We start from the raw sequence: 56828 nt of genomic DNA, 5'->3' as shown, positions 1-56828 counted from the left end.
CGCGGCTGACCAAGGCCCGGATGAAGGCGATGCGGTACCCGAAGGAGGTCATCGCCAAGGTGACCGCGCTGGTCGCGCTGCACCTGCGCTTCTACGGGTACGGGCGGGGCGAGTGGACCGACTCGGCGGTACGCCGCTACGTCGCCGACGCCGGAGACCTGCTGCCCCGACTGCACAAGCTGACCCGCTCGGACTGCACGACCCGCAACCGGCGCAAAGCCGCGCAGCTCGCCGCCGACTACGACGCGCTGGAGGACCGGATCGCACGGATCGCGGCCGAGGAGGACCTGGCCCGCGTCCGCCCCGACCTGGACGGCAACGCGATCATGGAGCTGCTCGGCGTACCGCCGGGGCCGGTGGTGGGTCGGGCCTGGAAGCACCTCAAGGAACTGCGCCTCGAACATGGCCCGCTGGACCGTGATGCCGCCGAGGCGGAGCTGCTCCGCTGGGCCCGCGCCGAGGGTCTGATCGAGTAGGTCGCCCGCTCGCCTCCTGCGGGAGATCTTGGAAGGAAGATGCCCCTGGAGGGGCGCATTCCGTCCAAGATCTTTACGGCTCGCCCGCGACGAACACGGGACACCCCCGGTACGCCGACGGGCGCCACCCCCGAACCGGGGAGCGGCGCCCGTCGGCGTACACCGTCAGCGGGTCTCGACGGCCTTGCCGTCGACGGACGCGGTGCCGTTGCCGGCCGGCGTGGACGCCGAGCCGAGCCGAGCCAGCAGACCAGCCAGGTCGATGCCGGTCAGGTCGCTGCCGAGCTGGAGCCCCTGGGCCACGTTGCCGGCCACCGACTTCGTCAGCGACGACGCACCGTCGGTGGAGATGACGGTCATCTTGTCGATCGCCCCGATCGGCGCGCTGGCCGCCTCCACCACCTGCGGCAGCACCTTGACCAGCAGGTCCAGCACCGCCGCCTCCCCGTACGCGGCGAACGCCTCGGCCTTGCGCGCCATCGCGTCGGCCTCGGCCTCACCCCTGGCCAGGATGGCCGCGGCCTCGGCCTGGCCCTCCCGCTCGACCGCCTCGGCGATGGCGGAACGCCGACGCTGCTCGGCCTCACCCTCCTTCGCGCCCTCGATCGCGTTCGCCTCGGCGAGGGCGGCCCGACGGGCCCGCTCGCCCTCACCGGTGAGCCGCGCCTGTTCGGCGGAGGCCTGCGCGGCGGCGATGACCGACTGCCGCTGCGCGTCCGCGTGCAGCACCGCCGCGTTGCGTGACGCCTCCGCCTCCTGCTCCACCTTGTACCGGGCCGCGTCGGCCGGCTTGCGTACCTCGGTGTCCAGTTGGCGCTGCTTGAGTTCGGCGTTGCGCTCGGCGACCTTCTGCTGCTCGGAGAGGATCGCCTGGTCCCGTTCCGCCTGCGCGAGCGGGCCGGCGGCGGCGGACTTCGCCTTCGCCGCGTCGATCTCGGCCTGGATGCCGGCCTGCTTGAGGGCCAGGTTCCGGTTCGCCTCCGCGATGGCCTCCTCGGCGAGTAGCCGCTCCTGCTCGGCCTGCTGCCGGGCCCGCGCCTCGGCGATCGCCGCGTCCTTCAGCACCCGGGCGGCCTCCGGCCGACCCAGGTCCTGCAGGTAGGAGCCCTCGGCGAGGATGTCCTGGAGCTGGAAGGTGTCCAGCACCAGGCCCTGGTTGGTCATCGAGTGCTCGGCTTCCTCGGCCACGGCGCTGGCGAACGCCGCCCGGTCCCGGATGACCTCCTCGACGGTGAGCCGGCCGACGATCGAGCGCAGCGCGCCGGCGAGCACCTCCCGGGTGAAGTTGTCGATCTCGTCCTGCTGGTGCAGGAACCGCTGGGCGGCGGCCCGGATCGCGTCCTCGGTCCCGCCGACCTTCACGATCGCCACGCCGTGCAGGTCGGCGCGGATGCCCTGCTTGCTCACCGCGCCCCGGATGCCGACGTCGATCCGTCGGCTGGACAGGTCGAGCGACTGGAGCTTCTGCACCACCGGGAGCACGAACACCGACGCGCCGAGCACGACCTTCTGCCCGGAGGTGTCGGTCGACCGCCCGCCGTCGGCGGTCTGCGTGGTGCGACCCTTGCGACCGGTGACGATGAACGCCTCGTTCGGCCCGGCCACCTTGATTCGAGAGAGCACGAAGAGCACCAGGATGAGCACGAGGAGGACCGCGCCACCGATGGCGATTAACAGGGCCATATAAGGAGTCCCGTCTACGAGGGGGAAATCAGTAGGTCTCGACCTGCACGCTTGTCTCGCTGAGCGCCTGCACGACGAAGACCTGGGCGCCGATCGGTATCGGCTGGTCCGCGCGGGCGCTGAGCTTGACCGGTTGGCCGGCGAGGCGGATCCGGACCTCGCCGTACCCGTCGACCGGCACCGGGGTGACGACCAGGCCGAGCGCGCCGACCAGGTCGTCGCGGGTGGGGGTGGGGTCGGTGCGCATGTTCCGCGCCGCCCGGCTCAGCCGGGACGCCAGCCAGCCGGTGGGCACGGCCGCGAGCACGCCGCCGACCACCGCTCCGACGACCATTCCCGGTGTACGCGCACCGAGCAGTTCGTTGACGATGGCCGCGCCGAACCCGAATGCTCCGGCGAAGCCGGCGACCGTCTCGACCGAGATCGGGCCGTCCACGTCGGCGTGCCCGAACTGGAGCAGCTCGGTGCCGAGCAGGGCGAGCGCGAGCACCCCGATGCCCGCCCCGCCGATGATCAGAAAGACCAGTGTCCCCGTTGCCACGACCTGCACGGTATCGATGTGGCGCAACGTTGAGCCGCCCCGCTCGACGCGGACATGATCTTCTGTGGAGTGGCGTTCGGCCCGACGCTGGTAGCCGTGCCGGCAAGGTCATCCGGGTCGGGGGAGAATGGGCTGATGCGCTGGACCGTGCTCGACTCACCGATCGGCGAGTTCTCCGTCGCCACCGACGGCACGAACGTCTGCGGCGCCGCCTTCGGCCGGGTCGAGGCAGCGGTCGACGAGCCCGCCGACGCGCTGTCCCGGCAGGCCGTCGACGAGCTGCGGGCGTACTTCGCCGGTGAGCTGACCGCGTTCAGCGTCCCGGTGTCGATGCCCCGGGGCTCCGACTTCGAGCGGGCCGTGTGGCGGGAGATGACCCGGATCCCGTACGGGGAGACGCTGACGTACGGCGAGGTGGCGCGCCGGGTCGGGGACGCCGGGGCGGCACGGGCGGTGGGCGTGGCCTGCAACCGCAACCCGGTGCCGGTGATCGTGCCGTGTCACCGGATCGTCGGCGCGGGCGGCAAACTGGTCGGCTTCGGTGGGGGCCTGCCCCGCAAGGTCAAGCTGCTGGAGTTGGAGGCCGGGGTCGCCCTGGGGCACGCCTGGTCCCAGGGGTGACCGATCGGCTGCGGCTGTCGCCGTACCTGGAGATGGCGGGCTGAAACGCGAAGAGGGCCGGGTCCACACGGACCCGGCCCTCTTCGGTGCTGTTGGTGTTCAGCAGGTCAGCGCGCGGCCTCGCCGGCGATGAACTCCTCGACGGCCTGGTGGGCGTCGTGGTCGGCGTACTGCACCGGCGGGGACTTCATGAAGTACGACGACGCCGACAGGATCGGGCCGCCGATCTTCCGGTCCAGCGCGATCTTCGCGGCGCGGACCGCGTCGATGATGACACCGGCGGAGTTCGGCGAATCCCACACCTCGAGCTTGAGCTCGGCGTTCAGGGGGGTGTCACCGAACGAGCGACCCTCCAGGCGGATGTACGCCCACTTGCGGTCGTCCAGCCACGGCACGTGGTCCGACGGGCCGATGTGCACGTCGCTCTTGCTCATCTCGTGCGGGATCTGCGAGGTGACCGACTGGGTCTTCGAGATCTTCTTCGAGACCAGCCGCTTGCGCTCCAGCATGTTCATGAAGTCCATGTTGCCGCCGAAGTTGAGCTGGTACGTGCGCAGCAGCTCGACGCCGCGGTCCTCGAAGAGCTTCGCGAGGGCGCGGTGCACGATGGTCGCGCCGACCTGGCTCTTGATGTCGTCGCCGACGATCGGCAGACCCGCGTCCTCGAACTTCTGGGCCCACTCGGGGTCGGAGGCGATGAAGACCGGCAGGGCGTTGACGAACGCGCAACCGGCGTCGATCGCGGCCTGGGCGTAGAACTTGGCGGCCTGCTCGGAGCCGACCGGGAGGTAGCAGACGACGACGTCGACCTGCGCGTCGCGCAACGCCTGCGCCACGTCGACCGGGGTCGCGTCGGACTCCTCGACGATCTCGCGGTAGTACTGGCCCAGACCGTCGAAGGTCGGACCGCGCTGCACGCTGACGCCGGTCGGCGGCACGTCGCAGAGCTTGATGGTGTTGTTCTCGCTGGCGACGATCGCCTCCGCGAGGTCCATGCCCACCTTCTTGGCGTCCACGTCGAATGCCGCGACGAACTCCACGGAGTTGACGTGGTAGTCGCCGAAGGCGACGTGCATGAGACCCGGGACGCGGTCGTTCGGGTTGGCGTTCCGGTAGTACTCGACGCCCTGAACCAGGGACGAGGCGCAGTTACCCACACCGACGATGGCGACGCGGACGGAGCCCATAGCGTCTGCCTCCTTCTTTTCTGTCACGGCCGCTCATTCCTGGTCTCTCCAGGCGGAGGCGGGCTGTTGTCTTCTCGTCGGCCGCCGGCTGTCCCGATGTTCGGGACCGTCGGGGCTCGGCCGGAGCGCTCGTTGGCGATGAGCTCCTCCAGCCAGCGGACCTCGCGCTCACAGGCATCAAGGCCGTGGCGCTGCAGTTCCAGCGTGTAAGCGTCGAGGCGCTCGGCTGCCCGGCCCAGCACGTCGCGAAGCCCTTCGCGACGCTCCTCGATCTTGCGGCGGCGACCCTCCAGAATGCGCAGGCGGGTCGCCTGGTCGGTCCGGGCGAAGAACGCGAAGTGCACCCCGAAGCCCGTGTCGTCATACGTCTCGGGCCCGGCCTGTGCAATCAGCTGGGCGAAGCGTTCCTTGCCTTCCGCGGTGATTTTGTAGACCACCCGACCTCGTCGGCTGGTCAGCGCGGGAACCTCCTCGGCAGTGGCGGGCGTCTCAGCAGCTTCGGTGATCCATCCCGCCGCCTGGAGCCTGCGTAGCGTGGGATAGAGCGAGCCGTAGCTGATCGCCGCCCGGATCGCGCCGAGTTTGGCGGTCAGCTCCTTGCGCAGCTCATAGCCGTGCATCGGAGACTCCTGCAGGAGGCCGAGGATGGCGAACTCAAGCACTGGCCACCCTCTCTTTACCCTCCGGCGTGGAGTGGTAACCGCCGCGATGTATCGGACCGATACATCGCACGTTAGCGGGTCGTGCGGGTCAGGGCAAACCCCCTCTCCGAGACGTCGTCGTCACGGATTGTGAGCGTGGTCGCCTGCTCGGGCCGGACCGCGTACCCTTCTTCGCATGCGTACGCAGCGCCAGGTCGTCGACTACTCGCTCCAGAAGCGAGCAGTGCTGCGTGAGCTCCTGGCCGGCCGGGTCGGCACGTACGACGTCTGCGACGCATCGCCGTACCTGAAGAACGCCGCCCGCTTCCACGGTGAGCCGACCGACCGGCGCTGTCCGATCTGCCGCAGCGAGAACCTGACCCTCGTCCACTACATTTACGGCGACGAACTCAAGCAGTCCGCCGGGCAGGCCCGGACACTCACCGAGCTGCCCGTGCTGGCGATGACGCTGCGTGAGTTCCAGGTCTTCGTGGTGGAGGTGTGCCTCGGTTGTGACTGGAACCATCTCGTCGAGCAGTACCTGCTCGGCCGGGACGGTCTGGCCGGCGACAGCGACGGCACCGGCGAGCAGGACGTGGCAGCCGAAGGTGCGGGTCGGCGGAGGCGAGAGGCGCAACGGTGATCGAAGCAGGTTGGACCGGCCCCGGGGCCGTAGACGAAACCCGGGACGGTCGGCCGCTCGTTAGTCCGATTGGCCCGATTGATACTGCAAGTACCTCGGTGAAACGGCACCCCCGTGCCGGCGTCCCGGGTGAAGCAACTCACGGCAACCCGGTGGCGGCGCAGTCGCGCCCCACCGCGACCGGCAGGGTGTGAGGAATGAACTCGTACGGCGATCCCAGTTCTGCGCGCGGGCGGGCCCAGTACCCGGGCCCGGACGGTGACCCCGGACCCGGCGGTGACTTCCGTGGGGGTGGCTGGTCGGCCTCGGAGGGCGGCGCGGCGACCCCGGGTCGCGCCTCGGTGACACCGCGGGCCACCGGTGGGCGGGCCACGGTCGGCGGATCGGCGTCGGTGCCGCCGCGTGGCGCTGCGGCCGCCGGATCCGCCTCGGTGGGCTCGGCGACCCCGGGTCGCTCCGGGCGAGCATCGGTGCCGGTGTCGCCAGCGCCGGGTGCGGCCACCGGACGCGCTGGTGCGGGCCGGGCCTCGGTTCCCGTGTCCCCGGCGCCCGGCGCGCCAGCGGGTCGGGCCGTGGTCGGTGCCGCTGCCGTCGGTGCGGCCTCCGTCGGCACCGCCTCGGCGGGCCGGGCCAGTGTCGGCTCCGCGTCGGTGGGTGGCCGTGCCGCGGTCGCGCGGGCGAGCGTCTCACCGGTCTCCGGCGGCCCTGGTGGCCCTGGTGGCCCCGGTGGACCCAACGGTCCGGGTCGGGGCAGCCGTGGCGCGGGTGGCTCGGGTGCTGCGGCACGGTCGAAGAAGCGCAAGCGGATGAACCTGCTGATCGCCGCGTTCGCGGCCTTCATCATGCTCGCCGGCATCGGCGTGGTCGGCTTCACCTACTACTCGACGAACGTGGTCATGCCCGACGAGTTGCCGTTGCCGCTGTCCACCACGGTCTACGCCAAGGACGGCAAGACCGCGTTGGCCAAGCTGGGCAGCGAGAACCGCACCTTCGTCACCATCAACCAGATCCCGCAGCACGTGCAGGACGCGGTGGCGGCAGCCGAGGACCGGAACTTCTACCGGCACTCGGGCGTCGACTACAAGGGCATCGTCCGGGCGGGTTGGAACAACATCTCCGGTGGCGACAAGCAGGGTGCCTCGACGATCACCCAGCAGTACGCCCGCAACGCGTTCGAGAACCTCCAGGACGACACGTACGGCCGGAAGGTGAAGGAGGCCATCCTGGCCTCCAAGCTGAACGACGCGTACAGCAAGCCGGAGATCATGCAGCACTACCTCAACGTGATCTACTTCGGGCGCGGTGCCTACGGCATCGAAGCCGCAGCGCAGACCTACTTCGGCAAGTCCGCGAAGGACCTCAGCGTGGGCGAGGGCGCGGTCCTCGCGGCGGTCATCAAGCAGCCGGTGGCGAGCGAGACCCACAAGGGGTTCGACCCCGCGGTCAACCTGCCCGACGCCAAGGCGCGGTGGGACTACGTGATCGGCGGCATGAAGAAGGAAGGCTGGGTGGACGCCCCCAACCGGCCCGCGTCGCCCACCGAGTACCCCAAGGTGCTGGCACCGAAGAAGGGCGGCAACGGGTTCGGCGTCGACAGCCCGCGGGGCAACGTCATCAACTACGTCCGGCAAGAGATGGACGCGATGGGCCTCTGCTCCGACAGCGGTGCGGAGGGCAAGACGAGCTGTGTGGACGCGCTGCGCGACGGCGGCTACCGGATCACCACCACCATCGACCCGAAGCTGCAGGCCGCCGCCGAGAACACCGCGATGCAGTCGAAGAAGGGCTCCGAGCTCAACGACCAGCCGAAGAACCTGATGGCGGCAATGGTGTCGATCGACCCGAAGAAGGGTCGAGTGCTCGCCTACTACGGCGGTGACAGCGGTGCCGACTTCGACTACGCCGGTAAGAACATCGACAAGAACGGTGACCTGACCGGTGGCCACCAGCCGGGCTCGTCGATGAAGGTGTACACGCTGGCAGCCGCGATCGAGGCCGGCATCTCGGTCAAGTCGCACTGGGATCCCACGCCGTACAAGCCCGAGGGCTCCTCGGTCGCGATCGGTAACGCCGGCCGCACCAACCTCAAGTGCGGCAAGTGGTGCACCCTCGAAGAGTCGACGGTCCAGTCGTACAACGTGCCGTTCTACTGGGTCGCCGACACGATCGGCGCCGGCAAGGTCGTCGACATGGCCCGCAAGGCCGGCGTCACCACCATGTGGGGTGTCGACCCGCCGCAGGCCTTCGACCTGTCGAAGAAGGGGCCGAACCCGTTCGACAACTACACCGCTTTCGGCAAGTACCCGATCACCGTGTTCGACCACGCCAACGCGATGGCCACGTTCGCTAACGACGGCAAGTACATCAAGGCCCACTTCGTTCTCAAGGTCGAGCAGCAGGAGAAGGACACCGGTAAGTGGAAGGTGGTCGGCAGCGAGCGCATCAAGCCTGAGCAGCGGATCGCCAAGAAGGTCACCGACGAGGTCACCGGCGTCCTGAAGCAGATCCCCGGGGCCGGGTCGAACAACATGTCGCTGGAGAGCGGCCGCCAGGCGGCCGCCAAGACCGGCACCTGGGAGTACGACAAGGACGACAACTCGCACGCCTGGACGGTCGGCTACACACCGCAGAACGCCACGGCGGTGTGGGTGGGCAGTCGGGACCCGAAAAAGCCGGAGATCCGGCTCGCCAACGGCAAGGACGTCGGTGGTTCGACGCTCCCCGGCCCGATCTGGGAGAAGTTCATGAACGCCGCCCTGAAGGGCCAGGAGGAGATCCCCCTGCCCACCGTCACGGGCGAAGGCGACGTCACGAAGGGCAACGGCAAGGAGCCGGTGGCGCCGCCGCCGACGGTCCCGGGCGGTCCGCAGTGTGACCCGCTCACCGACCCGTTCTGCCCGCGCGGCGGTACCCCGGGAGGCAACCCCGGCGGTAATCCCGGAGGCAATCCTGGTGGTAATCCCGGTGGACCCGGGGGCGGTGGCGGTGGTGGTGGTGGTGGTGGTGGAGTGCTCCCCGGCCTTCCGCCAAACCGGGACTGACCCCAACCCTCTGCACGCCGCCGCCGGCCGGACGACCTGTCCCGGCCGGCGGCGGCGTTTTCGTACCCGGGATCTCCGCGTCGGGACGGGACGGGCACCCCTGTCGTACGGCAGGATGCCTCTTCATGAGCACCCAGTCGACGCCCGGCATCGACGACGCCGGTACCACCGATCACCCGTCCCGCTCCGACGGGTTCGTCCGCGGCATGTCCAGCGCGATCGGCGGGCCGCTGGGCGACCACGCGACCGCGCTGGACCGACCGGCCGGTCAGGAACGTCGCTTCTGGACCGCCGTCCGGATCGTGCTGGCGCTGGCGTGTCTCACGCTCGCGCTGCACTGGGTGCAGAAGTCGCCCTGTCAGGACGGCGCCTGGCAGAACAACGTCCAGTACACCCGCTTCTGCTACACCGACGTCCTCGCCCTCTACTACGCCGAAGGGCTCAACGAGGGCAAGGTTCCCTACCGCGACCACCCCGTCGAGTACCCGGTGCTGACCGGCTACTTCATGGGGGCGTTGGGCCTGCCGGTGCACGCCGTCGGTGACGGCGACCCGAGCATCAACCAGGGCCAGTGGTTCTACAACCTCAACGCGCTGGTGCTGGGCGCACTCGCGGTGGCGACCGTGGCGGTGCTCCTGGCCCTTCGCCGCCGACGACCCTGGGACGCCGCGTTGTTCGCGCTCGCCCCGGCACTGGTGCTCACCGCCACCGTCAACTGGGACCTGCTCGCCATCGGGTTGGCCGCCTTCGGCCTGTTGGCCTGGGCCCGGAAACGACCGGCGGTGGCCGGTGTGCTGCTCGGGCTCGCCGGCGCGGCGAAACTGTGGCCGCTGTTCCTGCTCGGGCCGATCCTCGTCCTGGCGCTGCGCGCCGACCGGATCCGCGCCGCGCTCATCGCCACCGGTACGGCGATCGCCGCCGTGGTGCTGGTGAACCTGCCAGCCGCACGCGCCTATCCGGAGAACTGGGACCGGTTCTTCGAGCTGAACACCACCCGGCCCATCGACTGGGGCACGCTCTGGTACATCGGGCGCTACCTGGACGGCAAGGTCGGCAACGACCCCGCTCAGCTCGGCCCGTTCGAGTGGCTGAACGCCAACATCCCCACGCTCAACACCATCTCGTACGCGCTGTTCGGGCTGGCCTGCCTCGGTGTCGCCGTGCTGGCGCTGCGCGCGCCGCGCCGGCCACGGCTGGCGCAGCTCGCCTTCCTGGTGGTCGCGGCGTTCCTCATCTTCAGCAAGGTCTGGTCCCAGCAGTTCGTGCTGTGGCTGCTGCCGCTGGTGGTGCTCGCCCGTCCGAAGTGGGGTGCCTTCCTGGCCTGGCAGATCGCCGAGGTCTGCTACTTCGTCGCCTTCTACGGAGAACTGCTCGGGGCGGCGACCAGTCGCCCGGTCTTCCCGGAGGGGGTGTTCGTGCTGGCCGCGACGCTGCGGCTGACCACCGTGGTGGTGCTCTGCGTGCTGGTCGTCAAGGAGATCCTGCACCCCGAGCGGGACGCGGTGCGGGCAACCTACCCGGACGACCCGGACGGTGGCGTGCTCGACGGCGCACCAGACGCCCCCTGGCTGGACCGCTGGCGCCTCCCGTCGAAGAGTGAACCCTCACGAGAGCCAGTAACCACTTGATTACCTAGGCATAAGGCGGCCCGGACCACGTCAGGTTTTCGGGAAGCCCGCCCGGCGCAGGGATCAAGCCTGACCGCCCGGAGCCGGGCGGGCTTCCCGAAAAACCGCCCTGAAGCTTCAGAGCCGGTAGACGACAGCATCACCGACGTCCTGCCGGCTGATGCCGAGCGATTCCACCGGAGTGTCGATGGTGATCTCCCACGGTGTGCCCGGCACCTGCCCGCGCAGCAGCACCACCGTGCGGACGCCGAGCGTGCGCAGGTAGTCGACGCTGGTCTGGTCGGGGAACGACTGGCTCACCCGACGAACGTCGTCGAGCTGACGCGGAGTGAAGCCGCTACCGCCGTTGACCACGTCGGGGAAACCGCTGGTCGACCAGAGCATCACGTGCTGGTCCAGACTCTGGTTGCTGGGCAGCACCAGCAGCGGCCCCTGCGCCGAACGCATCGCGGCTGGCTGGGTCGGCACCACCGGGTGCGGCGTGGTGTTCAGGCCCTCCACGGTCACCAGCAGCAACGGCAGCAGGGTGGCCATCCGCAGCCACGGCCCAGGCCACGACGGGATCCGCTGCGCGGTCAACTCGCGGACCCGGTCGGTGAGTGCGGTGACCGCGCCGGCCGCGAGCAGGCCGAGCAACAACGTGGTCCACAACATCAAGCGACCGGGGGTACGCAACCCGCTCCAGCCCGGCACGTGCTCGAAGAGCGGCACGTAGGTGAGGGTGCCGTCGAAGAAGCGGGTGCCCATCGCGAAGGCCATGGTCACCAGCACCCCGGCGAGCAGCAGCAGTCGGTGCCGCAGCCGCCAGACCGAGAAGAACAGCCCGCCCAGGGCGAGCGCGTAGAGCACGAAGCCCGGCAGCAGGGTCATCTCCGGGTGCCACGGCAGCGCGGCGCGAGCGCCCTCGTGCAGACCACCCCAGATCCGCGACTCGGCGGGCGCCGTCACGAAACCCGACGCCGGAGGCGAGAAGATGCTGACGTCGGCAATGGTCCGCTCGGCGTACGGGTGCAGCTCGGTCACCTGGTAGAACGGGTACGCCATCAGCAGACCCACACCGGCGAAGAACAATCCGCCGAGCAGGTCGGCGAGGAACAACCGACGACCGAACGGCACGGCCTGGCGAGTGCGCAGCCGCCGCGCGTAGAAGAGGACGACCGCGACCAGCACCGCGCCGGCCAGGAAGTACGCGAACGGCAGCCCGATGCCGAAGCCGAGGCTGAGCTGCCAGGCCGCCACCAGCCAACCGGCGTAGACCCATCCGTCGTGTCGGCGTTCGGGCCGATAGCCGTGCCGTAGTGACCAGCCGTGCCCGCGCGCCAACATCGCCAGCGCCAGCGGAATCCCGCCGTTGGAGAGCACGTGCAGGTGCCCGGCCTGGGCCAGCAGCCACGGCGCGTACGTGTAGCTGACGCCGGCGACGGCGGCGCCGATCCGGCCAGCCCCGAGCTGGCGGGCCAGCGCGTACGCCCCGAACGTGGCGAGCGCGTGCGCCAGCACGAACATGATGTTGTAGCGCAGCAGTGCGTCCTCGGGGCCACTGCCGAGCATTCCGGCCGGGGCGTATCCGAGCAGGGTGTCGGAGAACGCGAAGCTCCACAGCTCGGGGAAGAACGTGTTGGACTGCCACAGACGCGCCGGGTCGGCCAGCAGGATGTGCCCGGACCAGGCCATCTGCCAGGCCTGCAGGCTCGGGTCCCAGTAGTCCTGCGGGAGCGTGTAGCGGGGATAGCGCAGGGTCGGCCAGGTCATCAGCACGGCCAGCGCCAGCGAGCAGAGGGCCGCCAGGGTCCACTCGTGGATCAGGAAACGGCCGACGGCTCGACCCGACCGGGTCACGATGGAGGGCCGCGGCTCCGGCGCGGAGGCGAACGCCTCCCACCGGTCCGGCTCGACCGGCTTGTCGGCACCGTCGGTCTTCGTGGCACCGTCGGTCTTCACCAGGCTGGCGGTCTTGCCCGCCCTCTTGCCCTTACCCGTCCACCGCCACCATCTCCGCGGTGCCGACGGCGGTGATTCCTTGCTCCCGGCCGCATCGTCCTCCGTGCGGCCGCCCTCGCCGTCCTTGGCCGGGGCGCCGTCCGTGCGGGTCGTCGCCGGGGCGCTGTCCTTCGGGGCGACCGTCGTGCTGTCGGTCTCGGCCGGGCTGCTGGTGGTGCTGTCACTGGTTGCGGCGGCACTCTCGGTGCCGTCCTTGGCCGCGTTGCCGATCCGGTCGCCACTCTTACCCGCGCCAGCGTCCTTCTTCACGACACCGTTCTTCGAGGGCTTCGGATCGCTGGTCGAGGTGGCTCCGGTCGCCCCGCCGTCGCTCGATCGCGACTGGCCCCCGACAGTCTCCTCGGGGCTGTCGCCGGAGACGGCGTCGGCGGTGCGAGCCGGTTGGGCCGGGGTGCCCGATGCGGACGCGGCGGCAGATCGGATCTCGGCGTCCGAGCCGCCGGGGGTGGGCCGGGCCTTCCCGGTCCCGGGCTGTCCGGTCGTCATGCTGCCGGGCTCGCCGTCCCGAGCTGCTGACGGAGGAAATCGATGTCGGCCGCCTGGCCCTCCACACCGCCCGGTGTCTCGACGACCACCGGAGCCGCGGCCGCCCGGATCACCGCTACGACCAACTCCGGGTCGATCGTGCCGCCGCCCAGGTTGTCGTGCCGGTCCTGGCCGGAGTTGAACGCGCCCTTGGAGTTGTTGGCGTGCACCAGGTCGATCCTTCCGGTGATCGCCTTGACCCGGTCGACGAGGCCGAGCAGCTCCTCGCCGCCCGCGTACGCGTGGCAGGTGTCCAGGCAGAAGCCGACCTCGTAGTCGCCGACGGCGTCCCAGAGTCGGGCGAGCGCGTCCAGCCGCCGGGCGCACGCGTTGTCGCCGCCGGCGGTGTTCTCGATCAGGACCGGCACTCCGAAGCCCCCGGAGTCGGCTGCGTACGCGAATGTCTTGCGCCAGTTGTCGAAGCCGACGGCCAGGTCGTCCCCGGCGTTGACGTGCCCACCGTGGACGATCAGGCCCTTGGCGCCGATGGCGGTGGCCGCGTTGGCGTGCCCGAGCAGCAGCTTTCGGCTGGGGATCCGGATGCGGTTGTTGAGGGTGGCGACGTTGATGACGTAGGGCGCGTGCACGTAGAGGTCGACCTCGGCCGTGCGCAGCCGTTCGGCGTCTTCCCGGGGCTTGGGCGCCTTCCATCCCTGTGGGTCGGCGAGGAAGAACTGCACGGTGTCGGCGGACCGGGCGGCCGCCTCCGCCAGCGGGTCGGTCGAATCGACGTGGGCTCCGATACGCATGCGAGCGAGCCTACGTCGCGACCCTGACTGGCGGGTGACGGCCGGGGCGGTGTCGCGGGCGGTCGCGTCACCGGGCGGACCGACGGTCGTTGATGGAATGGAACCGGCGACCAGTACCCGGTGCCTCCGGCGGTGCGAGAGCGCCACGGCTGGCGACCGGAGGGTCGACGGCCGACAGCGAGGTCACCTCCGCCGTGCGGCCCGGCGCGGCGGAGGAGACCCCCGCATATCAGACGTCTACCGTCGAAAATCTCGGCAATTTGTGCTTTTCCCCCCGACAAGGTACGAGTGCTGTTGTATCGTCAGGTAACAACACGATAAAGCTCCGCGGGGCGTCTTCGGTCCAACCTCATCGGTGTGGTCGTTCCTCCCCAGGTCCCACCCAAGGAATGCGGACCAGACGCCCCGCGGCCTCGTAGACGGGGGTCCACCATCGGCCGGATGACGGCCGAACGGTGGGCCCCCGTCGGACTGCCCGGGCGTCGACCCGACCACCCCGGGCATGATCGTTGGGACCGGGTATCCTGGTCAGGTTGTCCGCGTCCGGCCGGGTTCCCTCGGCACGTGCGGGCAACGACACAAGACCTCCTGCCACGGAAGGACCGTGGCCGCTTAGCCCACAGGAGGTGAGCACGTCTTGCGTCATTACGAGATCATGGTGATCCTCGACCCCAGCCTCGAGGAACGCACCGTCGCCCCGTCGCTCGACACGTACCTGAACGTGATTCGGACCGCGGGTGGCTCGGTTGAGAAGACCGACGTGTGGGGCCGCCGGCGCCTCGCGTACGAGATCAACAAAAAGGCAGAGGGCATCTACGCCGTCGTCGACCTGCAGGCCACGCCTGCTGCGGTGGCCGAGCTGGACCGTCAGCTGCGACTCAACGAGTCCGTGCTGCGCACCAAGGTCCTCCGACCGGAAATGCGCTAAGCCTTCAAACCCCGGTTCGTCCGGATCAGCCTCCGCGACTCTGTCAGAGGGCTCTGGCAGCCTGTACGACGAGACGCTGAGTGCGCGAGGAGATGGTCATGGCAGGAGACACCACCATCACGGTCATCGGCAATCTGACCGATGACCCCGAGTTGCGGTTCACCCCCTCCGGGGCTGCGGTCGCCAAGTTCCGAGTCGCTTCGACGCCCCGTTTCATGGACAAGGCGTCGAACGAATGGAAGGACGGCGAGCCGCTGTTCCTCGCTTGCACCGTCTGGCGTCAGGCCGCCGAGCACGTCGCCGAGTCGCTGCAGCGTGGCGCCCGGGTGATCGTGTCGGGCCGGCTGCGTCAGCGGTCGTACGAGACCCGCGAGGGTGAGAAGCGCACCGTCATCGAGCTCGAGGTTGACGAGATCGGCCCGTCGCTGCGCTACGCCACGGCAAAGGTGCAGAAGATGTCCCGCTCCGGCGGCGGTGGCGGCGGCTTCGGTGGCGGTGGTGGTGGCAACCAGGGTGGCGGCGGAGGCAACTTCGACGACCCCTGGGCTTCGGCCGCTCCCTCTCCCGCGCGTGCCGGTTCGGGCGCCAATTTTGACGAGGAGCCACCGTTCTAATGGCGCCGAGCGCCCGCGATCGCAAACCAGGAGCACGTGCAATGGCCAAGGCTGCGGCACTTCGCAAGCCGAAGAAGAAGGTGAACCCGCTCGACAAGGACGGGATCACCTATATCGATTACAAGGACACCGCGCTGCTGCGCAAGTTCATCTCCGACCGCGGCAAGATCCGCGCTCGACGGGTGACCGGCGTGACCTCGCAGCAGCAGCGGCAGATCGCCCGCGCGGTCAAGAACGCCCGTGAGATGGCGCTCCTGCCGTACACGGCCACCACCCGCTGAGAGGAGGCACCGATATGAAGATCATCCTGACTCAGGAAGTGTCCGGCCTCGGTGCCCCGGGCGACATCGTCGAGGTCAAGAACGGCTACGGCCGTAACTACCTGCTGCCGCAGGGCTTCGCGATCGCCTGGACCAAGGGCGCGGAAAAGCAGGTCACGGTCATCAAGCGGGCCCGTTCGGCCCGCGAGATCCGCGACCTCGACCACGCCAACGAGGTCAAGGCTCAGCTCGAGGGTCTCAAGGTCAACCTGAAGGTCCGCGCAGGCGACGGCGGACGGCTCTTCGGCTCGGTCACCCCGGCCGAGATCGTCGACGCCGTCAAGGCGGCCAGCGGCCCGGTCCTCGACCGTCGTCGGCTGGAGGTGCCCGGTCACATCAAGTCGACCGGCAGCTACCCGGTGAAGATCAAGCTGCACCCTGAGGTGACCGCGTCGTTCAACCTGAACGTCGTTCAGGGCTGACGTCCGCAACACCACCACGTGGGCCCGCACCGAGCAATCGGTGCGGGCCCACGTGCGTACGTCGTCAGTCCACCCCGTCAGCATCCGAGCCGATGCGGACATCCGGTCCCCGTGCGGCCCCGCGCAGGACGGTCACCCGATCGGCTGGCCGGTCACCGCGCTGATCAACACCGTGGACAGGCCACCGCCCACCACCGCGGCGGCGACGGCGATGGTCGCCGAGCGCCACGTCGTGCCCACCCGCCGCAGCAGAGCCGCCACGACCAGACTGCTCACCAACGCCAACCCGAAACGCGGCGAACCGGCGAGTAGCGACTCCAACGCGCGCGACCGGGCCGAGTCACAGCCACCCCCGCTGATGTCGGTCACACAACCGGCCGGCGCCTGGCCGTCCAACGTCAACAGCCAGACGAAGATCAGCATCGCGGGCACCAGGTAACAGGCGGCCGTGTACAGCAGTGGCCGGAACGACCCACCCGGATCTGGGTCGAGCAGATCGTCCTCAAGACGCCGAGAAAACGCACCGGCGGCCGCCGACTCGACCCGCCGACGCACCGACGCCGCCCCGACCGGAGGCCGGTCCGCCCGACGCCGTGACGCTCCACCGGTCGGCATCGGCGCGCTGCGCGGTCGCGGAGCGGTGTAGCCCACCACCGGTGACCTGGGTGCCGACGTCGTCGGATCCATCCACCGGGGGTCGTCGTCGGCCAGCCGAGTGCCGGGCCAGAAGCCCTCGCCCCGTGCCGGCCAACCCTCCGCAGCCACGGATCGGTCGGAGCGCGGCGCCAGCGTACGGTCCCACTGGTCGTCCTCGATCGCGGACCGCTCCCACTGGCCGGTGCGGTCGGACCGCTCCCAACCACCGACGCTCTCCACCGCCGACCACTGCTCACTCAGATCCGTGCCGTCCGCACCCGCCGCCGATGGCCACGCATGCACGCCAGAGGCGTCCCACGGGTCCACCGCGGGCGGATACGACGGCTCGGGCTCAGCCACCCGGTCCGATCCTCGAACCCACGGGTCGGCCGCCGGACGCGACCAGGACTCCTCCGCCGCGCGGCGGCTACGCCGGGTGGGGCGTCGCACCTCCGGCTCGGGCGCGGGCTCGCTCGGAGCGGACTCGAGATCCCCGCCCGACCAGATCACCTGCGGACGACCCGTGGGCGCACGGCGAGGGCGGCGGTCCTGGATCGCACCGGAGACCGGCTCGTCCTCCCCGGCGTCGGCGCGACGGCGGCCCGCGTACCCCTGCTCCTGCGGACGGTCGAGGGTCCACTCCCGAGTGTGGTCCGAGTCGTCGGGTGCGGCACCGATCGCCGCCTGCTCGCGCCAACCCGTCTCACCGCCCCGTCGGCGGCTGCTCGGTGACTCGGCCGACCGCCGGCCGGCACCCGACGTGGGTGTCTCGCGCTCGTCCTCGTCCGGTGCCGCGTGACGCCCGCCGCCGTCGGCATGCCGGACACCCGACTCCAGGGCCCAGCGGGGCAGGTAGGCGTCGACGGGCTCGTCCTGGCCACGGTCCAAGGCACGCCGTCGGCTGGAGGTCCGGTAGCGCCCCTCCTCGTCGTACGGATCGACCGGAAGGGACGCCGCGCGCTCACTCCACGAGGCGGTCGGCTGGCGCTCGCGCGGGCTGCCATCCCCGCGTCCCCAGTCCCGGTAACTCACGGCCGGAGTGTGACCCTTCTGAACCCAAAGCGGAATCCGCTGTCCAGGTGTAGCCGTTCGCTGGAGATAGTACGGGACGATCGTGTCACAGAGCCGACCGAAATATCTTCCTCCACAGGCTGGGGAGCATGTTTCCGCAGCTCAGAGAGTTTTGACGAAGAATTCCCCAACAGTTGTCCACAGGCTGTGCACACTCCGCGCACATGCTGTCCACCGGCATCCACAGGTTGTCCCGAGGCTCGTCCACCGGCGTTGTTGAGTCTCTGACCTCGGGGTCCGTATGGTTGGCCCTCGACCGCCGGCTGATGGCCCCCGATCGACCGGCCCGGTCGGACGGAAGCGTCGTACCCCAGCGGTAGAGCTGGGATCGGGTTCGGTGCAGTGGAGGGGGGACCCGTGTCGGTCACTGACGACATGCGGGCAGAGTCACGCTCCGGCGGAGGCCAACCACCCGCCCAGCGGGACGGCCAGTTCGACAAGACCCCGCCGCAGGACGTGGCAGCAGAGCAGTGCGTCCTCGGCGGCATGCTGCTCTCCAAGGACGCCATCGCCGACGTCGTCGAGATCCTCAAGACGAACGACTTCTACCGGCCGGTGCACGCCACCATCTTCGACATCATCCTGGACATCTACGGTCGGGGCGAGCCCGCCGACTCGATCACCGTCGCGGCCGCACTCGCCGACTCCGGTGATCTGGTACGCATCGGCGGCGCGCCCTACCTGCACACCCTCATCGCCAGCGTGCCCACCGCCGCCAACGCGGCCTACTACGCGCGGATCGTCAGCGAACGGGCGGTGCTCCGCCGGTTGGTCGAGGCCGGCACCAAGATCGTCCAACTGGGCTACGGCACCGCGAGCGGCGGCAGCCGCGACGTGGACGACGTCGTGGACCTTGCCCAGCAGGCCGTCTACGACGTCACCGAACGCCGGGTCAGTGAGGACTTCGCGGTCCTCGCCGACATGTTGCAGCCGACGCTGGACGAGATCGAGGCGGTGGGCGCGCAGGGCGGCATGATGACCGGCGTGCCGACCGGCTTCAGCGACCTGGACCGACTGCTCAACGGCCTGCACGCCGGGCAGCTGGTGATCGTCGCCGGTAGGCCTGGTCTGGGCAAATCTACAGCAAGCATGGACTTTGCCCGAAATGCTGCGATTCGCGCCAACCAGGCCGCCGCGATCTTCTCGCTGGAAATGAGCAAGGTCGAGATCGTCATGCGACTGCTCTCCGCCGAGGCGCGGGTGCCGCTCCACGTTCTGCGCAGCGGGCAGCTCTCCGACGACGACTGGACCAAGCTGGCCCGCTGCATGGGTGAGATCAGCGAGGCGCCGCTCTTCGTCGACGACACGCCGAGCATGAACCTGATGGAGATCCGGGCCAAGGCTCGACGGCTCAAGCAGCGGCACGACCTCAAGATGATCGTGGTCGACTATCTCCAGCTGATGACGTCGCCGAAGCGCACCGAGAGTCGCCAGCAGGAGGTCGCGGACCTGTCCCGTGGCCTGAAGCTGTTGGCCAAGGAGGTCGAGTGCCCGGTCATCGCGGTCAGTCAGCTGAACCGTGGCCCCGAGCAGCGTACGGACAAGCGACCCCAGCTGTCCGATTTGCGTGAATCGGGATCAATTGAGCAAGATGCCGACGTTGTCATCCTCCTGCACCGCGACGACTACTACGACAAGGAGTCGCCGCGGGCCGGGGAGGCGGATTTTATTGTTGCCAAGCATCGGAATGGCCCCACCGACACCGTGACCGTCGCGGCCCAGCTGCACCTGTCGCGCTTCGTGGACATGGCCATCGGCTGAGACTTACCACTTAAGTCGTAAGTCGAATGTGGTCCTGCGCCAGATGGCGCGGCTGCGCTGCTGCAACAGGCTCTCGGGTATGAACCAGAACGATGCACCAGCGCAGACTCCCTCCCGGTCGTACCGGTCCCGGCCGGCATTCCGCCTGCGGCGTCTCGGTGCCGCCCTGGCAACCGCGGTCGTCGTCGGGACAGGCGTCGTCGGCTGCGGTGCCGGTGCCGCGCAGGAGCCGGCCCCGACGAGCGACGCCCCGGCAGCAGCCGTCGAACCGCGCGTGCTGAACGCCAGCGACGTGAACGCCTGGCTCGACGAGACGCTCCCGGCCGCGCTGGAAGCCAACGACATCGCCGGGGCAACGGTCGCCGTCGTCAACGACGGTGGGACCGTCACCACCCGGGGGTACGGCCACGTCGACACCGGTGGCGAGGGCATCGAGCCGGTGCCGGTCGACCCCGAGCAGCACCTGTTCCGGATCGGGTCGGTGTCGAAGCTCGCCACCGCCACCGCCGCGATGCAACTCGTCCAGGACGACAAGGTCGACCTCGACGCCGACATCGCCGCCTACCTCGACTTCACCATCCCCCGCAACTTTGACGAGCCGATCACCATGCGGCACCTGCTGACCCACACCGCCGGGTTCGAGGAGCGGATCGCCGGCCTCATCGGCAAGGAAGGCACTCGGGCTGACCTGCGCGACGCTCTGGTCACCGACCCGCCGGAGCAGATCTACCGGCCGGGCACCGTGCCGGCCTACTCCAACTACGGCAACTCGCTCGCCGGATACATCGTCGAACGGGTCAGCGGCATCCCCTTCGAGGAGTACGTCGACCGTAACGTCTTCGACCGCCTCGGCATGACGTCGTCCTCCTTTGGTCAGCCGCTTCCCGCCGACCTGGCAGGCCGCGTCTCGAAGGGGTACGACAACGCGTCGTCCCCACCCGGGTACTTCGAGATCATCGGCACCCCGCCCGCCGGCTCGATGAGCGCCTCGGCCCCGGACATGGCCCGGTTCATGCTCGCTCACCTCGGCGAACCGGTCGGCGGCACCCCGATTCTGGACGGGCCGACGCTTGACCTGATGCACCAGCCGGCGCTTGACGCCAGCACCCTCGGCACCCTCGCCGGTGCACCCCGGATGACCCTCGGGTTCTTCGACGAGAGCCGCAACGGCCGTCGGATCATCGGCCACGGCGGCGACACCCCCTTTTTCCACAGCCACCTGCAGATCTACCCGGACGAGGGCGCCGGCCTGTTCATCTCGCTCAACAGCACCGGCACGTCGGGCCTGGCCAACCACCAGCTTCGACAGAAGCTGACGAAAGCCTTCGCCGACCGTTACTTCCCGGCGGTGCCCGGCGCGGCGGCGGACAACGTGTCTGAGACCGAGCTGGCCGCCCCGACCACCGACGCCTCGGGCACGGCCGAGCGGGCCGCGATGGCCGCCGGCACCTACGAAAGCTCCCGCATGATCAAGAGCAACTTCCTGACCCTGATCGGCCTTTCCGGGCGTACCACGGTGAGCGTCCGCGATGACGGCCGGCTGCTGCTCGAACCGCGTCCGATGGCCGATTCCGCCGCCGTCTACGAGGAGATCGAGCCCTGGGTCTGGCGTGAGGTGGGCGGGCAGGAAACGATCGCGATGCGAGCGGTAGACGGCCAGGTCGAAGTTATCGGTTTCGACTCCGCGTTCGCCCTGGTGCCCGTCGAGGCCGCACGCAGCACCTACCTGGCCGTCCCGGTGATCGTCGGCTCGGTGGTCATCCTCCTGCTCACCGTCCTGGCCTGGCCGATCGGGGCGATCGGTCGCCGGCTGCGGCGGCGGGCACCGCGTGATCGGGCTGGACGCACCGCGCGCATCCTCAGCCGCGTCGGCGTCGGCTGCGCCCTGCTCGCGGTCGGCGGCTGGGTGGGCAGCTTCGTGCTCATCATCGGCCTGGAGGATCTCTCCACCGCCTCGTTGCGCACCGTGCAGGTGGCCCAGCTGATCGGCCTGCTCGGGGTGGTCCCCGCGGCGGTCCGGCTGGTGGACGACGTCCGTCGGCGGGTCGGCTGGTCGCGGATCACCGGCAGCGCCCTGGTCCTGCTGGCCCTCGTCGGCACGGGATGGTTCGCCGTCGAGTTCATGCTGCTCTCGCCGAATATCTCCTACTGACCGTCCCGTCCTCACCCCTCCCGATCCGTCTCGATCTATGAGCAGAGGATGCTGACACGGTGAACGATCACATCGGGGGCGCCCCGGTCACCGCCGAGCCGATCGATCCGGCGGACCCGCCCCGGGTCATGAAGCGGTTGGACGTACTGCTCGCCAACCTCGGGATGACCGGGCCGTTCGCCCGGGACTGTCTGCTCGCGGCCTGCGTCGCCGGGGTGACGTTCACGTTGATGGCGGCTCTGTTCTGGGTCGTGACGCCACCGGGCGAAATCGTGGTCGACCCGGTGCGGGCCTGGCTGCTCGTCGCCCTCGGGGTCGGGCAGGCGCTGCTGCTCTGCCTGCGCCGGGTCCGCCCGCTGCTCTGCCTCGCCGGCATCGTCGGCCTTCAGGTCGCCATGATCGCCCTGTCCCCACCAGACGCGACGATCCGGGTACTCGCGCCCTTCGTCGTCGCGTACACCATCGGGGTTCTGCTGCCGGCCCGGACGGCGTTCGTGCTGGTCGGCGCGGCGGTGCTGGTCGAGGCGGCAGCGGCGTTCGGCACCGCCGCCGTGACGAATCCGGACCTTCTGCTGCCGGCTGTCGGCCCTGCCGGGTCGAGCGCACTGTCCAATCTCGGCGCGGTCGTCGTCGGCAACTACGTGGTGACCCGTCGACGCTACACACAGCTGTTGCGCCTGCAGGCCGCCGAGGCGGTCCGGGCCCAGCAGGCGAAGGTGCGGGCCGCGATCGAGGCGGAACGCACCCAGATGGCTCGGGAACTGCACGACGTCGCCGCCCACCACCTGTCCGGAATGGTGGTGCAGGCGGCGGCGGTCCACCGGCTGATCGACCGGGACCCGGAGGCGGCGAAGGCCGGCGTGGCCTGGATCCGGTCCCAGGGCAAGGAGACCCTGAACAACCTGCGGCTGGTGGTCGGGGTGCTGCGCGGGACCCCGGCCGACGGCAGCGGAAGCGGCGACACACCCGGCCACGATGGTGAGGGGAGCGTTCCGGTGCCGGGGCTGGCCGTGCTCGATGACCTGGTCCGGACCGCTCGGGACCTGGGCGCGCCGGTCGAGTTCGTGGGCGTTGGGTCGCCACGTCCGGTCCCGCCGATCGCCGACGTCGCTCTCTACCGGATGGTGCAGGAGTCGCTGTCGAACGCGCGGCAGCACGCGCCGGGCGCGCCGGTGCTGATCACGCTGCGCTACCTGCCGCGCGAGGTGTCGCTGGCGGTGGTGAATGGCCCGCCAGCGCGGCGTCCCGAGCCGGCGGTGCGCACCAGCAGCGGGGTTGGGCTGATCGGCATGCGGGAACGAGCGCAGTTGATCGGCGCACGTTTCGCGGCCGGGCCGACGGCCGAAGCCGGCTGGTCTGTCACAGTGACGCTGACATCAAAGGGAAGTGATTCGTCGTGACCGGGTCTGGGACTGCGGCTGAGGCTGATGCTGGGACGATTCGAGTGATGCTGGTCGACGACCAGGCGGTGGTGCGGGCCGGCTTCCGGGTGCTCCTGGAGCAGGCGGACGACATCGAGGTGGTGGCGGAGGCGTCCAGCGGATCGTCTGCGGTGGCGGTGGCCGCTCGGCTGCGTCCCGACGTCATCTGCATGGATGTCCGGATGCCCGGCGGTGACGGACTCACCGCGACCCGCGAGATCCTCGCCGACGCGCCCGAGTCGCCGCCAGCCGTCCTGGTGGTGACCACGTTCGACCTCGACGAGTACGTCTTCGGCGCACTCGAATCCGGGGCCAGTGGGTTCATCCTCAAAGACTGCGAGCCCGAGGATCTGATCGACGCGATCCGTCGGCTGGCCAACGGCTACGGTCTCGTCGACCAGGTCGTGACCCGCAGGGTGATCTCGGAGTTCGCCCGGCGGCGACCGGCGGCACCGCCCGAGTCCGCAGCGGCGCACCAGCTCACCCCGCGCGAAGCCGAGATCGTACGGTTGCTCGCCAAGGGTTTGTCCAACAACGAAATCGCCGACGAACTCTTCATCGAGACCAGCACGGTCAAGTCACACCTCGGGCGGGCAATGACCAAGATCGGCGTACGGGACCGGGTGCAGACCGTGGTGTGGGCGTACCAGAACGGGTTGGCCGCGAGCTGACTGTCAGCCGAGCAGTGGGAACCGGGTGATGTGCCCGGGTCGATGCGCTGATCGACCCGGGCGGGAGTCGGGCTGGTTCAGCCGAACATCTCGTCGAGGAAGCCCTTGCGCTTCTTCTGCCGGTAGTGGCCGTGGTAGCCGTGGTGCTGCTGCTGGTGGCCGTACGCCGGCTGCGGCGGGTAGCCGTGGGCGGGCGGGGGCGGCGGCGGAACGGCGCCGTAACCGGGCTGGTGCGGCGGGGGCGGCGGGGGCGGGTAGCCGGCCGGCTGCTGCGCGGGCTGCGCCGGCGCGCCACCGCTCTGTTGGCGGCTCCAGTTGGCCTCCGCCTCGAACAGCTTCTCCAGCTCGCCGCGGTCGAGGAAGATGCCTCGGCACTCCCCGCACTGGTCGATGACGACTCCGCTGCGCTCGTACTGGCGCATTTCTCCGCGACACTTGGGACAGGTGAGACTACTCATCGCCTGACGGTACCTGGTGTACCTATGCAGTTGCTGTGAGCGCCTCGGTGACTTCTTCGTCGGACACTTCGTGGAAGTCGTCGTAGTAGACGCTCACCGCCCCGAAATCCGGTGGGCGTTGGGCGCAGACGACCTGGTCCGCCTCGGCGGCCAGGAGTTCGTAGGCCTCCTGTGCGCCGACCGGGACCGCGACCACGACCCGGGTCGCCCCGAGTTGGCGGGCGACCTCCACGGCGGCACGGGCGGTCGCGCCGGTGGCCAGGCCGTCGTCGACGATCACCGCGGTCCGTCCGGTGAGGTCCAGTGGTGCGCGACCGCCCCGGTAGAGCCGTTCCCGGCGTTCCAACTCGGTCTGCTCCCGTTGGTTGACCTCGGCGATGTCGTCGCTGCTGAGTCGGCTGGCCATCGTGTCGTTGAGCACCTGGACGCCGCCCGGCCCGAGGGCGCCGAAGGCGACCTCCCGGGCCCACGGCATCCCGAGCTTACGGACGACCAGCACGTCCAGTGGCGCCCCGAGCCGTTCGGCCACGACCCGGGCCACCGGTACGCCGCCGCGGACCAGCCCGAGGACGACGACGTCGGGTTCGCCGACGAGTGCGGTGAGTCGGTCGGAGAGCACCCGGCCGGCGTCGGCCCGGTCACGGTAGGTCGTCATGCCTTCAGGTCTACGCCCTGACGCGGCCGCGCGTCGGGCAGTTACGCGGAAGTGGCCCGACCGGACAGGCGGCCGGGAACCGGGGTCGGTGGCAGCGTGTGGGCGGGGCGGTGCAGGGCAGGTGCCCAGGTGAGCAGGGCGAGCGGGTACAGCAGGTAGCCGAAGCGGGTCGAGGGCATCAGGGCGATGGCGACGAGTAGCCCGTACCCGCAGATCATGGCGGTGGCGACGGCGGTGCGGGGCGGGCGGCGGGCGAGTCGGACGGCGATGGCCACGCCCGCGGCGACCAGCAGCGCGGCGGCGATCAGCCGGCCGGCGGGCAGCCCGGTGGCGATCAGGTAGCCGGGGAACGGGGATTGTGCGGGGCTGGTGACGAGGCCGTGGCCGAGGGGGAAGCGCAGCACGTTCTCGGTCAGCGCGTCGCGGTCGACGAGGATCGCGGGCAGGAGGGCGGCGACCGGTAGGCCGATCGCGCCAGCGGCGACCCGTGCGCCGGCGCGTCGGGTCAGACCCCAGACGATCAGGACCAGGGCGACCGGCCAGGCGAACAGCTTCAGCGCGCCGGCCAGCCCGACCGCGAGGCCGGCCCGGCCGGGTCGGTCGGCGGCGGCGAGCGCGAGGGCCAGCAGGCAGAGCGCGAGTACGGGCAGGTCGTCACCGCCGGTGGCGAGGGTGAGGGCGCAGATCGGCAGTACGGTGGCGGCCTGCACGCCGCGCAGCAGGGCGGCGTCCCGCCGGTGCCCGGTGTCGACCTGGTCGGTGGCGGCCGGTGTTCTGCGCAGGGCGGTCACGGCCAGTGCCAACGCCAGTGCGGTGCCCACCGCGAACCAGACTCGGGAGTCGGTCCACCAGGAGTCGACGAGCGCTCTGGGTAGGCCGAACATCGCCATGCCGGGTTGGTACGGGGTGTAGCCCATGAGTTGTTCGCCGGGTGGCAGGGCGGCGATCGCGTCCGGTCCGAGGTACGGGGTGCCGTGTTCCAGGAGGCGGGCACCGGCCCGCTCCACGACCAGCACCTCCTCCTGGGCCCGGTCGGTGCGTCCGCCGGCCCGCTCGATGCTCTGCCACAGCAGGGGCAGCAGTGCGGTGCCCGCCCAGGCGAGACCGGTGACCATCCAGCGGGCTGGCTGCCCGACAAGCGGTGACGCCGGGGAGCGTCGGCGTAGGAGCAGTTGGGCGGTCACCACAAGCGTCGCGACCAGGTAGCCGGCTGCGGCGACCGTGCCCCAGGCCCGGTGCGGCAGCAGGGTCGACGTGACCGCGGTGATCGCGGCGAAGATGGTCGAGGCGGCGTAGAGGCCGAGGTCGAGGGCGAGTCCGCCGGCGGCGGTGTCGAGCGTCCGCCAGCGGCGGCGGGCGGTCGGGTCGTCGGCGATCACGGCGCAAGTCTGGCAGACCGGTCCGCTTCAGGCACCGGGCCGATGCCTGGTCAGGCGGGCAGGTGCGGGAGGCGGTCGGTGCGGGAACGGCCGGCCTGGCGGCGGTTCTGGCTGAGCCGGATCACCGCGCCGGCGTCGTGCAGGGGTGCGGCCAGGGTGCCGGGTCGGCCGCCGGAGCCGCGCTGCATCGCCGCGAGCAGGGTGCCGGCCGGCATCGGTCGGGCGAAGAGGTGCCCCTGGCCGGCTACGCAGCCCAACTCCCAGAGGGCCCGCCGCTGCGGCTCGCTCTCCACCCCCTCGGCCACCACGTCCAGGTCGAGGCTGCGGCCCAGGTCGAGGGTGGAGCGGATGACGGCGGCGGCCTCCGCCGAGCTGTCCATCGTCGTCACGAAGCTCCGGTCGATCTTCAGCTCGTGCACGGGGATTCGGGAAAGCAGGGAGAGGGACGAGTAGCCGGTGCCGAAGTCGTCCAGCGCCAGCCGGACACCCTCGTCGCGGAGCCGGCTGAGCACCCGGTCGACCACGTCGAGCTGGCTGAGTGTCAGCGTCTCGGTCAGTTCCAGCACCAGCCGGTCCGGTGGCAGGTCGTGGGCGCGCAGGCGGGCCAGCACCGAGCCCGGGAACCGCGCGTCGAGCAGGCTGCGTGGTGACACGTTCACCGCCACCGGTACGTCGAAGCCGGCGTCCCGCCAACTGACCGCGGCGATCAGCGCCTGGTCGAGGATCGCCTCGGCGAAGGCCGGCAGCAGGCCGGAACGCTCCACGGCCTCCAGGAAGCGCAGCGGGTCGATCATGCCGTGGACGGGGTGGTGCCAGCGGGCCAGCGCCTCCGCGCTGGTCACCTCGCCGGTGCCCAGGTCGACGATCGGTTGGAAGTTGACGACGAACTCGTGGTCGGCGACCGCACGTGGCAGGTCACCACCGAGGGTGAGCCGGCCCAGGTCGGCGGTGTCCCGGGTGGGGGCGTACGTGGCGATCCTCTGCCCGGCCCGCTTGGCCTGGTACATGGCCACGTCGGCGCGGCGCAGCAGCTCGGCCATGCCACCGCTGGACGGGGCGGCGGAGATCCCGCCGCTGGCCTCCACGCTGATCCGCATGCCGTCCAGTTCGAAGGGCTCATGCAGCGCGGCGAGCAGCGTCTCGGCCCGGTGCGCGGCCACCGCCGGGGCAGGCAGCCCGCGCAGGAGTACGGCGAACTCGTCACCGCCGAGGCGGGCCACCAGGTCACTCGGCTGGGCTGCGCCCCGCAACCGGTCGGCGACCTGCACCAGCACCTGGTCGCCGGCGGCGTGCCCGAGTGTGTCGTTGACCTCCTTGAAGTGGTTGAGGTCGATCAGCACCAGCGCGGTCACCCCGTCGGCGTGGCGGGAGCTCAACTGCTCGGTGCCCTCGTCGAGGAGTTGCCGGCGGTTGGCCAGGTCGGTCAGCGCGTCGTGTGCGGCGGCGTACGCGTGTTCGTCGGCCACCCGGGCGAGTTCGGCGTACGCCTGGGCGTTGCGCACGGCCGTGCAGAGCGCGGAGGCGAAGGTGCGCAGGGTGTACTGCTCACGCTCGGAGAGTTGCACCGGGCCGCGGAAGCGCAGGCGGAGCATGCCCACGTCGACGGTCCGGTCGTGGCCTTCCATCGGTGCGGGGACGATCGTGCCGTCCACGTCGGTGGGCGTGCCGGTCGGGCCGTCGAAGGTGATGCCGCCGGTGCCGCCGCGTACGGTGCGGCCCCCGTCGCGCAGCTCGATCTCGACCTCGTCGGCGGAGAACAACTCGGCGGCCTGGGTGACGGCGGTGGTGAGGACGGTGTCCAGGTCGACCACGTTGAGTGCGTCCGTGGTGCGGGCGAGCCGCTGCCACGCCTGCTGCTCCGTCCTGGAGCGGATTCTCGTGGAGTAGGCCAGGTGCAGGCTGAGGACGAGTGGCGGAACAGCCAACAGGAGCTTGAAGTTCGCGTCGAGGATCAGCAGCGTGCAGACCGCCACGACGAACCGTACGGCGAAGCCGGCGAGTCGAAGGTCGAGGTTGGTCCGGAACTGCTTCGAGATCTTGGTCCTGGAGGCGAGTGCGATGACCGGGATGGCCAGCAGGTCGTCCAGTAGTGCCGCAACCAGGTACGAGACAGCGACCGGTACGACGAGAGCGACTGTGCCTTCCGGCGGCCAGGTCCAGGTCGTCATCGCCAGCGTGAGGCCGGCGCCCCAGGCGACGATGACGTTCTTGCCGACGCTGAAGGCCATCTTGATCGGTGGCAGGCGGAGCGAGGCGAACATGATGCCCACCGCGGTGCAGAGCACCACCGACTGGGCCGGAGCGAGGGCGAGGCCGATGATGATCGCAGCCTCGGTCCAACTGATCGAGTGGGTGGTGGACCGGATCCGCACCCTTGCTTTGACCAGGGTTCCCAGGGCGATTGCGACGGTGAGGGCGACGAGGATCGCGGCGTCGCCGGGAGTGGCGGACATCGCCGAGCGCGCTGCGACCGGTAGTGACGTTGCCGTGATGACGGCCGCTACAACGACGACGAGACCGACGAGCAGCCGTAGCCGCTGATCGGTCTCAATCTCTCGTCGCTGAGGAAGGGTCATGCAACTCCCGAAGCCTGCCTCTGCCGTGCTCGTAGCCTACCGTTCCAGGCCCGTTACACGTCCCCGGTCGAGGGGTCAGTTCCACTCGCTGCCGCGCATCGCGATGCCCCCTTCTCTGCTGTGCCTATTCGAGGACCTACCCCAAAGGGGAGGTCTTCCTCCGAAAGGCAGCTTAAGAGAAGGATCGACAGCTTAGAAGAATTAAATGTCGGTATGCGCAACATTAGCCAAGATCGAGCATTTTTGTGACGTTCTGTCCATCGTTGCTGAACGGAGTGCGGTCGAGCTTGCCCCTTCTGGATTCGATGAACGGCTCGCCACTGCAGACGGTATATGGCGAGATTGTGGTCGCGTTATTCGCTGAGTCTGACTGCTCCCAGTGGCTAGCTCATCCGGAGTTTGGTCAAGGGGTAAGGGCGGCCCGGGCAGAGTTGACGCGGCCAAGGCGTCGGTTGGGCGGTGAGAACGGATGCCACCTTCGCCCGGATCGAGGGCGGTGGCTGGTGGAATTTGCATCTCGGCAGGCAGCGACGCAACTTGCCTGCGGCATGGTGCGGTCCCGGAGAGGCATTCGGACAACCTCCCCTCGGTAATCCCGGGATCACCATCGGCCACCTGCCTCGCACCGTGAGCGGCACGTCACCGGAGCAAGGCCGTGGACTTCACTGCGTGATCGACTGAATACCTGGCATGGCTGGAGCAGGGGCCGGGTGGAGATTCAGGTTCTGGCGGTCTTTCGGTGCAACTGTCTACCCGCATGCTGCGCCTCGGTACGCCCAAACAGCAGACAATCCTCGCGGTGCTGGCGGTGCGGCCCGGTCGACTGGTGCCATTGGACGACCTCGTCGATGAGTTATGGGTTGATTGCCCACCGCGATCAGCCGCGGCTAAATGTGCGGACCTATGGTGCCAATCTGCGCCGGGCTTTCGAGGCTTTCCCGGGTGGACAGGCGGCCATCGCACGTCAGCGCAACGGCTATCGACTCGACGTACCCCCAGAACTGATTGACGTCTTTTGCTTCGAGGTGGAGCGGGGCGCCGGTCGGGGGCGTCGGAGGCTGGCCACCTGGATCGTGCGAGGCGGCTACCGGGTCGAGCCCGAACCGTCGCAGTCGAAGAGGAGCGACTGCCCCGTCGTACCGCACCGATAGGCTCACGACCGTGACCGAACCCGCGCAGCTCAGCCACGTCGATCGCGCCGGCGCCGCCCGCATGGTCGACGTCTCCGCCAAGGCGGTGACGGGCCGGCTGGCCGTCGCGGCCGGCCATCTGCGGACCACGCCCGAGGTCATCGACCTGCTGCATCGCGACGGGTTGCCCAAGGGCGACGCGCTGGCGGTCGGTCGGCTGGCCGGCATCATGGGGGCGAAGCGGACCCCGGATCTGATCCCGCTGTGCCACCCGATCGCGCTGCACGGCGTCACGGTCGACCTGCGGTTGACCGCCGACACCGTGGAGATCACGGCCACCGCCCGCACCGCGGACCGCACGGGGGTGGAGATGGAGGCGCTGACGGCGGTCGCCGTCGCCGGTCTCGCTCTGGTCGACATGGTCAAGGCGGTCGACCCGGCCGCCTCGGTGGAGGCGGTCCGGGTGCTGCGCAAGGAGGGCGGCAAGACCGGCGAGTGGGTTCGGCCGGAGGACCGGCCGTGATCCGGGCCCGGGTGATCGTGGCGTCCAACCGGGCCGCAGCCGGCGTCTACGCCGACACCAGCGGTCCGCTTCTCGTCGCGGGCCTCCGCGAGCTGGGGTGCCAGGTCGACGAGCCGGTGGTGGTGCCCGATGGCGAGCCGGTCGGTGCCGCCTTGCAGGCCGCCCGCGGCGACGGTGTCGACGTGGTGCTGACCAGCGGTGGCACCGGGGTGACTCCCTCCGATCGGACCCCGGACGTGACCCGGGATCTGCTGGATTACGAGATCCCCGGCATCGCCGAGGCGATCCGCGCACACAGCCGCGACCGGGTGCCCACGTCGGTGCTGTCCCGGGGTCTGGCCGGGGTGGCCGGCCGGATGCTGGTGGTCAACCTTCCCGGCTCGACCGGCGGCGCCCGGGACGGCCTGGCCGTGCTCGGGCCGATCCTCGGGCACACCGTCGATCAGCTCCGCGGCGGAGACCACTGAGTTCGAGCGCCGGAGACCACTGAGTTCGTCCCGGAGGGCACCCGGATTGGTGGCGGTGCCCACCGACCGGTCCACGCCGGGCCCGGACGAGTGTCGGTCCGTGCCGATAGGCTCGGTCGGTGAGCACGGAAACCGCACCCACCGCGGATCGGATCGCCGCACCCCCGCCGGCCGGCTGGGAGGAAGCGCGGTCGCGGGTCTACGCGGTCGGTCTGGCCGCCGCACTGCCCGCCGTCGCCCGACCACTGGCCGACGTCGACGGGTTCACCCTGGCCGAGCCGTTGACCACCCGCACCGACCTTCCGGCCTTCCCGACTTCCAGCGTCGACGGCTGGGCGGTGCGCGGCGCCGGCCCGTGGCGGGTCGTCGGTCGCGTGCTGGCGGGCAGCACCCCGGCACCGCTCACCGAGGCCGACACGACCGTCGAGATCGCGACCGGAGCCATGGTGCCCGAGGGCGCCACCGCGGTTCTGCGCGTCGAGGAGTCCACGACCGTCGGCGGCCTGGTGCACGGCACGCCCCGGGAGACGCCGGAGTGGCGGCAGCCCGGCGAGGAGGCGTACGCCGACGAGGAGCTGTTGCCGGCCGGCACGCCGGTGGACCCGGCGGTGATCGGCCTGGCGGCCTCCTGTGGGCATGACACGCTGCGGGTCCGGCGGGCACCGCGCGCCGCTCTGCTGATCTTCGGCGACGAGCTGTTGACCGCCGGGTCGCCCGGGGCCGGTCGTGTGCGGGACGCGCTGGGTCCGGCGGTGCCTGCGTGGCTACGGCGCTACGGCTGTCAGGTCCGACCGTCGGACGTGGTGGGCCCGGTTGCCGACACGCTGCCCGCGCACGTTGCGGCTCTGCGCTCGGCGTTGGCCAGTGCCGACCTGGTGTGCACCACCGGCGGCACGATGAACGGCCCGGTCGACCACCTGCATCCGACCCTGGAGGCGCTCGGCGCCGACTACGTGGTCAACACGGTCGCGGTCCGGCCGGGCTTCCCGATGCTGCTGGCCCGGTTGGCCGACCCCGACGGGCGGATCCGGTTCGTGGCGGGGCTGCCCGGCAACCCACAGTCCGCCATCGTCGCGCTGGTGTCGCTGGTCGCCCCGCTGCTCGCCGGCCTGCAGGGCCGCTCGATGCCCGTGCTGCCGCAGGCCACGTTGGCCGAGGCGGTGCCCGGTCGCGGTGACCACACCCACCTCGCGCTGGTTCGACTGGACCGGGCCGCCGGCACCGCGTCGCCGGTGCGACACGTCGGGTCGGCGATGCTGCGTGGCCTGGCCGGCGCGGACGGGTTCGCCGTCATCCGGCCCGGCACCAGGGGCGAGCCGGGTGACCGGGTGCCGATCGTGCCCCTGCCGTTGCTGCCCGGGGAGCGTGCGTCATGACCGCGCCGGCGATCACCTTCGGTGAGGTCACCGACCAGCCGCTCGACCTCGCCACGCACGAGGCGGCGGTCGCCGACCGGCGCGCCGGCGCGGTGGTGTCCTTCCAGGGCGTGGTCCGCGACCACGACCATGGGCGTCAGGTCACGAGCCTGGAGTACGAGGGGCACCCGAGCGCCGCTCAGGTGCTGCGCGAGGTGGCCGCCGAGATCGCCGCCGAACCCGACGTCTACGCGGTGGCCGTCTCGCACCGGGTCGGCCCCCTGGCGATCGGTGACGTGGCGCTGGTCGCCGCGGTGAGCACCGCCCACCGGGCGGCGGCCTTCGCCGCCTGTGCCCGGCTGGTCGACGAGGTCAAGGCGCGCCTGCCGATCTGGAAACGGCAGGTCTTTACCGATGGCACCGAGGAGTGGGTCAACTGCCCCTGACCGGGCTCACCGGCGGCTGCTGAGCACCGCCGCCCTGGCGAGTCGGTCGCCGTAGAACGCGGGCTCGGCACCGGGTCGCCAGGGCAGCGCCGCGACCAGCACGATCAACGCGACCGCGAGTGAGTTCTCCATCAGGGCCCCGAAGAGACCGTCCTGGTAGTGCGACATCTCCGGTAGTTGGTGCTCGTACGGCCAGATCGGGGAGATCAGGAAGAGCAGGTAGAGCCCGATCGCGGCAACGCCGTGGCGGAGCCCGGTCAGGGTGGGATACCAGATCGGCGGGCGGAGTCCGTTGACCCCGGGCACTCCGCCGAACACGGGCCCCTGGCCGGTGCGCTGGGGCATCGTGCGGCTCGCCTCCCGGCGACGCACGGCGGCATCGGCCAGCACGATGATCGCCGGGATCACCCAGACCAGGTGGTGCGTCCAGGAGATCGGGCTGATCACGTTCGCGGTCAGGCCGACGAGCGTGAACGCCGTCAGCTCGTCACCGTCGGCGCGGGAACTGGCCGCCCGGGACAGGCCCAACGCCAGGATCAGCACGGAGAAGGCGAACCAGAGCAGCCCGGGGGTCTCGATCGAGTCGTACAGCCGGGCGAGCAGGCCGGCGAGCGACTGGTTGGGCGTCATGTCCGCCGCACCGACCCGTTCGGTCTGCCAGAGCACGCTGCCGAAGTACGTCCGTGACTCGTCGCCGACGATCGCGAAGCTCGCCACCGTCACGCCGATCGTGGTGCCGATGGCGGTCGCCGCCACCCGCCACTGACGGGTGATCAGCAGGTAGGCGATGAACAGCGCTGGGGTGAGCTTGACCGCGGTGGCCAGCCCGATGCCGGCGCCGGCCCAGGCTCCGCCGTAGACGAAGCGCAGCAGGGGGCCGTCGGTCGCGGCGTAGTGAGTGCCCCGGCGGGAGCGCCAGCGGAGGCCGATCAGATCCGCCATGATCAACGCGAAGAGCAGGATGTTGACCTGGCCGTAGCCGAGGGTCTCCCGAGCCGGTTCGATGGCGACCGCGAGCGGCACCGCCAGGGCCACGGTGAACCACAGTGGCCACGCCAGCCGGTCCACGATGGGGCGAAGGAGCCCGGCCAGGACCAACGCCAACGCGGCGATGCTCGCGGCGGCGTTGACCATGCCGGCCAAGCCGATCGGGAGCTGCGCCATCGGCAACATGACCAGGCCGGCGAACGGCGGGTAGGTGAAGCCCAGCGTGGTTCCGGGCGCGATGAACTCATAGAGCTCGTGACCGCTCGCCCACCACACCACGGCACCGTGATAGATCTTCATATCGAAGAAGTTGTACGGCCGCCCGAAGGTGCCGATGGCGAGCCATGCGGCGTAGGCGACGGCGGCCACGATGGCGCCCCGTACGACGTTCCTGCGATCGATCCCACGCGTCACGCGTTGGATTGGGGCGAGGCGGTCCGCCCGTCTACCGACAGCCGTCGGCATGGCGTGGCCACCCCCGTACCAAGGTCGTCCTATCCGTCCAGGTCCTGCACGGAGCCTAGAACGGCGCCTCACGTCAGTGCCTCCCGCGTTATGCGACCGTGTCCGATCCCACACATGTTTTTGACATTTCCACCGCGTTAACGCCTACCGGGTGGTTCAGGTAATTCGTGGCCTTAGCGGGGGGTGGGGGTGGCTCAGAGACGGATCGACGCAGTTCAGCCGGGAAGCCGACGCGCCGTGGACGCGGATCGGACGGCGATCCGAGCCTCGCGCCGGGCGGTACGGACGGCGCGTTGCATGGAACGTCGAGAGTGGCCGATGCGATGACCGGTCCGCCACCGCAGACCGGGCTTGCCGCCGGTGTCGGCCGCAGCGAGCAGCAGACCGCCGAGGATGCCGAGGTTCTTCATGGCGTGGATCTGGTTGTTGTTCCTGGTGGTCGGATCGTCGTTCTTCCAGAAGGGATGCCCGGCGACGGTCACCGGCACCAGCGTGCCGGCGAGGACCAGTGCGGCAGGTCGACTGAGCCGGCCGGTGGCCAGCATCAGCCCGGCGCTGACCTGCACCGCGGCGTTGAGTCGGATCAACGTCTCGGTCTCGGTGGGGAAGCTCGGGTGTGCCTTCTTCAGAAGCGGCGCGACCTTCTCGGTCACCGGCTGGGCGGCCACCGCGAGCCGGCCCGGGTCGCGGAAGTTGCGGTAACCCTGGACCACGAAGATGCCGCTCAGCATGGCTCGGGCGAGAGAGCGTACGGGCGTCATGGATCAGTCATACCCCGTCGCGGCGTTTGCTACCCCGGCAACGGCCGGATCGGATCGGTGCCCATGCACGCGCGCCACGCCGATTCGAGCGACCGTCACGGATGGACCGGCTGCTGCGGGTAACGTCGCGCGGGTGACCACGCTGCGGCTACGCCCCGAGGACCCGGCCGACGCCGGCTCGGTACGCCGCGTGTTGGCAGCCGCCTTCGCCCGCCCGGACGTGGTGACGCCGCCGGAGGTGAGCCTGGTCGACGAACTGCGCGGCACCGCCGCCTGGCTGCCGGAGCTGGCCATGGTCGCGGAGTACGGCGGTGAGGTGGTCGGGTACGCGCTGCTCACCCGGGTGCGGGTGCGGCCGGAGCGGGGCTCGGACGTGCCCGTCCTGGCCCTCGGCCCGGTGGCGGTCGCGCCGCACCGGCAGCGAGTGGGGCACGGCACGGCGGTCGTGCAGGCCGCGTTGGACGCCTCCACCGAGTTGGGCGAGCGGCTCGTCGTGGTCCTCGGTGACCCGGCGTTCTACCGCCGGTTCGGCTTCGGCCCGGCGACGGAGCTGGGCCTGACCGGCCCGTGGGCCGGTCTCGGTGAGCCCTGGCAGGCGTTGGTGCTGCCACCGTCCACCAGCGAGGAGGGCCCCCCGCCGCGCGGTGAGGTGCTCTTCCCGGCGCCCTGGTCCAAGGTCTGACCGCGTCGGCGCGGTCGATGGCGGTCAGGCCGGTTGGGTGCGCAGGTACCGGCCGAAGTGCGGCACCGTGAAGGCGACCGTGCCGCGCTCGCCGGAATAGATCAGCCCCTTCTTGATCAGCGCATCCCGGGCCGGGGAGAGGCTGGCGGGCTTGCGGCCGAGAGCCCGGGCGATCTCCGCCGTGGGCACTGCGGCGTCCATGTCGTCGCGGACCACCGCCGAGGAGTCGCCCTCGACGGCCGACATCATGGCCATCGCCCGCATGTACTCGCGCTCGGCGGGAGTGGCCCGTTCGAACCGGGACCCGAAGAATCCGACCGCCAGCTCCGCTTCCGCCTCCGGTGCGGCGACCCGCACGTCGGCGGCGGTGATCGGCGAGCGCGGCGCGTGGTCCCAGGTCGCCTTGCCGTACGCCTGGACGAAGTAGGGATAGCCGCCGGACTTCTCGTAGAGCAGGTCGAGCGCCTTCTGTTCGTACTCGACATCCTCGCGCTCGGCCGGAGCGCAGAGCGCCTGGTCGGCGGCGATCCGGTCGAGCCGGTCGATGCGTTGGTAGCGGAACAACCGTTCGGAGTACGACTTGGCGGCGCTGAGCACCGCAGGCAGGTGCGGTAGGCCGGCGCCGACCACGATCAGGGGCGCGCCGAGCTGGGACAGCTCGTGGCAGGCGGCGCAGAGCGCCGACACGTCCTCCGGGCCGAGATCCTGCATCTCGTCGATGAAGATGGCGATGCCGGTGCCCACGTCACTGGCGACCGCCGCGGCGTCACTGAGCAGCTCGACCAGGTCGATCTCGATGTCGCCGGAGTCGGCCCGGCCGCTGGCCGCCGGCACGTCGATGCCGGGTTGCCACCGGTCGCGCAGTTTCGGGGCGGCACCGGCCCGCCCGGTCGGGGCGGAGCGCTGGGCGAACGCCTTGAGGACTCCGAGGAAACTGTCGATCCGATCGGGCGCGCGGTGTCGCGGGGCGAGCTCCCGGACTGCCATGTGCAGCGCGGCGGCGACCGGGCGACGTAACGACTGGTCCGGCCGTGCCTCGATCTTGCCGCTGCCCCAGAGATGGTTGATCGCCTGGGACCGGAGGGTGTTGAGCAGAACCGTCTTGCCGACGCCCCGCAGCCCGGTGAGCATCAGGCTGCGTTCGGGGCGGCCCCGTGCGATGCGTTCCAGCACGATGTCGAAGACGTCCAGCTCCCGCCCCCGCCCGGCGAGCTCGGGCGGACGCTGACCAGCGCCCGGTGCGTACGGGTTGCGGACCGGATCCACGCATTGGAGAGTATCGGGCCATCTAGCTGCGAGGCTAGACATGGATAGATGGGGCTACCGGCGTGTCGAGACCGTCGAGACAAAACTAGGGCTGTCTAGCTTGGACGCTAGACAGCCCTAGTTTTGCCAAGCGGTGACTAGCGTTCCTTCAGGCAGAGGACGTAGTCGAACAGGTCGATCGAGTTGTCGTGCACGTAGTTCGCGGTCGCCTGCGGCGCGAGCGTCTCGCACCGGTCCCCGTCGGTGGTCGCCGGTATCCGCAGCAGCACCTGGTACGTGTTCGGGCCACACGGCACCTTGCGCAGCTCCGCGTCGTCCTCGGTGCCCTCGTTCACCACGCAGTCGCCCTGGGCGAACTCCTCGTCCTCGTCCGGGTCCGGCAGGTCCGGCGTCGGTGCGGCGCTGGGCAGGACGGGCGGAAGTACCGGCACGCTCACCGACGGCATGGGCTCGACATCATTGCTGGCGTCCGCGACCCTCCAGATCGCCCAACCGGCCAGGCCGAGGCATGGGCAGAGCAGGAGCAGCACCACCAGCGCGACGATGAGAGCGATCTTGCGACCGTTGCTCTTCACCGGCGCGCCGGGCGACATGCCGAACCCGCCCGGAGGCGGTTGGCCCCACGGCGCGGACGGCTGACCCGGCACCGGCCCGGCCGGCGGGAACGGCCCAGGCGGCGGATAGCCCGGCCCCGAGGTGGGCGGATAGCCGGGGCCCGAGGTGGGCGGGTAATCCGGGCCCGGGGTGGGCGGATAGCCGGGGCCCGAGGTGGGCGGGTAATCCGGGCCCGGGGTGGGCGGATAGCCGGGGCCCGAGGCCGGCGGGGGTGCCCACATCGGTTCGGTTGGCGGCTCCGGGTTGGTGGGCGGGGGTGCCCACATCGGCGCGGTCGGCGGTTCCGCGCCGCTCGGCGGCGGTCCCCACTGCTGCCGGGTCGGGTCCTGGACCGGCGGCGGCGAGCCCCACTGGGGCAGGGTCGGTTCGACCGGTGGCGAGCCGTCGGACCCGGTGGGAGGGCGCTGGTGAGGGTCGTCCGGCTGGTCGGAGCCCGGTGGTCCGTAGGTCGTCATGTCATATCCCCGGGGTGGGTGGTCTCAGCGTTGTTTGAGGCAGAGGACGAAGTCGAGAGTGTCCAGCTCGCTGTCGAAGAAGTACCAGTTGGTGTAACCCTCGACCTTGCCGCACTTGGCCTCGGCGTCGCGCTCGCCGCTGGTCGCACCGTCGATCCGGCTCAGCACCTCGTACGACTTCGCGACGCAACCGCTGATCACCAGCTTGGGTTTGCCGCCCGCAGCGCCGTCGTTGCGGACACACTGGCCGACCTTGGCGAACCGGGGGTCGGCCGACGACTCCGGTGCGGCGCCGCTCGGCGCTGGCTCGGCCACGTCCGCGTCCGGGCTCGGCTCACCCGCGACGGGCAACTCGCTCGGCGCGGCCAACGGCGCCGGGTCGTCCTGCCCGCCTAGCAGCCAGAACGCGCCGCCACCGACCACCACCAGCAGTACGACCGCCAGCACCGCGATCAGCGGCCCCCGACCGCGCCGGCCGGGTGGCGGAGCAGGATCGCCGCCGTACGGATCCTCGTCCGGCCGGTACTGCTGCCCGCCGTACGCCGGATTCGCCCCGTACGAGCCGCCATAGGGTGGTGACCCGTGCTCCCGCCCGTAGGGCCCCTCGGAACCGCCTCCGTAGGGCGCGGGACCTGGGCTGCCGTACGGCGCGGGACCTGGGCCGTCGTACGGTCCGGGTCGCCCCTGGGGTGCGCGCGGGTACGACGGAACCGCCGGCGGGTAGGGCTCGTTCGCTGGCGGGTAAGGCTGCTGCACCGGCCGTCCGGGCGTCTCGTCGGGTCGTTGTCCACGCCACGGTCCCGGGTCGCCGCCGCCCGGTGGTCCGTAGTTCGTCATGCCGCCCTCCTGCACGAGTGGTGAGAGGCCGGCCACCAACGCGCGACGCCGACTCCGACGTCACCGTAGCGTGGTCCACTGATGAGCTCACGTCCACCGAGCGCCGCAGCCCTCGCCGGTCGCCGCGCAAGCGCCACAGCGACCCTGATCTGGACCGCGTTGATCGTGGTCTACCTGCTCTGGGGTTCCACCTATCTGGCCATCCGGATCACGGTGGAGACGCTGCCGCCGCTGTTGTCGGCCGCACTGCGGTTCGCCGTGGCCGGTCTGATCCTGGCGGTGGTGCTGCGGCTGCGCCGGGGTCCCGGCGCACTGCGGGTGGACCGGCGGCAACTCGGCTCCGCCGCGCTGATCGGCGTGCTCCTGCTCGCCGGCGGTAACGGCCTGGTGGTGCTCGCCGAGTCCGGGCCACCCGGAGTGGCGGTGCCCTCCGGCATCGCCGCGCTGCTGGTGGCGACCGTTCCGCTGCTGGTGGTGCTGTTGCGCTCCGCCACCGGCGACCGGCCCCCGCTCTGGACGTTCGCCGGGGTCACCCTGGGTTTCGCCGGTCTGGTCCTGCTGGTGCTGCCCGCCGGCAACTCGGAGGCGGTGCCACTGGTGGGGGCCCTGACCGTGGTGGCGGCGGCCACCTCGTGGTCGGTCGGGTCGTTCCTGTCCGGACGCATCCGGATGCCCACCGACCCCTTCGTGGCAACGGTGTACGAGATGCTGGCCGGCGCCCTGGTGCTGGCCGTCGTCTCCGCCGGCCGGGGCGAGCTGAGCGACTTCCACCCGGCGACGGTCAGTACCCGCTCCTGGCTGGCGCTGGGCTACCTCATGGTGGCCGGCTCGCTGGTGGCCTTCACCGCGTACGTCTGGCTGCTGCACAACGCGCCCATCTCGTTGGTGTCGACGTACGCCTACGTCAACCCGGCGGTCGCGGTGGCGCTCGGTGCGCTGCTGGTCGCCGAACCGATCACCCCGCAGGTGCTGCTCGGCGGCGCGGTCATCGTCGCCGGTGTCGCACTGGTGGTGAGCACGGAACGGCCCCGGCGGGCGAGCGCGGGATCACGATCGGGGACTTCGCCGGTGAGCGAACGCCGGTAACCTCCGGGCCATGTCGGCCGCTGCTCTGGTCGGGGTGGCGTTGCTCGGCGGGCTGTTCGGTCTCGTCGTACCCCCGCTGGCCCGGCGTTTCACCAACCCGCCGGCCCGGCCGCGGAGGCCGTTCCCGGCTGCCGCGCCGAGCCACCGGCCTCGACGTGGCGCCTGGGTCTGGCTCGGTCCGCCGGTGTCGGCCGCGGTGTTCGGTGGGCTTGCCGTCGCTCGGTGTGACGATCCGGCGTTGCCGGTCTTCCTCCTGCTGGCGGCGGTGGGGTTGGTGCTGGCCCGGGTCGACCTGTCCTGTCTGCGCCTGCCCGACCCGCTGGTCCTCGCCGCCGGCCTGCTGGCCCTCGCCGGCCTGACCGGCGTGGCGTTGCTGACCGGCGAGCCGGCCCGGCTGCTCGGTGCGCTGGCCGGCGCGGCGGTCGCAGGCGCGGCGCACGTGCTGCTGGCCCTGCTCCCCGGCTCACGACTGGGGTTCGGAGACGTGAAACTCGCCGCCGTCCTCGGCCTGCCGCTGGGCTGGCTGGGCCGGGACGCCCTGCTCGTCGGGCTGCTCCTACCGCACCTGCTGCAGGGTGGGCTGGTGGTCGGCCTGCTCGTCGCGCGGCGGGTCCGCCGGGACACCCTGCTGCCGCTCGGGCCGGCCCTGCTCGCGGGTGCCTGGCTCGCCATCCTCCTGGGCTGAACAGCCGGCGATGACCCCACGTCGGGGACGACCAACCTTCGGGCATCACCCGGCTGGAGGCGCACGGCGGACCCGCGCGCCGGGGACGCCGGCCTTCAGATCAACCGAAGCTGACGGTCCTTGGGGCGACGGGGCTCGGCCTCGCCGAACCGCTCGAACAGGCCGGGGTCGATGACACCGAGGAACGGCGACGGAGCGCAGTCACGCTCGACACCGTGACGGGTACGGCGGGCGGCGTGGCTGACGTACAGCCGGTCCTGGGCACGGGTCAGGCCGACGAAGAACAGCCGGCGCTCCTCGGCGACGGCGTCCTCGTCAGGGGTCGAGCCCGGCCAGCGCAGCGGCAGCAGCCCGTCCTCCACACCGATCAGGAAGACCACCGGGAACTCCAGGCCCTTCGCGGCGTGCAGGGTGAGCAGCGTGACCGCCTCCGCGCGCGGGTCGAGCGCGTCCACCTCCGCGCCGGTGGCCAACTGCGACAGGAACGCCTCCAGGTCGTCACCGCAGCGCCGGGCCAACGGAGTCAGCAGGTCCACGGCCGAGCGGACGTCCTCGGGACGGACCGTGCCGCCGGTGCCGTCCAGGGTGGGAACGGCGAACCGCTCCGCCACGACCTGACCAGCGAGCCGCACCCGGGCGGCCAGCGGGCCGGCCAGCCCGTCGGCGTGCCGCAGTTCGCGCGCGATGGCCGCCACTCCGGGCCGGTCCCGCAGCCGGTCGTGGGAACGCTTCTGCACCGGGATGTTGGCCCGGGTCAGGGCGTCCACGATCGGTGCCGCCTGCGCGTCGGTGCGGTACAGCACGGCGATGTCGGAGAACGACAACGTCGTGGACCGGCCGTCGATCCGGCCCGAGTCCAGCGAGCGGTGGGACAGCCCGCCGACCAGTTCGTCGACGGTACGGACCACGAAGTCGGTCTCCTCGGCGACGGAGGCCGCCGGGTAACGGCCGACCAGCGGGGCCTCCGGGTCGAGCCGGGCCGGATCCAGTCGCCGGCCCCGGACCAGCGAGGACGGCGCGATGGCCTGCACGGCGGCGGCCAGGATCGGCGCGGACGACCGGTAGTTGCGGTTGAGTCGGACCAACCGGGCGTCCGTGAAGTCCTCGGAGAAGCGCAGGAAGTAGCCGACGTCGGCACCCCGGAACGAGTAGATCGCCTGGTCCGGGTCGCCGATCGCACACAGGTTGCCGTCCGCCGGGCTGAGCAGCCGCAGCAGCTCGTACTGCGTCGCGTCGACGTCCTGGTACTCGTCGACGAAGATCCACCGCCAGCGGTCCCGGTAGCGCTCGACCAGCTTCCGATCGGCCCGCAGCAACTCCACCGGCAGGGTCACCAGCTCGTCCAGGTCGACCAGGTCCTGCTTGCGCAGCAGCGCCGTGTAGCTGGCGCTGTCGTCGCCGGCCTCCGCCCGCGCCGCCGACCGCTCGGCGTCGTCGGCGATCCGGAAGCCGGTCGGCAGGCCCACGGCTTCGGCGTTCTCCCGAAGAATGGTCAACCCCAGCGCGTGGAACGTGCCGACGGTGACGTCCTCGGCGACCGGACCGAGCAGACCGTCGAGGCGGTGCCGCAGCTCCTCGGCGGCCCGACGGGTGAACGTGATCGCCAGACAGTGCTCGGGAAACACGTTCAGCTCCGCGCAGAGGTACGCGATCCGGTGCGTGAGCGTCCGGGTCTTGCCGGTGCCCGGACCAGCGACGATGAGCAGCGGACCGCCGGGTGCGGAGGCGGCCACCCGCTGCATCGCGTCCAGCCGGTCCAGCAGACCGGTGCCGACCTCCTCCATCCCGGAGAGCATCGGCTCGAAGGGTTCGTGGGGAGACGGCGGCGACGCGATCGGCGGGGCTGGCGCCGGGACCGGCTTACGCTTCGGCTCCGCCTTCGCCGCCGGGCGCTTGGTCGCGGCCCGGGCAGCCGGCTCCGCGGGTCGCCGCTGCGCCGGCACGGGTACGTCGAACAGCGTCTCCTGTGCCGTGCCCGCGTGGGTGCCCAGTTCCGCCGGGTCGAAGAGCGTGATCACCCCGTACTCGCCGTCGTAGCCCGGCACCCGACGTACCTCGCCGCGCCGTAACCGCCCGATGCCCTCCGCGAGGAGTTCCCCGCCCGTCTGCGCGATGTCGGTGAGCGGTGTGGTGGTCAGGATCTCCAGCTCGGGGCCGAGCGCTGCCACCAACTCGTTGAGTCGCCCCTCGACCTTCTTCGACCGGGCGCCCACCTTGTTGATCTCACCGAGGATCTCGGCGAGCGGCACCAGGTGGGTGACGTCCCGGGCGTCCGCCGGCCGGTGCCCCTCCGGGCGGTCGGCCAACTCCTCGATCCGGCTGAGAACGCCCACGGTGAGCGGCTTGCCGCACTCGGGGCAGCGCCCGCCTGCCGCGCGGGTCCGCTCCGGCGACCAGTTGACGCCGCACAGCCGGTGTCCGTCCGCGTGGTACTTGCCCTCCTCTGGGAAGAACTCGATCGTGCCGGCCAGGCCGTCACCGGTCCGCAGCGCCTCCCGGACGGCGAAGTAGTTCCGCTCGGCCGTCAGCACGGTCGCCTCCCGGCCGAGGGCCGGCGGGGAGTGCGCGTCCGAGTTGGACACCAGTTGGTAGCCGTCCAGGCTGCCGACCCGCCAGTTCATCGCCGGGTCGGAGGAGAGACCGGTCTCCACGGCGAAGATGTGCTCGGCCAGGTCGGCGTAGCAGTCCGCGATCGCGTCGAAGCCCGACTTCGAGCCCAGCGCGGAGAACCACGGCGTCCAGATGTGGGCGGGCACCAGGTAGCCGTCCGGGCTGGCCTCCAGGGTGATCTCCAGCAGGTCGCGGGAGTCCAGGCCGAGGATCGGCCGGCCGTCCGAGCCGAGGTTGCCGATCCGGCCGAGCGCGGTGTTGAACCGCGCGACCGCGTCCAGGTCGGGCAGGTAGATCAGGTGGTGCACCTTGCGGGTCCGGTCGTCCCGCTTGTAGATGGTGGAGATCTCCACGCTCAGCATGAACCGGACCGGGTCCGCCTCCGCAGCGCTCGCCAGTCGGGGAGGCAGCCGGCGGGCGACGTCCCGTTCCGCGTCGGCATCGAGCCGGTACAGCCCCGGCTCGGCGGGCCGCAGAGTCTCCCGCAGGTGGTCGTACCAGGCGGGGTGGGTGAAGTCGCCGGTGCCGAGCAGACCGATGCCCTTACGCCGGGCCCACCACGCGAGGTTCGGCGTGGTGAGGTCGCGGCTGCACGCGCGCGAGTATTTCGAATGGATGTGCAGGTCCGCGACGAATGGCCGTAGGCCACCGGGGGGTACGGCGCTGAACGGAGGCACGCCGCATCCTGTCACGCCCGCCGCGCCGGCCGCCCGCCGCCACGCGCGGACGTGACGTCCGCTATGCCGAGCGCAACTCGACCAGACTGATCTGTGGCTCGGCCCCGACCCGGACCGGCGGCCCCCAGAAGCCAGCGCCGTTCGTCACGTAGACCTTGGTGCCGTCGACCTCACCGAGGCCGCTGACCACCGGCTGCTCCAGCCGGACGGCCAGGTTGAACGGCACCATCTGCCCACCGTGGGTGTGCCCGGACAGTTGCAGGTCGACGCCGTACCGGGCCGCCTCCACCGCTGCCAACGGCTGGTGGGCGAGCAGCACCACCGGGCGGCTCGGGTCGCGGTCACCGAGGGCGGCGGCGAAGTCCGGCCCGGCCGCCAGGCCGCTGTCCCCGGTCGCGTCCAGGTCGTTCACGCCGGCCACGTCGAGCACGCCACCCCGGGCCCGGATCTCCTGGCGCCGGTTCTGTAGGACCCGAAGGCCGAGCCGGTCGACCTCCTGGACCCACTCCTCCACCCCGGAGTAGTACTCGTGGTTGCCGGTGACGAAGAAGTTGCCGTACCGGGAGCGCAGGTCGCGCAGCGGCGCGGCGGCCGAGCCGAGTTCGGCGACCGAGCCGTCGACCAGGTCTCCGACGACCGCGACCAGGTCCGCGTCGAGCCGGTTGATCGCGGCTACGATCCGCTCGGTGTGTGCCCGGCCGCGCAGGGGGCCGAGGTGGATGTCGGAGACGGTGGCGATGCGCAGGCCGTCCATGCTGCGGGGGAGTTTGGCGAGCGGGATCTGCACCCGGTCGAGGCGTGGTGGACCGAGGGCGGTGCGGACGCCGTACCCCACCATGGCGGTGGCGGTGAGGCCGGCGAAGATGGCCGCCCCACGGGCCAGCAGCAGCCGGCGGGCCGGGTCGTGATCCGGTGCCGCGACGGCACCGGCGGCGGGCGGGTCGGTCGGCCCGGCCGCTCCGACCAGCACCGGCTCGGGTGCCGCGGCGGCCGGCTCCGCGGCGATCACCCGCCGGCGCAGCACCAGCCGGGTGACCAGCATCGGCACCTCGAGCACGACCAGCACGACGAGCAGGTAGAACATCAGCGCGAGCCACAGGTAGCCCGGCCAGGCGAGCCAGTAGAGCCCGGCCTGCGTCCCGGCGAGGGTGACCGGCACGAGCAGCGCCAGCACCAGGGCGGCGATCCCGCCGATCCGTCGCCAACGGCCCGGGGTGGTGGTGTCCCTGACCAGCCGCTTCCACAGGTAGAGGTGGATCAAACCGGTGATAAGGGCCAGGACGGTCACGAACCCCAGAACCGCCAACATGCGTGCGCCTCCCTCACCCGCCCGCGAACGGGGGCAGGACGTCGATCGTGGCCCCGGCTGGCAGGGGTGCCTGACGATCATGACAGGTGACGCCGTCCACCAGAAAACTCGCCACTTTCAGCACGGCGGCGAGCCGGTCGCCGTGTCGCTGGGTCAACTCGGCGCTGAGGTCGTCGAGCGACCGGCCGGCGGGCACGACCTCCTCGGTCCGCCCGGCGGCGGCGCGGGCTCCCGCGAAGTAGCGGACGGTCAGCGGCATCAGGTCCATGCCTCAACCCCCGATCGCGGACATCGGCCGGGTCGGCTGTAGGAAGGTGGGATCGTCGATGCCGTGCCCGGCACGCTTGCCCCACATCGCGGTGCGCCAGCGCCGGGCCAACTCGTCGTCGTCCGCGCCGCCGCGCAGCGCGGCACGCAGGTCGGACTCCTCGGTCGCGAAGAGGCAGGCGCGGACCTGGCCGTCCGCGGTCAGCCGGGTGCGGTCGCAGTCCCCGCAGAAGGGGCGGGTGACGCTGGCGATCACACCGACCCGGGCGGGGCCGCCGTCGACCAACCAGGTCTCCGCCGGTGCCGCGCCGCGCTCGGCCGGGTCGGGACTGAGATCGAAGGCGGTACGCAGGGAGGCCAGGATCTCTTCCGCCGTCACCATCGTGCTGCGGTCCCAGCCGTGCTGGGCATCCAACGGCATCTGCTCGATGATCCGCAGCTGGTAGTCGTGGTCGAGAGCGAAGCGCAGCAGGGCCGGTGCCTCGTCCTCGTTGACCCCACGCATCAGCACGGAGTTGATTTTCACGGGGCTGAGCCCGGCCGCCGCCGCCCCGGCGAGCCCGGCCAACACCGCGTCGAGGCGGGGTCGGCGGGTGAGCCTGTCGAAACGGCCCGGGTCCAGGGTGTCCAGTGAGACGTTCACCCGGTTGAGGCCGGCCGCGCTCAGCGCCGGGGCCAGCCGGTCCAGACCGATGCCGTTGGTGGTCAGCGAGACCCGGGGGCGGGGCTGCAACGCGGCGACCGCGGTCACGATCTTGACCAGCCCGGGTCGGATCAGCGGCTCACCACCGGTGAACCGCACCTCGGTCACGCCGAGGCGCTCGACGGCCACCCGGACCAGCCGGACGATCTCCTCGTCGGTCAGCAACTCGGGGCCGGCCAGCCAGGGCAGACCTTCGGCCGGCATGCAGTAGGTGCAGCGCAGGTTGCACTTGTCGGTGAGGGACACGCGCAGGTCCCGGGCGACGCGGCCGTACCGGTCGACGAGGACCCCGTCGGTCCCCGGGGCGGCGCTCACCCGTCGACCGTAGCGCGCTCGGGCCGGCTCAGGGCGGCACGGGCGGTCTCGACCACCACATCTCGGTAACTGCCGCCGAACAACGCGGTGTGCACGAGCAGCAGATGCAGCTGGTGCAGAGGCATCCGGTCGCGCCAGCCGTCCGGCAACGGCCAGCTCTCCTGGTAGGCGGCCAGCACCCGATCCAGGTGGGGGATGCCGCCGAAGAGTGCGAGCTGGGCGAGATCTGTCTCCCGGTGCCCGCCGTGCGCCGCCGGGTCGACGAGCCAGGCCCGGTCGTCGGCTCCCCACAGCACGTTGCCCGGCCACAGGTCGCCGTGGACGCGCGCGGGCGGCTCGTCACCGCCGAGCCGGCCGGCCCGATCGACCACCTGCTCGACCAGCGTGGCGTCGGCGCCGGTCAGCGCGCCATCGTCGACCGAGCGTCGCAGGTAGGGGAGGAGTCGTCGCTCGGCGAACCACGTCGACCAGGGCCCGTCGGTGGGGGTGTTGTCCTGTGGAAGCGATCCGATGAAGCCGGGCCAGGGCGCACCGAAGCTGGCCGACCCCGCCCGATGCAGGTCGGCCAACTCCCGGCCGAAGCGCTCCGCGGCCTCCGGCGTCGGCTCGCCGGGCTCCACCCAGTCGAGCGCCAGCAGGTCCGGCAATGCCACGATCACCTCGGGTACGGCGACCGCGCCCGCCTCCCGCAGCCACCGCAACCCGGCGGCCTCGGCGGCGAAGAAGCCCTCCGGTGCCGTCCGGTCGGCCTTCTCGGGCCAGGACTTGGCGAAGACGGAGTGGCCGTCGTCCAGGGTGAGTCGGGCGGCGGCGCAGATGTTTCCACCGGCGACCGGCGTCTCCCGGATGCGCTGGTGGGTCCGGAAGGTCGGCAGGTGTGCCGGGTGCGCGCGTAGGTACGCGAGGTCCATCAGCGCACGGTAACCGCTCCCCACGACACCTTGGCCGCGCCCGCGCGACATCGACTCTCCTGCGGCCTCCGTAGATGCGGTCCGAGCAGGGAAAACACGGTGAGTAACTGTGGATAAGCCGCGTGTCGTCCACAGGGGCGGCGACGGCGGACCGGACCGCCGCACGCTACCGGCATGACCTCGACCGAACGCCCTCAACTCACCGTCCGCTCGCCCGCCGACCTGATCGCCGCAGTGCCATACCTGCTCGGGTTCCATCCCACCGACAGCGTGGTCGCCGTGGCGTTGCTCGGTCGGCAGATCATCTTCGCCGCCCGCGCGGATCTGCCCGACCCGTCGACTGACGTGGTCGAGCGGGCGCGGCATCTGGCCGGCGTGATCCGCAGGCAGGGCGCGGAGTCCGCCACCGTGGTCGGTTACGGGCCACCCGACCGGGTCACCCCGGCGGTGGACGCGGTGCGCGCCGCGCTGGCTGCCGGTGGGTTGGAGGTGCTCGACGCGTTGCGGGTGACCGAGGGCCGGTGGTGGTCCTACCTCTGCGCGGAGCCCGACTGCTGCCCGCCCGAGGGCCGGCGCTACGACCCGAGCGCCAACTCGGTGACCGCCTCGGCGGTCTTCGCGGGCCAGGTCGCACTGCCCGATCGGGCCGCGCTCGTGGCGCAGGTGGCACCGGTCGACGGCTCGGCACGGGACGCGGCACGCGCGGCCACCGCCCGCGCCGAGTTACGACTGACCGAGCTGATCGATCAGGCGCCCGAGAGTGACCTGCTTGGCGGGCGGGCTCTGCGCTCCGCCGGGGTGGCGGCGGTTCGCGAGGCCCAGCGCCGGCAGCGGCGCGATGGGCGGCTCGACGACGACGAGGTGGCCTGGTTGAGCCTGCTGATGACCCACCTTCCGGTCCGCGACCACGCCTGGGAACGCACCGACGGTCGGGACCGGGACATCGCCCTCTGGACAGACGTGCTGCGCCGGGCCGAGCCGGAGCTGGTTGCCGCGCCGGGGGCGCTGCTGGCCTTCGCGGCCTGGCGCGCGGGGCAGGGGGCGCTGGCGGCGGTCGCACTCGAACGCACGCTGGGCCTGCACCCGGACTACTCACTCGCCGTGTTGTTGGACGACCTCCTCCGGCGCGGCGTGCCCCCGTCGGAGCTGGACGGCTGGCCGTCGGTCGGCATGCCGGGAGTGATCCGCCCCCGGAGGAGGAGCCGACGTGGTCGCCGCTGAGGAGCCGGTTCCCGGTCACCGCCCGGCCCCCGGAGATCTCCCGGCACTCGTATCGCAATTTTGCTATAGTCGCCTCTGGTCGGTCCTTTTTCACCCAGAGGCCGCGACCGAGTTACGAGCCATACCCGCGATCGAACAAACGGCCATCGGACACGCCGTCGAGAAGCTGGAGAGCCTTGGCCCCAACCTTGGCTACCCGCACTCCAGCAAGATCCGAACTGCCGACAACCTTCGTGAACTGCGCCCACGCGGAGGGCGCAGCCGGTGGCGCGTCTTCTATGCACAGGTTGGCGAGGCTTTCGTGGTCGGTGCCATCGGCCCAGAAGCCGGCGTCAGTCAGCGGAACTTCGCCCGGGCCGTCGCAGCCGCAGAGCGAAGGATCAAGGACGTGGAGGTGGAGTGATGAAGCGTTCCGAACTCAAGACCTCGCAGCAGGTCATCGACGATGCCAGCCGGCAGGATCCGGCGTTCCGCGCAGAATGGGATCGGACAGCCTTCGCGCGAGAGGTCGCACTTCGTATCGTGCGCTACCGCGCCGACAACGAATTGACCCAGACTGCGCTCGCCCGCAGGGTGGGGATGACCCAGTCGGTCATCGCACGCCTGGAGTCCGGCGACCAGCCGCCGTCGATCGCCACGCTCGCCAAGCTCTCCAAGGGCACCGGCATGGCGTTCGACGTCAAGATCTCCCACGGTGCCGTCGAAATCGTGGCCGCATAGTCGGCGGTTCCTCGATAGATCGACGATCGACTCGGCTTCCTGGAAGTCGGGGTGTCCCCGCTGCCGGGACACCCCGGTATCAGCAAACCCGAGTCGATCACGGTTCAGGGCAGTCCCTAGCCGACGGTGCCGATCTTCTATGCCAGCCCGACGAAGCCCGCCCCGGCGCTGATCCCTCGTCCCCCGAGGTCGATCGCCCGGAGCGGGCTCCCCCGACGATGCCCTCCGTCGAAGGATGTACGCGTTGCTCCTGTCCACGGCCGACGCGGCGGGGCCCACGCCCCCGGAGAATGATCTCGTGACCCCCGAATTGCTGCTGTCGCTGGCCGGCCTGGCGTTGATCGACAGCACCAGCATCGGCACCCTGTTCATCCCGGTCTGGCTGCTGCTCGCCCCCGGCCCGGTCAACGCCCGACGAATCCTGGGCTACCTCGCCACGATCGCCGCCTTCTACCTGGCGGTGGGGCTGCTGCTGGTCTTCGGCGGCAGCACGCTGGCGGACGCGCTGGGCGGTGCGCTGGACAACCGGGCCGTGCTCTGGGCGCAACTCGTCCTGGGCGTCGGCATGCTGGCGCTCAGCTTCCGCTACGACGGCAAACGGCGTCCGCGTACCGGTGGCGTGCTGCGGTGGCGGGACCGGGCCACCGCCGGCGACTCGTCGGCCCGGTGGCTGGTCGGGCTCGCGCTGCTCGCCGCGCTCGCCGAGGTGGCGACCATGCTGCCGTACCTCGGCGCGGTGGGTCTGTTGGCCACCTCCGGGGTCGGTTCGACGACCGTGGTGGCGCTACTCGCCGGATACTGCCTGGTCATGGTGTTGCCGGCGATGTTCCTGCTGGGTGCCAGGGTGGCCCGCCCGGCAGCGGTCGAGCCGGTTCTCGCCCGACTCAACAACTGGATCGTCAACAAGGCGGGCAGCGCGTTGGGCTGGATCCTCGGCATCGCCGGTTTCCTGATCGCCCGCGACGCCGCCGTCCGGCTCGGCCTGTTCAGCCTGCTCGATCGCTGAGCGTCAGGCCGGCTGCTCCACCGTGATCCGGTGCGGCCCGGCGTAGACGTTCATCGTCCGGCCGCGCAGGAAACCGACCAGGGTCATCCCTGCCTCGTCGGCCAGTTCGACGGCGAGGGTGCTCGGGGCGGACACCGCGGCCAGCAGCGGCAGCCCCGCCATCCAGGCCTTCTGGGTCAGCTCGAAGCTGGCCCGCCCGGAGACCAGCAGCAGGTGCCCGGCCAGGGGCAGCAGTCGTTCTCGGACCGCCCAGCCGATCACCTTGTCCACGGCGTTGTGTCGGCCCACGTCCTCCCGGAGCACCACCAGCTCGCCGTCGGGGGTGAACAGCCCCGCCGCGTGGAGTCCACCGGTCCGGTCGAAGCCGCGCTGGGCGGCGCGTAGCCGGTCGGGCAGGTCGGCGAGGAGCGTGGCCGGCACAGTGAGCGGATCCGCCGAGACCGGAAACAGCGAACGGGTGCGTACCGCGTCGATGCTCGCCTTGCCACAGACCCCGCAGGAACTGGTCGTGTAGAAGTTCCGGGACGGGTCGGTGGTCGGTTCCGGCACTCCGGGCGCGAGCACCACGTCCACCACGTTGTACGTGTTGGGCGTCTCCGCGCCCGCGCAGAGCTGCGCGGTCGACACGTCGTCGGTCGACCGGATCAGCCCCTCCGTCAGCAGGAACCCGATGGCCAGGTCCAGGTCGTCGCCGGGGGTGCGCATGGTGACGGCGAGCGGCCGTCGGCGGCCGGGGCCAGCCGCGCCGACGCGGATCTCCAGTGGTTCCTCCACGGCGAGCGTGTCCGGACGACGGACGGACCCACGCCCGGCGGTCATCGCTTCCAGGTCGATTCGGAGTACGCCCCGTCGATCAGTTGCCCGTCCCATCCCGCCATCCTCCACCTCGCGCCGGCAGACGCGCACGGCCACCGGGCACCGAACACCCGGCTACCGTGGCCGGATGGGGACGTACGCCGCTGTGGTGCTCGCCGGTGGGGCGGCGCGCCGGATGGGCGGCGTGGACAAGCCGGCGCTCCCGGTCGGGGGCCTGCCGATGCGTGACCGGGTGCTGGCTGCCGTGGCCGATGCCACGCCCCGGGTGCTGGTCGGTCCGGTCGATGGCGTCCCGCAGGGGGTGCGTGCCGCTCGGGAGGACCCACCCGGTGGTGGCCCGGTCGCCGCGGCGGCCGCCGGGCTGGCGCTGCTCGACCCGGACACGACCGTTGTCGCGTTGCTCGCCGCCGACCTGCCACTGCTGACCCGCGCCGCGATCGGCAAGTTGCTGGACCACCTCACCGGCGGCGGGCCGCAACCTGATGGGGCCTGCTTCGTCGACCGCGACGGGCGGCGGCAGTCACTCTGCGGTGTGTGGCGGGTCGCCGCGTTGCGGGCCGGGCTGGACCGGCTGACGGTCGAGCGGGGTGGCGGCCTGTCCGGAGCCCCGGTCCGGGCGCTGCTGGCCGGGCTCGCGGTGCGGGAGGTGCCCTGGTCCGGCGACGGCCCGCCGCCCTGGTTCGACTGCGACACTGACGAGGACGTACGCCGGGCGGAGGAGTGGACACGATGACGGTGATGGACGACTGGGTCACGGCGGCGTGCGCCGAGTTGGAGCTGGACCCGGCCGGGGTGCCCGTGCCGGCGGTGCTGGATCTGGCCCGCGACGTCGCCCACCAGGTGCTGCGGCCGGGCGCGCCGGTCAGCGCGTACCTGCTCGGGGTGGCTGTCGGGCGTGGCGCCGACCCGGCGGACGCCGCGGCCCGGCTCCGCGCGCTGGCCGGCACCTGGCCGGTCGAGCTGGGTGCCGACCCTGCGGACCCGACGGCCCCCTGACCGCCGTTGTCCGATCCCGGTCCGGCCTGATTCGACGCACGGGTGGCGTGGGTAGGGTGATCGTGACGGACGGAGGCGATCATGACGGCTGACCACCCCTCGGCGCCGCACGGTGAGCTGCCCGGCGCTACGGCTGAGCCGGTGGAGTCGATCCTGCTCGACGAGCCCAGCACCACCGACCTGCGGGCGAAGGTGACCGAGGCGTGGCAGGAGTTCGCCCGCGCGCTCGCCGTACGACTGCGGGACCTTCCTGTGGGCGCGCATCTCGACGTGACCCTGGACCCGACGGCCTCCGGCACCGGAGACGCCGTCTACTCGATCAGCGTCGACGTGGACGCCGACGGCGTGCTGTCCGCACGCGCGGTGGGAAACGCCGCCCTGCCGGCGGGCTACCGACTGGACCGGGGCGCGGTCGCGGACATGGTCGCGCTCGGTTGGTCCCCGCCCGGGGTGGTCGCCGGCTCCGGCGGCTCGTTCGGGCTGAACACCACGACGGGCGAGTCGACCCGGGTCGCCACGCTGCTCTCCCGCACGCTGCGTGACGTCTACGGTGCTCCGCACCCAGCCTTCCTCGTCTACCTGGTGCACGACGCCGAGGGCGAACCGTTGGCGGTGGACCCGCTGGGCACCGCGCGCAGCGAGTTCGGCCCGGATGCCGACGTCGAGGCCGATCTGGAGGAGGCGCTGGCCGAGGCCGCCGCCGCGCAGGTCGACCGGGACGACGTGCTCGACCTGGCGGATCGGGTTCGGACCGTGGTCTCCACGATGTTGAAGTCGGACACCGACCGGTTGCAGATCGACTCGGACGGCGACATCAACATCCGGGCAGGTTCGGCGATGGTCTTCGTGCGGGTGCGGGACAACCCACCCCTGGTGGACGTCTTCTCCCCGATCCTCACCGAGGTGGAGCCGACCGAGCGGCTCTACGTGAAACTCTCCGAGCTGACCAATCGGATGCCGATCGGTCGCCTCTACTGCGCCGACGACACGGTCTGGGCGTCCATCCCGGTCTTCGGCCGCAATTTCCAGGCCACCCACCTGATGCTGGCCGTGCAGGTGATGACCGGCCTGGCCGACGAACTGGACGACCGTCTGCACGGCGAGTTCGGCGGCAAGCGGTTCTTCGGCGAGGGTGACAAGCCGGTTCGACGCGACGACTCGGAGCACCGCACCGGGATGTACCTCTAGAGCCTGTCCAGCAGCGTCTTGCCGACCGTCGCGCGCGATTCGATGGCGGCGTGCGCGTCGGCGGCGCGCTCCAACGGGAACCGCTGGCCGATCAGCGGTCGCAGGTTGCCGGCCGCCGCGGCGGCCAGGGCCTGCCGGGTGTACGCCCGCAGCCGCGCGGGTGGCACGTCCGGCCGGACCAGGGTGACCTGCCGTGCCGTGGCGGCCTCCGCCGACACCGGCGACCACTCGCCACTCGCCAAGCCGAAGCTGATCATCCGACCGCCCGCTTCCAGCAGGTCGAATGCCGCCTGGGCCGTCGCCCCGCCGACCCCGTCGAACACCACGTCGACTCCACCCATCGCAGCTCGGACGCGGTCGGGCCAGTCGGGTAGGCGGTAGTCGACTGCCAGCTCGGCGCCGAGGCCGGGCAGCAGCGCCACCTTGTGGTGCCCGCCGGCCGCTCCGATCACCCGGGCGCCCGACCGGGAGGCGAGCTGCACCAGCAGGCTGCCCACGCCGCCGGCGGCGGCCTCCACCAGCACCCGGTCACCCGACCGGACACCCACCGCCTCGATGAGCATGGTGGCGGTACGCCCGTCGGCCAGCAGCGCCACCGCCTCGTCCAGAGCCAGTTCGGCGGGCACCTCGATCGGGGCGGATGCGTCCACCACCACGCGTTCGGCGTACCCGCCGGAGCCGCCGGTGGCGCTGACCACCCGACGTCCGGTCAACGTCGGGTCGACACCCGACCCGACGGCGGTGATGACCCCGCCGACTCCGTTACCGGGGATCAGCGGTGGGGTGACCCGGAACGGCCCGGGGCGACCGGAGCGCTGCTGCGTCTCGACGAAGGTGATGTTCGCGTGCGCGACGTCGATCAGCACCTGTCCGGGGCTGGGCGTCGGTTCGGGTGCGGTGCCCGGCACCAGCACCTCGGGTCCACCGAACTCACGTAACCAGATCGCCCGCATGCGTTCCCCCTCGACCACCGGCGGGCGTCGTGCCACGCCACGCCCATCGCAGCAGTTGAACCGGGCTTGAGGTCAAGCTCAGGTGGACGGGCCCACGCCTGGTGACTCGACCAGCCTGGAGAGCACGATGGTGCTTCGGGTGGACGTCACGAAGGACTCGGCCCGCAGCCGTTCCAGTGCCGCCTCCAGGTGGGCGATGTCGGCGGCACGCAGGTGTACGAGCGCGTCCGCCTCGCCGGAGACCGTGTAGGCGCCGACCACCTCCGGGTGCCGGCGAGCGGCCACGCCGATCTGCGCGGGGGTCGTCCGGCCGGCGCAGAACAGCTCGACGAAGGCCTCCGTGGTCCATCCGACTGCGGCGGGATCCACCACGGCCGTGAATCCCCTGATCACGCCGGTGGCCCGCAGCCGGTCGACGCGACGCTTGACCGCTGGAGCGGAGAGTGAGACCCGCGTGCCGATGTCGGCGTACGACGCACGGGCGTCCGCGACGAGTAACGCAATGATCCGCTGGTCGACCGCGTCTATCTGCAACGTTCCGCCTCTGGGAAGCAACGGTTGTGGCTGTTACCAAAGTTCTACGGTACCTACTCTTGGTGACCGTGAACCAGCAGCGATTCCCGCGAAAGCGGACATATCTCATGTGCTCGCCGGAGCATTTCGCGGTCGAGTACGCGATCAACCCGTGGATGGACGTGACCACCCCGGTCGACCGGGACCTGGCCGTCAAGCAGTGGGACCGGCTGCGCGAGACGCTGATCGGCCTCGGCCACGAGGTGCACCTGCTCACCCCCGAGCACGGTCTGCCCGACATGGTCTACGCCGCCAACGGCGCCTTCACGGTGGACGGCAGCGTGTACGGCGCACGGTTCAAGCACGAGCAGCGGGCCGCCGAGGCCGCCGCGCACCACGCCTTCTACGAGTCGCAGGGCTGGCGGTTCGTCGCGCCGAGCGAGACCAACGAGGGCGAGGGCGACTTCGCCTACGTGCCGGAGGCGCACGGCGGGCTCATCCTGGCCGGGCACGGCTTCCGGACCGAGATTCCGGCGCACGCCGAGGCGCAGGAGGCGTTGGGCCGGCCGGTGGTGTCGCTGCGCCTGATCGACCCGCGCTTCTACCACCTCGACGTGGCGCTCGCGGCCATCGACGACTCGAACGTCGTCTACTTCCCGGGCGCGTTCTCCGCGGCCAGCCAGCGGGTGCTCACCCAGCTCTTCCCGGACGCGGTGATCGCCGACGACGAGGACGCGATGGCCTTCGGGCTCAACCTGGTCAGCGACGGTGCCAACGTGGTGCTCAACAGTGAGGCGACCCGCCTCGCCGGCAAGCTCAAGGCCGCCGGCTACACCCCGGTTCCGGTTGAGCTGGCCGAGCTGAAGAAGGGCGGTGGCAGTGTGAAGTGCTGCATCGCCGAACTGCGGCACTGAACCGCGCGTCAGGTCCGTACGCCAGGGGCCGGCCTCCCCGACGGGAGACCGGCCCCTGACCTCGTCGTGGTGGGTGCTCAGCCCAGCGTGGCCAGCTCGTTGATCAGCACGTTGGACATGACCTGACCGTCGCGCTGCACCTCCCGCAGGTACCACTTCTGCTGCGGGGTACGCGGCTGGTTGAACTGCCAGATGCCGCGCGGGCTGTCGATCTGGCCGATCTTGCCCAGGGCCAGGTTGACGTCCGTCGGCGTGGGCTTCCCGCCGGTCAGCTGGATGGCCTGGTCGAGCACCTGCGCCGCGTCGTACGACGCCATCGCGTAGGTGGTGGGCGTGACCTGGTGCTTCTTGCGGTAGGCCGAGGCGAAGACCCGGTTGGACGTGTTGTTCAGGTCGGCCGAGTAGTTCAGCGCGGTCTGAATGCCCAGCGCGTTTTCCTTCAGGCTCTCCAGCACGTTGCCCTCGGTGAGGAAGCCGGGTGCGTAGATGGGCCCGGCGAACTTCTCCCGAAGCTGCTTGATGAACTCCACGGCGGCCGCTCCGGCGAAGAAACAGAAGACTGCCGTGGGCTTCTTGGCCAGTGCCTTGCTGATGTCCGAGGCGTACGTGGTCTTGCCCGGGTTGGAGGTGGCGTTCGTGTAGGTCACCGGGTCGCCGATCCGCGGGTCGGTCGCGCCGAACTCCTGCTTGAAGCCGCGCACCACGTCCGGGCTGCCGACGTTCTCCGGCATGATGATCGCGATGCGGCCGTTCGCCGGCAACTGGTCGCGCAGGTAGCGGCCCAGCGCGCGGCCGGCCTCGTCCAGCACGTACGACGTCCGCCAGATGTAGAAGACGCTCTGCAGGCTGCTCGGTGAGGCGTTCGAGCCGATCAGAGGGACGCGCGCCTCCTCGACGGTGTCCCGGATGCCGACCATCACCGCCGAGTTGACCACGCCGGTGAGCGCCAGCACGCCCTGCTTGAGCAGGCCGTCGACGGCGGCCTTGCCCGTCTTCGCGGTGTCACCCTCGTCGGCGGTCAGCAGTTCGACCGGGTGGCCACCCAACCGCTGGTCGTGCAGATCCAGGAAGAGTTGGAAGCCGTTGGTGATGTCGTCGCCGATGCTCTTGAACCCGCCGCCCTGCGGCGTGATCAGCCCGATCTTGACC

General features: G+C 71.0%; 53 protein-coding genes and 1 pseudogene (2 of these 54 running past the window's edge). 28 read left to right on the top strand and 26 right to left on the bottom strand.

The genetic code is table 11. The features are described 5' to 3' along the window. Positions 1 to 476 carry the 3' portion of a CCA tRNA nucleotidyltransferase gene (locus tag ABGB10_RS10575; RefSeq protein WP_347660684.1) on the top strand. 985 nt of this gene lie to the left of the window's left edge, so only the last 476 of its 1461 coding nucleotides appear in the window; its start codon lies beyond the left edge, outside the window; the stop codon is at positions 474 to 476. Positions 477 to 641: 165 nt separating this feature from the next. Here the strand turns inward: ABGB10_RS10575 and ABGB10_RS10570 are convergent, their stop codons facing one another. Beyond that, entirely contained in the window at positions 642 to 2159 is a 1518-nt protein-coding gene (locus ABGB10_RS10570; RefSeq protein ID WP_347660683.1) for an SPFH domain-containing protein, read from the bottom strand. A gap of 28 nt (positions 2160 to 2187) precedes the next feature. Then, entirely contained in the window at positions 2188 to 2709 is a 522-nt protein-coding gene (locus ABGB10_RS10565; RefSeq protein ID WP_347660682.1) for a hypothetical protein, read from the bottom strand. 126 nt (positions 2710 to 2835) lie between these two features. On the opposite strand from ABGB10_RS10565, the gene ABGB10_RS10560 reads away from it, so the two are divergent. Then, a complete protein-coding gene (locus ABGB10_RS10560) occupies positions 2836 to 3321 on the top strand; it encodes a methylated-DNA--[protein]-cysteine S-methyltransferase (RefSeq protein ID WP_347660681.1) in 486 nt (161 codons plus the stop codon). 107 nt (positions 3322 to 3428) lie between these two features. Here the strand turns inward: ABGB10_RS10560 and ABGB10_RS10555 are convergent, their stop codons facing one another. Both ABGB10_RS10555 and ABGB10_RS10550 read right to left on the bottom strand, forming a co-directional pair. Continuing rightward, the gene (locus tag ABGB10_RS10555) at positions 3429 to 4508 is read right to left on the bottom strand and encodes an inositol-3-phosphate synthase (RefSeq protein ID WP_347660680.1); all 1080 of its coding nucleotides are present in this window, start codon (positions 4506 to 4508) and stop codon (positions 3429 to 3431) included. A gap of 23 nt (positions 4509 to 4531) precedes the next feature. Continuing rightward, positions 4532 to 5170, bottom strand: coding sequence for a PadR family transcriptional regulator (locus ABGB10_RS10550; RefSeq protein WP_030331823.1), 639 nt, complete (start codon positions 5168 to 5170; stop codon positions 4532 to 4534). Positions 5171 to 5345: 175 nt separating this feature from the next. On the opposite strand from ABGB10_RS10550, the gene ABGB10_RS10545 reads away from it, so the two are divergent. Further along, positions 5346 to 5792 (top strand): DUF5318 domain-containing protein, encoded by a 447-nt coding sequence (locus ABGB10_RS10545; protein ID WP_347660679.1) that lies wholly within the window; start codon positions 5346 to 5348, stop codon positions 5790 to 5792. A gap of 139 nt (positions 5793 to 5931) precedes the next feature. On the opposite strand, the gene ABGB10_RS10540 is transcribed toward ABGB10_RS10545, so the two are convergent. Further along, on the bottom strand, positions 5932 to 6594 hold the full coding sequence (locus ABGB10_RS10540; RefSeq protein WP_347660678.1) for a hypothetical protein: 663 nt from the start codon (positions 6592 to 6594) through the stop codon (positions 5932 to 5934). Between the two features lie 4 nt (positions 6595 to 6598). Between ABGB10_RS10540 and ABGB10_RS10535 the strand changes: the two genes are divergently transcribed. Continuing rightward, positions 6599 to 8833, top strand: coding sequence for a transglycosylase domain-containing protein (locus ABGB10_RS10535; RefSeq protein WP_347660677.1), 2235 nt, complete (start codon positions 6599 to 6601; stop codon positions 8831 to 8833). Positions 8834 to 8958: 125 nt separating this feature from the next. Continuing rightward, positions 8959 to 10461 carry a glycosyltransferase 87 family protein gene (locus ABGB10_RS10530; protein WP_347660676.1) on the top strand — a complete coding sequence of 501 codons (1503 nt, stop codon included), beginning with the start codon at positions 8959 to 8961 and terminating at the stop codon, positions 10459 to 10461. Positions 10462 to 10578: 117 nt separating this feature from the next. On the opposite strand, the gene ABGB10_RS10525 is transcribed toward ABGB10_RS10530, so the two are convergent. Continuing rightward, entirely contained in the window at positions 10579 to 12948 is a 2370-nt protein-coding gene (locus tag ABGB10_RS10525; RefSeq protein ID WP_347660675.1) for a hypothetical protein, read from the bottom strand. Further along, positions 12945 to 13736, bottom strand: a complete 792-nt coding sequence (locus ABGB10_RS10520; RefSeq protein WP_347660674.1) for a deoxyribonuclease IV — start codon at positions 13734 to 13736, stop codon at positions 12945 to 12947. The genes ABGB10_RS10525 and ABGB10_RS10520 overlap by 4 nt, the downstream gene beginning before the upstream one ends. Positions 13737 to 14373: 637 nt before the next feature. Between ABGB10_RS10520 and rpsF the strand changes: the two genes are divergently transcribed. The 4 genes from rpsF to rplI all read left to right on the top strand — a co-directional run bounded on the left by rpsF (position 14374) and on the right by rplI (position 16020). Then, positions 14374 to 14664, top strand: coding sequence for a 30S ribosomal protein S6 (gene rpsF / locus ABGB10_RS10515; RefSeq protein ID WP_036411437.1), 291 nt, complete (start codon positions 14374 to 14376; stop codon positions 14662 to 14664). Between the two features lie 80 nt (positions 14665 to 14744). Beyond that, the gene (locus ABGB10_RS10510; protein ID WP_030331808.1) at positions 14745 to 15278 is read left to right on the top strand and encodes a single-stranded DNA-binding protein; all 534 of its coding nucleotides are present in this window, start codon (positions 14745 to 14747) and stop codon (positions 15276 to 15278) included. Between the two features lie 41 nt (positions 15279 to 15319). After that, a complete protein-coding gene (gene rpsR, locus ABGB10_RS10505; RefSeq protein WP_013289355.1) occupies positions 15320 to 15559 on the top strand; it encodes a 30S ribosomal protein S18 in 240 nt (79 codons plus the stop codon). Between the two features lie 14 nt (positions 15560 to 15573). Next, positions 15574 to 16020, top strand: a complete 447-nt coding sequence (rplI, locus tag ABGB10_RS10500) for a 50S ribosomal protein L9 (RefSeq protein ID WP_088987066.1) — start codon at positions 15574 to 15576, stop codon at positions 16018 to 16020. Positions 16021 to 16152: 132 nt separating this feature from the next. Here the strand turns inward: rplI and ABGB10_RS10495 are convergent, their stop codons facing one another. Beyond that, on the bottom strand, positions 16153 to 17688 hold the full coding sequence (locus ABGB10_RS10495; RefSeq protein WP_347660673.1) for a hypothetical protein: 1536 nt from the start codon (positions 17686 to 17688) through the stop codon (positions 16153 to 16155). 396 nt (positions 17689 to 18084) lie between these two features. Here ABGB10_RS10495 and dnaB point away from each other — a divergent pair, with 396 nt between their 5' ends. The 4 genes from dnaB (at position 18085) to ABGB10_RS10475 (ending at position 23732) form a co-directional block, all read left to right on the top strand. Beyond that, on the top strand, positions 18085 to 19488 hold the full coding sequence (gene dnaB, locus ABGB10_RS10490; protein WP_347660672.1) for a replicative DNA helicase: 1404 nt from the start codon (positions 18085 to 18087) through the stop codon (positions 19486 to 19488). A 79-nt stretch (positions 19489 to 19567) separates the two neighbouring features. Then, entirely contained in the window at positions 19568 to 21640 is a 2073-nt protein-coding gene (locus tag ABGB10_RS10485; protein ID WP_347660671.1) for a serine hydrolase domain-containing protein, read from the top strand. 59 nt (positions 21641 to 21699) lie between these two features. After that, entirely contained in the window at positions 21700 to 23040 is a 1341-nt protein-coding gene (locus ABGB10_RS10480; RefSeq protein ID WP_347660670.1) for a histidine kinase, read from the top strand. Positions 23041 to 23087: 47 nt separating this feature from the next. Next, positions 23088 to 23732, top strand: coding sequence for a response regulator transcription factor (locus tag ABGB10_RS10475; RefSeq protein ID WP_347660669.1), 645 nt, complete (start codon positions 23088 to 23090; stop codon positions 23730 to 23732). A 77-nt stretch (positions 23733 to 23809) separates the two neighbouring features. Here the strand turns inward: ABGB10_RS10475 and ABGB10_RS10470 are convergent, their stop codons facing one another. Genes ABGB10_RS10470 through ABGB10_RS10455 form a run of 4 tightly spaced genes read right to left on the bottom strand, consistent with a single transcriptional unit; the run spans position 23810 to position 28800 of the window. Beyond that, positions 23810 to 24190, bottom strand: coding sequence for a zf-TFIIB domain-containing protein (locus tag ABGB10_RS10470; protein ID WP_347660668.1), 381 nt, complete (start codon positions 24188 to 24190; stop codon positions 23810 to 23812). Between the two features lie 22 nt (positions 24191 to 24212). Continuing rightward, on the bottom strand, positions 24213 to 24845 hold the full coding sequence (locus tag ABGB10_RS10465) for a phosphoribosyltransferase (RefSeq protein ID WP_347660667.1): 633 nt from the start codon (positions 24843 to 24845) through the stop codon (positions 24213 to 24215). Positions 24846 to 24886: 41 nt separating this feature from the next. Then, the gene (locus tag ABGB10_RS10460) at positions 24887 to 26224 is read right to left on the bottom strand and encodes a glycosyltransferase 87 family protein (RefSeq protein ID WP_347660666.1); all 1338 of its coding nucleotides are present in this window, start codon (positions 26222 to 26224) and stop codon (positions 24887 to 24889) included. 50 nt (positions 26225 to 26274) lie between these two features. Continuing rightward, entirely contained in the window at positions 26275 to 28800 is a 2526-nt protein-coding gene (locus ABGB10_RS10455) for a bifunctional diguanylate cyclase/phosphodiesterase (protein ID WP_347660665.1), read from the bottom strand. Between the two features lie 1161 nt (positions 28801 to 29961). On the opposite strand from ABGB10_RS10455, the gene moaC reads away from it, so the two are divergent. The 4 genes from moaC to ABGB10_RS10435 all read left to right on the top strand — a co-directional run bounded on the left by moaC (position 29962) and on the right by ABGB10_RS10435 (position 32721). Next, a complete protein-coding gene (moaC, locus tag ABGB10_RS10450) occupies positions 29962 to 30453 on the top strand; it encodes a cyclic pyranopterin monophosphate synthase MoaC (RefSeq protein ID WP_347660664.1) in 492 nt (163 codons plus the stop codon). Next, positions 30450 to 30920, top strand: a complete 471-nt coding sequence (locus tag ABGB10_RS10445) for a MogA/MoaB family molybdenum cofactor biosynthesis protein (protein ID WP_347660663.1) — start codon at positions 30450 to 30452, stop codon at positions 30918 to 30920. Before moaC ends, ABGB10_RS10445 begins: the two co-directional genes overlap by 4 nt. 119 nt (positions 30921 to 31039) lie before the next feature. Next, on the top strand, positions 31040 to 32296 hold the full coding sequence (locus ABGB10_RS10440) for a molybdopterin molybdotransferase MoeA (RefSeq protein ID WP_347660662.1): 1257 nt from the start codon (positions 31040 to 31042) through the stop codon (positions 32294 to 32296). Further along, positions 32293 to 32721, top strand: coding sequence for a molybdenum cofactor biosynthesis protein MoaE (locus ABGB10_RS10435; protein WP_130405760.1), 429 nt, complete (start codon positions 32293 to 32295; stop codon positions 32719 to 32721). The genes ABGB10_RS10440 and ABGB10_RS10435 overlap by 4 nt, the downstream gene beginning before the upstream one ends. 6 nt (positions 32722 to 32727) lie before the next feature. On the opposite strand, the gene ABGB10_RS10430 is transcribed toward ABGB10_RS10435, so the two are convergent. Continuing rightward, positions 32728 to 34173, bottom strand: coding sequence for a glycosyltransferase 87 family protein (locus ABGB10_RS10430; protein WP_347660661.1), 1446 nt, complete (start codon positions 34171 to 34173; stop codon positions 32728 to 32730). Between the two features lie 215 nt (positions 34174 to 34388). Further along, positions 34389 to 34934 carry a DoxX family protein gene (locus tag ABGB10_RS10425; protein ID WP_347660660.1) on the bottom strand — a complete coding sequence of 182 codons (546 nt, stop codon included), beginning with the start codon at positions 34932 to 34934 and terminating at the stop codon, positions 34389 to 34391. A 133-nt stretch (positions 34935 to 35067) separates the two neighbouring features. On the opposite strand from ABGB10_RS10425, the gene ABGB10_RS10420 reads away from it, so the two are divergent. Then, positions 35068 to 35616 carry an N-acetyltransferase gene (locus ABGB10_RS10420; RefSeq protein WP_347660659.1) on the top strand — a complete coding sequence of 183 codons (549 nt, stop codon included), beginning with the start codon at positions 35068 to 35070 and terminating at the stop codon, positions 35614 to 35616. A 24-nt stretch (positions 35617 to 35640) separates the two neighbouring features. Here the strand turns inward: ABGB10_RS10420 and ABGB10_RS10415 are convergent, their stop codons facing one another. From ABGB10_RS10415 to ABGB10_RS10405, 3 genes and pseudogenes are all read right to left on the bottom strand, one after another. Beyond that, positions 35641 to 36882 (bottom strand): ATP-binding protein, encoded by a 1242-nt coding sequence (locus ABGB10_RS10415; protein ID WP_347660658.1) that lies wholly within the window; start codon positions 36880 to 36882, stop codon positions 35641 to 35643. A gap of 137 nt (positions 36883 to 37019) precedes the next feature. Then, positions 37020 to 37475 (bottom strand): hypothetical protein, encoded by a 456-nt coding sequence (locus ABGB10_RS10410; protein WP_347660802.1) that lies wholly within the window; start codon positions 37473 to 37475, stop codon positions 37020 to 37022. A gap of 501 nt (positions 37476 to 37976) precedes the next feature. Continuing rightward, positions 37977 to 38423 (bottom strand): annotated as a pseudogene (locus ABGB10_RS10405) (flagellar basal body protein FliL); the annotation flags it as partial. Between the two features lie 447 nt (positions 38424 to 38870). Here ABGB10_RS10405 and ABGB10_RS10400 point away from each other — a divergent pair. Next, on the top strand, positions 38871 to 39875 hold the full coding sequence (locus tag ABGB10_RS10400) for an EamA family transporter (protein WP_347660657.1): 1005 nt from the start codon (positions 38871 to 38873) through the stop codon (positions 39873 to 39875). Between the two features lie 10 nt (positions 39876 to 39885). Continuing rightward, positions 39886 to 40560 carry a prepilin peptidase gene (locus tag ABGB10_RS10395; RefSeq protein WP_347660656.1) on the top strand — a complete coding sequence of 225 codons (675 nt, stop codon included), beginning with the start codon at positions 39886 to 39888 and terminating at the stop codon, positions 40558 to 40560. A gap of 95 nt (positions 40561 to 40655) precedes the next feature. Here ABGB10_RS10395 and ABGB10_RS10390 read toward each other — a convergent pair whose 3' ends face one another. The 5 genes from ABGB10_RS10390 to ABGB10_RS10370 all read right to left on the bottom strand — a co-directional run bounded on the left by ABGB10_RS10390 (position 40656) and on the right by ABGB10_RS10370 (position 47352). After that, positions 40656 to 43847, bottom strand: coding sequence for a UvrD-helicase domain-containing protein (locus ABGB10_RS10390; protein ID WP_347660655.1), 3192 nt, complete (start codon positions 43845 to 43847; stop codon positions 40656 to 40658). Between the two features lie 61 nt (positions 43848 to 43908). Next, positions 43909 to 45156, bottom strand: a complete 1248-nt coding sequence (locus ABGB10_RS10385; RefSeq protein WP_347660654.1) for a metallophosphoesterase — start codon at positions 45154 to 45156, stop codon at positions 43909 to 43911. 13 nt (positions 45157 to 45169) lie between these two features. Beyond that, positions 45170 to 45415 carry a MoaD/ThiS family protein gene (locus tag ABGB10_RS10380; RefSeq protein WP_347660801.1) on the bottom strand — a complete coding sequence of 82 codons (246 nt, stop codon included), beginning with the start codon at positions 45413 to 45415 and terminating at the stop codon, positions 45170 to 45172. Positions 45416 to 45427: 12 nt separating this feature from the next. Next, positions 45428 to 46441, bottom strand: a complete 1014-nt coding sequence (moaA, locus tag ABGB10_RS10375; protein WP_347660653.1) for a GTP 3',8-cyclase MoaA — start codon at positions 46439 to 46441, stop codon at positions 45428 to 45430. After that, complete coding sequence (locus tag ABGB10_RS10370; protein WP_347660652.1) at positions 46438 to 47352, bottom strand: fructosamine kinase family protein; 915 nt, start codon at positions 47350 to 47352, stop codon at positions 46438 to 46440. The genes moaA and ABGB10_RS10370 overlap by 4 nt, the downstream gene beginning before the upstream one ends. 174 nt (positions 47353 to 47526) lie before the next feature. Between ABGB10_RS10370 and ABGB10_RS10365 the strand changes: the two genes are divergently transcribed. From ABGB10_RS10365 to ABGB10_RS10350, 4 genes are all read left to right on the top strand, one after another. Further along, entirely contained in the window at positions 47527 to 48573 is a 1047-nt protein-coding gene (locus ABGB10_RS10365) for a DUF4192 domain-containing protein (RefSeq protein WP_347660651.1), read from the top strand. Then, positions 48560 to 48976 (top strand): type II toxin-antitoxin system RelE/ParE family toxin, encoded by a 417-nt coding sequence (locus ABGB10_RS10360; RefSeq protein WP_347660650.1) that lies wholly within the window; start codon positions 48560 to 48562, stop codon positions 48974 to 48976. Before ABGB10_RS10365 ends, ABGB10_RS10360 begins: the two co-directional genes overlap by 14 nt. Next, the gene (locus ABGB10_RS10355; protein WP_347660649.1) at positions 48976 to 49293 is read left to right on the top strand and encodes a helix-turn-helix transcriptional regulator; all 318 of its coding nucleotides are present in this window, start codon (positions 48976 to 48978) and stop codon (positions 49291 to 49293) included. The genes ABGB10_RS10360 and ABGB10_RS10355 overlap by 1 nt, the downstream gene beginning before the upstream one ends. Positions 49294 to 49591: 298 nt before the next feature. Then, positions 49592 to 50299, top strand: coding sequence for a GAP family protein (locus ABGB10_RS10350; protein WP_347660648.1), 708 nt, complete (start codon positions 49592 to 49594; stop codon positions 50297 to 50299). A gap of 3 nt (positions 50300 to 50302) precedes the next feature. Here the strand turns inward: ABGB10_RS10350 and fdhD are convergent, their stop codons facing one another. Next, positions 50303 to 51169 carry a formate dehydrogenase accessory sulfurtransferase FdhD gene (gene fdhD, locus ABGB10_RS10345; RefSeq protein WP_347660647.1) on the bottom strand — a complete coding sequence of 289 codons (867 nt, stop codon included), beginning with the start codon at positions 51167 to 51169 and terminating at the stop codon, positions 50303 to 50305. A 73-nt stretch (positions 51170 to 51242) separates the two neighbouring features. Here fdhD and ABGB10_RS10340 point away from each other — a divergent pair, with 73 nt between their 5' ends. The 3 genes from ABGB10_RS10340 to ABGB10_RS10330 all read left to right on the top strand — a co-directional run bounded on the left by ABGB10_RS10340 (position 51243) and on the right by ABGB10_RS10330 (position 53299). Then, positions 51243 to 51848, top strand: a complete 606-nt coding sequence (locus ABGB10_RS10340; protein WP_347660646.1) for an NTP transferase domain-containing protein — start codon at positions 51243 to 51245, stop codon at positions 51846 to 51848. Then, entirely contained in the window at positions 51845 to 52111 is a 267-nt protein-coding gene (locus ABGB10_RS10335) for a DUF6457 domain-containing protein (protein ID WP_347660645.1), read from the top strand. Before ABGB10_RS10340 ends, ABGB10_RS10335 begins: the two co-directional genes overlap by 4 nt. Positions 52112 to 52192: 81 nt before the next feature. After that, the gene (locus ABGB10_RS10330; RefSeq protein ID WP_347660644.1) at positions 52193 to 53299 is read left to right on the top strand and encodes a hypothetical protein; all 1107 of its coding nucleotides are present in this window, start codon (positions 52193 to 52195) and stop codon (positions 53297 to 53299) included. On the opposite strand, the gene ABGB10_RS10325 is transcribed toward ABGB10_RS10330, so the two are convergent. Both ABGB10_RS10325 and ABGB10_RS10320 read right to left on the bottom strand, forming a co-directional pair. After that, a complete protein-coding gene (locus ABGB10_RS10325) occupies positions 53296 to 54288 on the bottom strand; it encodes a zinc-binding dehydrogenase (RefSeq protein WP_347660643.1) in 993 nt (330 codons plus the stop codon). The two genes, ABGB10_RS10330 and ABGB10_RS10325, sit on opposite strands and share 4 nt — an antisense overlap. A gap of 42 nt (positions 54289 to 54330) precedes the next feature. Then, positions 54331 to 54786, bottom strand: a complete 456-nt coding sequence (locus ABGB10_RS10320; RefSeq protein WP_347660642.1) for an Lrp/AsnC family transcriptional regulator — start codon at positions 54784 to 54786, stop codon at positions 54331 to 54333. Positions 54787 to 54845: 59 nt separating this feature from the next. On the opposite strand from ABGB10_RS10320, the gene ddaH reads away from it, so the two are divergent. Next, entirely contained in the window at positions 54846 to 55679 is an 834-nt protein-coding gene (ddaH, locus tag ABGB10_RS10315; RefSeq protein ID WP_347660641.1) for a dimethylargininase, read from the top strand. Positions 55680 to 55756: 77 nt separating this feature from the next. Here ddaH and ABGB10_RS10310 read toward each other — a convergent pair whose 3' ends face one another. Continuing rightward, a protein-coding gene (locus ABGB10_RS10310) for an ABC transporter substrate-binding protein (RefSeq protein WP_347660640.1) crosses the window boundary here: on the bottom strand, positions 55757 to 56828 show its 3' portion. The gene runs 116 nt beyond the window's last position; 1072 of the gene's 1188 nt are visible here — the last part of the coding sequence; its start codon lies beyond the right edge, outside the window; its stop codon occupies positions 55757 to 55759.

This window comes from Micromonospora sp. B9E7 (genome assembly GCF_039871815.1).
GTDB lineage: Bacteria > Actinomycetota > Actinomycetes > Mycobacteriales > Micromonosporaceae > Micromonospora.
The sequence above is the reverse complement of the archived record's forward strand: the minus strand, read 5'-3'. Positions and strand labels throughout refer to the sequence as shown.

Coding starts and splice junctions, on each gene's coding strand:
- ABGB10_RS10365 (WP_347660651.1), top strand. CDS start 47,527: ATGACCTCGACCGAACGCCCTCAACTCACCGTCCGCTCGCCCGCCGAC.
- ABGB10_RS10330 (WP_347660644.1), top strand. CDS start 52,193: ATGACGGCTGACCACCCCTCGGCGCCGCACGGTGAGCTGCCCGGCGCT.
- ABGB10_RS10545 (WP_347660679.1), top strand. CDS start 5,346: ATGCGTACGCAGCGCCAGGTCGTCGACTACTCGCTCCAGAAGCGAGCA.
- ABGB10_RS10560 (WP_347660681.1), top strand. CDS start 2,836: ATGCGCTGGACCGTGCTCGACTCACCGATCGGCGAGTTCTCCGTCGCC.
- ABGB10_RS10485 (WP_347660671.1), top strand. CDS start 19,568: ATGAACCAGAACGATGCACCAGCGCAGACTCCCTCCCGGTCGTACCGG.
- ABGB10_RS10370 (WP_347660652.1), bottom strand. CDS start 47,352: ATGGACCTCGCGTACCTACGCGCGCACCCGGCACACCTGCCGACCTTC.
- ABGB10_RS10465 (WP_347660667.1), bottom strand. CDS start 24,845: ATGACGACCTACCGTGACCGGGCCGACGCCGGCCGGGTGCTCTCCGAC.
- ABGB10_RS10525 (WP_347660675.1), bottom strand. CDS start 12,948: ATGACGACCGGACAGCCCGGGACCGGGAAGGCCCGGCCCACCCCCGGC.
- ABGB10_RS10355 (WP_347660649.1), top strand. CDS start 48,976: ATGAAGCGTTCCGAACTCAAGACCTCGCAGCAGGTCATCGACGATGCC.
- ABGB10_RS10535 (WP_347660677.1), top strand. CDS start 6,599: ATGAACCTGCTGATCGCCGCGTTCGCGGCCTTCATCATGCTCGCCGGC.
- ABGB10_RS10470 (WP_347660668.1), bottom strand. CDS start 24,190: ATGAGTAGTCTCACCTGTCCCAAGTGTCGCGGAGAAATGCGCCAGTAC.
- ABGB10_RS10430 (WP_347660661.1), bottom strand. CDS start 34,173: ATGCCGACGGCTGTCGGTAGACGGGCGGACCGCCTCGCCCCAATCCAA.
- ABGB10_RS10340 (WP_347660646.1), top strand. CDS start 51,243: ATGGGGACGTACGCCGCTGTGGTGCTCGCCGGTGGGGCGGCGCGCCGG.
- ABGB10_RS10410 (WP_347660802.1), bottom strand. CDS start 37,475: ATGTCGCCCGGCGCGCCGGTGAAGAGCAACGGTCGCAAGATCGCTCTC.
- ABGB10_RS10555 (WP_347660680.1), bottom strand. CDS start 4,508: ATGGGCTCCGTCCGCGTCGCCATCGTCGGTGTGGGTAACTGCGCCTCG.
- ABGB10_RS10520 (WP_347660674.1), bottom strand. CDS start 13,736: ATGCGTATCGGAGCCCACGTCGATTCGACCGACCCGCTGGCGGAGGCG.
- rplI (WP_088987066.1), top strand. CDS start 15,574: ATGAAGATCATCCTGACTCAGGAAGTGTCCGGCCTCGGTGCCCCGGGC.
- ABGB10_RS10395 (WP_347660656.1), top strand. CDS start 39,886: ATGTCGGCCGCTGCTCTGGTCGGGGTGGCGTTGCTCGGCGGGCTGTTC.
- ABGB10_RS10425 (WP_347660660.1), bottom strand. CDS start 34,934: ATGACGCCCGTACGCTCTCTCGCCCGAGCCATGCTGAGCGGCATCTTC.
- ABGB10_RS10570 (WP_347660683.1), bottom strand. CDS start 2,159: ATGGCCCTGTTAATCGCCATCGGTGGCGCGGTCCTCCTCGTGCTCATC.
- ABGB10_RS10400 (WP_347660657.1), top strand. CDS start 38,871: ATGAGCTCACGTCCACCGAGCGCCGCAGCCCTCGCCGGTCGCCGCGCA.
- ABGB10_RS10380 (WP_347660801.1), bottom strand. CDS start 45,415: ATGCCGCTGACCGTCCGCTACTTCGCGGGAGCCCGCGCCGCCGCCGGG.
- ABGB10_RS10435 (WP_130405760.1), top strand. CDS start 32,293: ATGACCGCGCCGGCGATCACCTTCGGTGAGGTCACCGACCAGCCGCTC.
- fdhD (WP_347660647.1), bottom strand. CDS start 51,169: ATGGGACGGGCAACTGATCGACGGGGCGTACTCCGAATCGACCTGGAA.
- ABGB10_RS10475 (WP_347660669.1), top strand. CDS start 23,088: ATGCTGGTCGACGACCAGGCGGTGGTGCGGGCCGGCTTCCGGGTGCTC.
- ABGB10_RS10335 (WP_347660645.1), top strand. CDS start 51,845: ATGACGGTGATGGACGACTGGGTCACGGCGGCGTGCGCCGAGTTGGAG.
- ABGB10_RS10455 (WP_347660665.1), bottom strand. CDS start 28,800: ATGACCCTTCCTCAGCGACGAGAGATTGAGACCGATCAGCGGCTACGG.
- rpsR (WP_013289355.1), top strand. CDS start 15,320: ATGGCCAAGGCTGCGGCACTTCGCAAGCCGAAGAAGAAGGTGAACCCG.
- ABGB10_RS10530 (WP_347660676.1), top strand. CDS start 8,959: ATGAGCACCCAGTCGACGCCCGGCATCGACGACGCCGGTACCACCGAT.
- ABGB10_RS10385 (WP_347660654.1), bottom strand. CDS start 45,156: ATGTTGGCGGTTCTGGGGTTCGTGACCGTCCTGGCCCTTATCACCGGT.